The sequence below is a fragment of the Citrobacter sp. RHB20-C16 genome, from assembly GCF_013890155.1.
Taxonomy (GTDB): domain Bacteria; phylum Pseudomonadota; class Gammaproteobacteria; order Enterobacterales; family Enterobacteriaceae; genus Citrobacter_A; species Citrobacter_A amalonaticus.
Genome location: NZ_CP057630.1, coordinates 3336910 through 3393572, shown reverse-complemented (window position 1 = coordinate 3393572; position 56663 = coordinate 3336910). Strand labels below are relative to the sequence as shown.

Below are 56663 nucleotides of genomic sequence, written 5' to 3'. Positions count from 1 at the left end.
TGGTCTTCATAAAACCAGGGCTTCCAGTCAGTAATGCCGTTCTCCTCCAACAAGGTGGCGGAAATGGTCTGAATGTCCTGTTGCTGGAAGATGCGAAAATTCTGGCGCAGACCGCTGCGCCAGAGGGGAGGAGTGATGGTTAGGCTGTAGCACATCTGCCAGCCGTTGTACTCTTTCATCCCAAACCGGGTAACGATACCGCTGACATAGCGCTGAGGAGTATTGCCCTGCCAGATAGTCAGGGTGGCATTTTTCTCCAGTAGCTTTTCTGCGGTCTCTCCGAAAGAATCGCTGGCAACATCAATATCCAGCACAAACGGAAATGAGTGGCGCTGCCTTAACACAAAATTCACCACGGCGAAGGTTTTTTGCCCCAGTCCGTCCACGTCCAGCGTAAAACGCAGTCCTTTCAAAGACACAACGACCTCCCCTGATGCAGATAAAAGTATCCTGCGGGAACCGATAGTGCGGCGGAGGATAAAGCGAACCTGACGACACAATACCGAACAGAATAATAACTACTGTTATTGTATGAAACGGAATACTCTCTTTCGGGGCTGTTTTTTTTGATGGATATCAATGGAATGGACAGACGGGGAAAGTATTTTCCCGAAACGGGCTATATTTTGCGCTATTTATTTTTATTCTGAATTTATATTATTTTTAATATTTACAGCGTGCTTGATTTGGCATGAAATTCCCCAGACTCGGTACAGGCTCGAATCTGACAAACAGTACATAGCAAAAAGGCGCCTTTAGGGCGCCTTTTTACATTGGTGGGTCGTGCAGGATGACTCGGCTTCGCCTCGCCCTTCGGGCCGTCGCCGCCAGCGGCTCCGTTGTCTCACTGCGTGAGACTCGAACCTGTAGCAGGTTCTCATCCTGACGATTTTCGCATAGCAAAAAGGCGCCTTTAGGGCGCCTTTCTACATTGGTGGGTCGTGCAGGATTCGAACCTGCGACCAATTGATTAAAAGTCAACTGCTCTACCAACTGAGCTAACGACCCGAAGTGGTGGGTGATGACGGGATCGAACCGCCGACCCCCTCCTTGTAAGGGAGGTGCTCTCCCAGCTGAGCTAATCACCCACTTCGGTACTTCACAATAAGAAATTTAGCTGGCGAGAAAGTGGTGGGTGATGACGGGATCGAACCGCCGACCCCCTCCTTGTAAGGGAGGTGCTCTCCCAGCTGAGCTAATCACCCACTTCTCAATTTCTTATCGACACGGCGGAGACTACATAAAGTAGTTGGTGGGTGATGACGGGATCGAACCGCCGACCCCCTCCTTGTAAGGGAGGTGCTCTCCCAGCTGAGCTAATCACCCCCGCTGTGTGGAGTCGCATTATAGGGAGAGTTGAAAATGAGTCAACGCATTTTCTAAAGAAATTGTTTGTTCGTCGTAATTTTAAGCAAAACGATCGTGAAACGGTCTCTGGCGCATGATTTCTAAACAAAAAGGGTTCTGTACGGCGTTTACCCGGTAACAACATTGAGGATTTACTTCACAGTGATAGAATATCGGCCATTCCATTTTTCCCGGATTTGCCGGTTGTCGGCATCTTTATAAACGTAAGGCCATTTCATGAAAATCAAAACTCGCTTCGCGCCAAGCCCGACAGGCTATCTGCACGTCGGTGGTGCGCGTACTGCTCTCTATTCCTGGCTTTTTGCACGTAATCACGGCGGTGAGTTTGTGCTGCGTATTGAAGACACCGATCTCGAACGTTCCACGCCGGAAGCTATCGAAGCCATTATGGACGGTATGAACTGGCTGAGCCTGGAATGGGACGAAGGTCCGTACTTCCAGACTAAACGTTTCGATCGTTATAACGCAGTGATTGATGAGATGCTGGAAGCGGGCACGGCCTATAAATGTTACTGCTCCAAAGAACGCCTGGACGCACTGCGTGAAGAGCAGATGGCGAAGGGTGAAAAGCCGCGCTACGACGGTCGTTGCCGTCATGGTCATGAACATCACGCTGATGATGAGCCTTGCGTTGTCCGTTTTGCCAACCCGCAGGACGGCTCTGTCATTTTTGACGACCAGATCCGTGGCCCGATCGAATTCAGCAATCAGGAGCTGGACGATCTGATCATCCGCCGCACCGACGGTTCCCCAACCTATAACTTTTGTGTAGTGGTGGACGACTGGGATATGGAGATCACCCACGTCATTCGTGGTGAAGACCATATCAACAATACCCCGCGCCAGATCAACATTCTGAAAGCGCTGAACGCGCCGGTGCCGGTGTACGCCCACGTCTCTATGATCAACGGCGACGACGGTAAAAAACTGTCCAAACGTCACGGCGCGGTGAGTGTGATGCAGTATCGTGATGACGGCTATCTGCCGGAAGCGCTGCTGAACTACCTGGTGCGTTTGGGCTGGTCCAGCGGCGATCAGGAGATCTTCACCCGTGAAGAGATGATCAAGCTGTTCTCCCTTGGAGCGGTCAGCAAATCCGCCAGTGCGTTCAACACGGAAAAACTGCAGTGGCTGAACCATCACTACATTAACTCGCTGGCGCCGGAGTATGTGGCAACGCATCTGCAGTGGCACATCGAGCAGGAAAACATCGATACCCGTAACGGCCCGGAGTTGGCTGAACTGGTGAAACTGCTGGGCGAGCGTTGCAAAACACTGAAAGAGATGGCGCAGAGCTGCCGTTACTTCTACGAAGACTTTGCCGAGTTTGATGCCGATGCCGCGAAGAAACACCTGCGTCCGGTGGCGCGTCAGCCGCTGGAAGTGGTGCGTGACAAACTGGCAGCCATTACCGAGTGGACGGCTGAAAACGTGCATCACGCGATTCAGGCTACTGCTGATGAGCTGGAAGTGGGGATGGGTAAAGTCGGTATGCCGTTACGTGTGGCGGTAACCGGTGCGGGTCAGTCTCCTGGCTTAGACGTAACGGTGCACGCGATTGGAAAAACTCGCAGCATTGAGCGCATCAATAAAGCTCTGGCTTTTATTGCGGAGCGTGAAGCGCAACAGTAAGCGATCGCCGCATTAATGAAACGGCAGGGGAGACTCTGCCGTTTTTCTTTGCATTACTCAGAATCGTTCAGACCCAGGCGTGTAAGGAAACCACGGATACCTTCACGTGAAAGGAATAGCGCTAACTTTTCCTGTTCCGCAGCGGACATATTTTCCACGGCATCAATAATTTGCCTATAGGCATGACTGCGTACGACGGGATTGTACTCGGCCAGCGGCTCTTCAGCCTGATAAAATGCAGAATGGTTACGAAACGCCGGGATGTTCAAAATAAACTCCCGCACGCGTGTATCGATATGAACGAGTCTTGCCCGACCACCTTTAACACCTGGAAATTTTTCCGTTTCCCATTTTTGTTCACGTATCCAACGATTCACGGTTTGCTTAGCGACACCGAGGCAATCTGCCAGTTCTTCGGTGGTCATTTTGCTGCGTAATCTTTTCATATTATTTGCTGTCGCGGATCCCTAAGCGTTGTAATAAACCGGTAATCCCTTCCCGCAGTAGCAAAGAGGTAAAGTGTTTTTGTTCGGCAGGCGTCATCTCTTTCACCAGCTTGATCAGGAGTGCTTCCAACGAGGCATCGCCAGGGGGTGAGAAGGTGTCAGACAATCCTTCCGCTGAGCGTTCTGCGCTGCGGATATATTCACGAACCTGTTCGTTAACATGCACCAGTCGCGCTTTACCGCCCTGAACGCCTGGTTTTGGTGATGTCGCCCAACCTTCTTTTCGCACCCATTTATTAATAGTCTGTCGGCTGTAACCCGTCAGATTCGCGAGTTCTTCTGGCGTCATCCGTTCCTTGAACATAACGATTCCCTGAATAGTCGTGTGGTTAATTAGTGGTTCATTTTATAGCACCATTTTAGTGGAAACCGTGACGTGTTTAACTACTGAATGCGAGTTGTTGCGCATTGTTCTTCATTTGTCTGCTTTTTCAGCGATTAGAATCGGCGCTTTCAATTTGCCGTTGACACATGCGAAGGGAATTCATATGATGCCGCCCGTCAACTCGACAAGCTTTACGTAATGGGGCTATAGCTCAGCTGGGAGAGCGCTTGCATGGCATGCAAGAGGTCAGCGGTTCGATCCCGCTTAGCTCCACCAAAAATTGAACCCAACAATTTTGGTACGTAAACGCATCGTGGGGCTATAGCTCAGCTGGGAGAGCGCTTGCATGGCATGCAAGAGGTCAGCGGTTCGATCCCGCTTAGCTCCACCAAATTCAGAACCCTCGCTGCAAAGCGGGGGTTTTTTTATCTCTGCGCGCCTTTCATTTTTGTAATACAGTTTCTATTAAGCCAGAATCTGTGCTCACAAATTCGGTGGATTTATCTGGCGGGTATAGGTTTGCTTCGCGGTGCGAATAAACTTATCATTTATGTGACAAATAGTTCGTTCCGTGAGAGCAGTTAATTCATGCCACCCAAGCGTAACCTGATAAATAATATAAGAATATTCGCTCTTGCGATCGTACTCTCCATCGCAGCCATCCAGTTTTCACGTTTGATTTCCCCGCGGACCATAGTGGACTCCAGCGATATCTATCTTTCGTGGCTACCGCTGTGCGTTCTGCTGTCGATGCTGCTGCTGTTTGGTCGACGCGCTGTTCTGCCCATTGTGCTGGCGTTATACCTGACCAATCACTGGAATCTTCATCTGCCGTTTGCGCAAGGTATCGTGTTGCTCTTTTGTCAGATGTTTGCCGTACTAGGAACGAGCGCGCTTGTTCGCTGGCATATTGGACCGCGCTGGCGTTACGGCTTGCCCGATCGCAATATCTGGCGCAGGGTGATTTGGTTTGGCTTTGTGGCTCCTGTCGGGATGAAGATCAGCATGTATCTCGCCGGGCATTATCTCGACTTCCCGGTCGCGGTGTCGACATTCTTTGGTGCTGCGGCAGCCATCTTCACGATTGTCGATATTCTGAGTCTGATCTCGGCGGCGCTGATCTTCACCTTGCTGTTTTATTATCCGCTACGGATGATTGTGAATCCACGGTATGCCCGAACGTTCTGGTGCAGAGACATTGCCCCGTGTTTCGATAAAGAAAAGCGCTTATTTACCGTCAGTTGGCTGGCCTGTATTTCGGCCCTTCTTGTCATTATGTGTTCTCCCCTGGAGAGCGGATACATTGCAGGGTATCTGGTGCCGGTCTTCTTCATTATTTTTACCACCGGCGTGGGTAAACTCACCTATCCGTTTATTAATCTAAGCTGGGCGATTAGCACGCTGTTCTTGTTGACCTATAACCGCAATTTCTTACAAGGCGTGGGGTCGGAGTATTCGCTGGCGTTTATCCTGTCGGTTCTTGTTTCGTTCAGTATCTGCCTGATGTATATGATGCGCATCTTTCAGCGTAGTGAATGGCTTAATCGCCGCTGGCATATGCAAGCGCTTACCGACCCCTTAACTCGTTTACCGAATCTGCGTGCGCTGGAGCAGTTCCTGAAAAAAGAGTCAGGGCAGAGCGTCTGCTGTCTGCGGCTGGAGAATCTGGAGTTTCTGAGCCGTCACTACGGCATGTTAATGCGCGTGCACAGCAAACGCACGGTGCACCGTATGCTGCAACCGTTGATGCTTGAGAATGAAAAAATCTTTCAGTTGCCGGGGAGTGAATTATTACTGGTGCTTAACGGGCCGGAAATGGACGCCCGTCTGCAACATATGCTCGACCTGTTGAACAGTCGTAAAATTTACTGGAACAACACCGGGCTGGACATGGGCTACGGCGCATCCTGGGGGCAATGGGATGGGAAGCAGGAGACGCTGCAACCGCTGTTGGGTCAGTTAAGCTGGCTGGCGGAACAATCCTGCGCCAATCACCGGGTACTGGCGCTGACGCATAGCCAGGAAGTCGCGACGGGCCAGACGACCGAACGGGTGCTGCTGCTCAATAAAATTCGTAAAGCGCTCGATAACGGCGATCTCCTGCTTTATGCGCAGCCTATCCGCGACGCTCACGGCAAAGGGTACGACGAGATTCTTGCGCGGCTGAAAAGCGATGAAGGTATCATGACGCCGGATCAGTTCATCCCGCTGATCGCGCAATTTAACCTCAGCGCCCGTTTTGATTTGCAGGTGGTGGAAGCCTTGCTGAACTGGCTATCTGCGCATCCTTCTGGCGAGGCGGGACCGCTTTTCTCGGTGAATCTCATGCCGCTGACCCTGCTGCAAAAAGAGACGGCGCCGCGCATTATTCGCCTGTTCACCCGCTATGGTATCGCCCCGGAAACGGTGATCATTGAGATCACCGAAGAGCAGGCATTTTCCAATTCGGAAACCAGCATGCAGAACCTTGAACAGTTGCATAAATTCGGCTTCCGGATTGCGATTGACGATTTTGGTACCGGGTATGCCAATTACGAGCGCCTGAAGCGTTTGCAGGCTGACATCATCAAAATCGACGGCGTGTTTGTAAAAGATATTCTGACAGATTCACTGGACGCGATGATTGTGAAGTCGATAACCGATCTGGCAAAGGCGAAGTCGTTAAGCGTAGTGGCGGAATACGTGGAAACACCTGCGCAGCGGGAGCTGCTGTTAAGCCTGGGCGTGAACTACCTGCAAGGGTATCTGATTGGACGACCGAGGCCGTTAGGGGAATCACAGGTATAAAAAAACGGGGATACGCTCCCCGTTTTTTGTGTCAGTGCTGTCTTACAGAACCAGTGCGGCGATAGAGGCAGACAAGACGCTCACCAGCGTAGAGCCGTAAACCAGTTTCAGACCGAAACGGGATACGACATTACCTTGCTCTTCGTTCAGGCCTTTAATCGCGCCTGCGATGATACCGATAGAAGAGAAGTTGGCGAAGGAGACAAGGAATACAGAAAGGATACCTTCCGCGCGCGGAGAGAGCGTGGCGGCGATTTTCTGCAGATCCATCATTGCAACGAATTCGTTGGAAACCAGTTTGGTCGCCATGATACTGCCTACCTGCAACGCTTCGCTGGACGGCACACCCATCACCCAGGCAATCGGATAGAAAATGTAGCCCAGGATGCCCTGGAAGGAGATGCTGTAGCCGAACCAACCGGTGACGGTGGCGAACAGGGCGTTCAGCGCGGCGATCAGGGCGATAAAGCCGATCAGCATGGCGGCAACGATAATCGCAACTTTAAAGCCCGCCAGAATGTATTCCCCCAGCATTTCGAAGAAGCTCTGGCCTTCGTGCAGGTTGGACATCTGGATGTTTTCTTCGCTGGCATCAACGCGGTACGGGTTGATTAGCGACAGCACGATAAAGGTGCTGAACATGTTCAGAACCAGCGCCGCAACCACGTATTTAGGTTCCAGCATGGTCATGTACGCACCGACGATAGACATGGAAACGGTGGACATTGCTGTCGCGGCCATGGTGTACATACGGTTGCGGGACATTTTGCCGAGAATATCTTTATACGCGATAAAGTTCTCAGACTGACCGAGGATCAGCGAGCTGACGGCGTTGAAGGATTCCAGTTTGCCCATGCCGTTGACTTTGGATAACAGGAAACCAATGGCACGGATGATAATCGGCAACACGCGAATATGTTGCAGAATACCGATCAACGCTGAAATGAAGACGATAGGGCAGAGAACTTTCAGGAAGAAGAAGGCCAACCCTTTATCGTTCATGCTGCCAAAGACGAAGTTCGTCCCTTCATTGGCGAATCCGAGCAGTTTTTCAAACATTTCGGAGAAGCCTCTCACGAAGCCGAGGCCGACGTCAGAGTTCAGGAAGAACCACGCCAGTAACACTTCGATAACAAGCAGTTGAACGACATAACGAATGCGAATTTTTTTACGGTCACTGCTTACCAGCAATGCGAGGATCGCAACAACGGCAAGTGCCAGGACAAAATGAAGGACGCGGTCCATATTTGCTCCAAATATGAGGCAGGTTAAGTTTTCGTGCACATTCTATGCAACGTGTACAAAGAAAACGAGATCTAACACACACTATAATCAGGACCTGTGACGAGATTCAAAAATAGTGATCCGGCATACACTTCTGTTATGTCTAATGCGAAAGTAAATAGTTAAGTTATTGTGCTAATATAATAACAATTATTAAACATGCCACGCGCATTCTTGTACCCACACTTTTATCGTTCCCGCCTATTAGAGAAATCAAGGTTACCTTTTTTACATGCACTTGATAACCATTCTCATCAGGCGTACTATAAAACATAGCAAAGGCTATGTTTCCGAGGCAGAAGATGACAAACGATCGCGTTGAGAGTAGCAGTGGAAGAGCAGCGCGCAAGTTAAGGCTCACATTAATGGGACCTGCGTTTGTCGCGGCTATCGGCTATATCGACCCGGGCAATTTTGCGACCAACATTCAGGCCGGTGCCAGCTTTGGTTATAAACTGTTGTGGGTCGTGGTCTGGGCAAACCTGATGGCGATGCTGATTCAGGTCTTGTCTGCGAAACTGGGTATTGCGACGGGTAAAAATCTGGCTGAACAAATTCGCGATCACTATCCGCGGCCGGTAGTCTGGTTCTATTGGGTGCAGGCGGAGATTATCGCGATGGCGACCGATCTCGCGGAATTCATCGGGGCGGCGATAGGATTCAAACTGATCCTCGGCGTTTCGTTATTGCAGGGGGCGGTGCTGACCGGGATCGCCACCTTTCTGATCCTGATGCTCCAGCGGCGTGGACAAAAACCGCTGGAAAAAGTGATCGGCGGCCTGCTGCTGTTTGTCGCCATGGCTTATATCGTTGAACTGATCTTTTCCCAGCCCAACTTTGCACAGTTGAGTAAAGGCATGATAATCCCTGACTTGCCCAACTCTGAAGCGGTATTTCTGGCCGCCGGGGTGCTGGGCGCTACCATCATGCCACATGTAATCTACCTGCACTCTTCGTTAACACAGCACCTGCATGGCGGCACGCGTCAGCAGCGCTATGCGGCGACAAAATGGGATGTAGCTATCGCCATGACCATTGCGGGGTTCGTCAATCTGGCGATGATGGCGACTGCCGCCGCCGCGTTTCACTTCAGTGGTCACACCGGTGTTGCCGATCTGGATCAGGCTTATCTGACGCTGGAGCCGTTATTAAGTCACGCGGCGGCAACGGTCTTCGGACTGAGCCTGGTGGCGGCGGGGTTGTCGTCAACGGTGGTTGGTACGCTGGCGGGGCAGGTCGTGATGCAGGGGTTTGTCCGCTTTCATATCCCCTTATGGGTGCGTCGTACCATCACCATGATGCCGTCCTTTATCGTGATTCTGATTGGCCTTGATCCGACGCGGATTCTGGTGATGAGCCAGGTGCTGTTAAGCTTTGGTATTGCACTGGCGCTGGTGCCGCTGCTGATATTTACCAGCGACAGCAAACTGATGGGCGATCTGGTGAATACCCGCTGGGTTAAACAGACTGGCTGGATGATTGTGGTGCTGGTGGTGGCGTTGAACCTGTGGTTGCTGGTCGGCACGGTGCTGGGGTTGTGATCTAACCCGCCGTGACACGCAACAGGTCACGGTTTTAGTCCTGGATTTCCGTTATCCTGCATCTTGCATTATCCACTGGCGAGCGTTCATGAATCACTTTGATCTCTCTTTCCTGAAGTATTTACAGGATAACAGCCCGCTGTCGATTGACGAGGCGGTTCAGCGTTTCGGTAAGACTCTCTCCACGCTAAAACGCACCATGAAAGAGCTCAATGAACTCTTGCCGGAAGACGTCCAGCTCCATCAGGATAATCAGTTTATTACGACCCGGATTGGCTATAGCGAATACCGGCAATTTTTAGCGCGTATACGTTTTAATCGCTATATCACTACGTCGGAAGAGCGTGTGAGGGATCTCCTCGTGGCGCTCTGTTTGCATGATGTGGTGAATAAAAACGAGTACTACAAAAAGTTTTATGTCAGCGCGGGGACGGTCAAAAATGATAATCCCGTGATGTTGCGTCTGGCGCAAGAACACGCCCTGACGGTACAAAGCATCCCACGTACCGGGTCGCGGCTTGTCGGCGATGAGTTCTCGTTGCGCCTGGCTGTGTGCATATTAATACTCAAAACCGTTGAGATTGGTGAACACCACCAGTTGATAGCCCATCAGGCGAATGAGCCCGTCAGTCGTTCGATTGCCGATCAGTTTCTGAGTGAATGTGCTTCGGAGATTACCCAGGCTGCACGTTGCTATGAAGACGTTATCCGGCCGATTAACACGCTGGGTTACAATGGTCGGAAATACCTGCTGGTGTATTTGAGCCTCGCGTTACATCGCATCCGCCGGGGACATGTAATCAAAGAGAGTACGACGACGCCGTTTTTGACGACGTTCCCTTTTGAGGCCATGACCAATCCGCAGGAAAACCGCTGTCTGGATCTCCTGATTGCTTCGCTGACGTTTACGTATCGCCCTTTCACCTTATATGACGCCAGCCTGGTGGCGCATGTGAAACGGACCTGTGAACGTTTAGCCGCTAGCCTGAACAACACCATTCACAATCAGCATGCCTGGTTTGCCGAGGTTTATCACTTTATCTATGCCGCCATCATCCAGAATAAATTTCATCTCTGGTTTGATGATAAAAAACTGCATAACGTCCAGAATCGTTACCCTGAACTCTGGGACGACGTTCAGTCTGCGGTGAGCGAGATTGAAAAAGGCTGGCAAACGACGTTTTCCGCCATTCATCTGGCGACACTGGTGTTGATCACGAAAAAATATGAGCTTAAAAACCGGGTAGTGAGTGAGCCGAAAAAGCGGGTCATTATTGTGACGAACTCTTCGGAAAGTAAGGTCGGGTATTTCAAAGAGGTCCTGTCCTCACGTTTTCATATCGATATCCCGGTATGTATTAATATCAATGAGATTGAACAGCTCCAGTCACGTGAGTTTGATCTGCTGATCACCTTTACCAATAAGATCTCAAGCCATTTGCGGTATGCCGGACTGGATTACGTCAAAGTTAACTTCTGGCTAACGCAGGATGACTTCCAGTTGCTTCGTGAGCGGGGACTTGCCTCCGCGCGCAAAAAAATACCGGCTGAGCAGTTTGTTCAGCAGGTACAGGGTATGAGTCCCGAGGCGCTCAGGGATTTCCTCGAACGCCATTATGGTGATGTGTTTATTTAGCCAGCGGTTGTAAGACGCCGCGACACCAGACGGCTTCAAGATCTAACGCCTCATCAAGGACAAGAATATCGGCATCTTTTCCGGGCGTCAGGCTGCCCTTACGCTGTTCAACACCGGCGAGAATCGCCGGATTCAGGCAGGCAATCTGCGCTACGGAAACCCAACTATTCTCCAGACGACCAACCACATTTTTCACTGAATCCAGAAAGCTCATCTCCAGTGTGCAGACGTCCGCCCAGTCATCAGGCGAGACCGTGCGGATATTGCCGTGGCGATCGGTAATTTCCAGAAGATGATGGCGAATACGAAACGTCTCCTGACGCAGGTAATGGTGAAATTCAAACCCTTCCGGGAAATCCACATATCCCAGACAGTCGCTGACCATGACCAGACGACGATCTTTTTTCAGACGATAGAGAATATCGAACACTTCCGGGCGTAGGGTGATGCCGCTTTGTTTTGCCACTTCGGCGAAGGTGTCCTGGTGGTACATTAGCGCGCCGACAACGCCTGGCTCACGATGATGTAATCCGCGCATGGCGCTGAAGGCGTGGGTAAAGTGACATAGCCCTGCTTCAATCGCCCGGGTGGTTTCGTCAAACGTCGCGTCGGTATGCCCTGCGGATACCGTGACGCCAGCCTGGCGCAAATGACGGATCAGCGGCAGCGCATCCGGCAACTCTGGCGCCAGCGTCATTAAGCGAATATGCCCCCGTGCAGCCTGCTGATAGCATTCAAAGCCCTCAATGCTGGGGAGCTGAATAGACTCCTTGCGCTGCATCCCGCTGTATTTGGCATTGATAAACGGTCCTTCCATGTGAATGCCGACGGCTTCAGCCCCGTCTTCTGCTTTCGCGTGCGCAATCCAGTCGGCGGCCGTGGTCAGACTCTCCAGTAAGAACGCGTCCGGCTGGGTGGCGGACGTAGCAAGCCACGCGGTGACCCCGGCATTGACCAGATCCCGGCTCATCGCCTGTAAAGAGTGACGCTCCCCCTTCCAGGCAAACGAACCTCTTCCCCAACCGTGGACGTGGATATCGACAAAACCCGGCATCAGCATCGCATGTTGGTAATCAACCACCTGGCCGCGAGGAGAATTATCCAGGCCAACAATCTGTCCCTGTTTGATATGCAGATAACCGCGTTGTATCCCGTCGGGTGTGATGATTCGGTCGCTTGCCAGAGAGAGCATCGGGTCAGACATCCTCTTTCTCCCATACGCGCGATGCCGTTTCGGCGGCGATCTCCGCACACAAACCGAGGTAGTGGGCGGGATCGAGCAGGGCATCGATTTCTGTATCGCTAAAATGCTGGCGAATCAGGGGGTCGGCGCGCAGCACGTCGGCATAGGGCAATCCCTCGTGGGTGCTGCGCATCGCCAACTGGTACACGCGCTCGTGCGCCGCGTCTTTGCCTAACCGCTCTACCAGTTGCATCATGATTTTTTCGCTATTGATCAAGCCATGGGTTAAGTGGACGTTCTGGCGCATACGTTCAGGATTAATCACCAGCGTACGGGTCAACTCTTCCGCGCGCATCACGATCTCCGCCATCAACTCCATGCTTTCCTGAATATTTCCGTCGAAGATAAAGTAGGCTGAACTGTCTGCTTCAAATGGGCGAGGGCTGACATACAGGCAGGAAGTGAGCACGGAATACAATTTTTGCGCGTTGGCGATAATCCCTTTAGCCAGTTTGGGGTTCACTTTTTGCGGCATAGTGCTGCTGCCAACCGTTCCTTTGGTAAACGCTTCAGAGACTTCAGCGAACTCTTCGCTGGAAGTCTGATACACCTCTTCGGCGATTTTATGCAGCGTGGTGGCGAGCAGGCACAAATTGCTGATGTATTCCGTGCGATAAACGCGGGAGTTACGCGAAGGGATCGCCATGGAGTGCATTCCCAACCGTTGTGCGACGCGATCCTGCACCCGACGTCCAGTTTCGCCAGTGGCGTGAAACGCCCCCACAGCCCCCCCCATCATCACCGTGAAAACGCGTTTTTCTGCTTCCTGCATGCGCTGTTGGGCACTCAACAGTTCGTCAATCCATACGGCAGCTTTATAGCCCCAGGTCACCGGTAAGGCATGCTTACCGTGGGTGCGACCTGGCATCAGGGTGGCCTGATGATCGGATGCCATTTTCGCCAGGTTGCGCAGAATATCGTTCACAAAGCCCTGCATGATGTCATCGAACTGCTTTGCCAGGTAAAGCTGTGCGGTTTGCTGGATATTCTGGGTGGTGACGCCATAGTGCACATACTTCCCGCTTTCGCTGTCGCAGGCTTTGACCAGTACTTTGATCACCGGGACAAAGCCGTGGCCGATCTCGCGGAGCAGGCGTTCCATTTCTGTCAGGTCGATTTTATCGACGCGACAGTTGGCGGCAATATTTTCTGCCGCACGGGTGGGAATCATCCCGTATTCAGCCTGTGACAGCGCCAGGGCAGCTTCGACATCCAGCCAGGACTGGACCCGCGCAGGTTGAGCGAGCAGCGTTTTCATTCCCCGATCGTCGATGGTTTTACTTTTTGAATCATACAATGCGCGCATTCCTGTCTCCTTAAGCTTATTTCGCGCCGACAAGGCGGTCATCTACCGCATTGCGGACAAATTCGACGTGTGGGCCAAAGACCACGTGGACATGGTTGCTGGAGGGGATAAAGGTACCCAGCGATCCCGATTCTTTCAGCACGGTCATGTCCATTTTTTTCTGATCCTTCACATCGACACGCAAACGCGACACACAGTTTTCAACATGTTTAATGTTGTCGGATCCGCCTAGCCCATGAATAACCAGTTCAGCGACCTTGTCGTACTCTTTATTATTCAGCAAGGTACTGTCTGACGTTTCACTTTCGCGTCCCGGCGTTTTTATATCAAAGCGAGCGATCGCGAAGCGGAAAACGACGTAGAAAACGACAAAGTTAATGGCACCAAGAAGCAGTAAATTTACCCAGTGCGTCTGTTCATACATCAGACCAAAAATACCGAAGTCGAAGATCGTGCCGCGAATATAGCCGATGGACACATCCAGCATTTGCAGTGGAATAGTCAGCAAACCGCAAAGTATGGCGTAAACAATAAAGAGCTGTGGAGCAATAAACAGGAAGGAAAACTCCAGCGGTTCGGTGATATTCCCCAGCATGGCGGTGAGCACCACGGTCAGAATCATCCCTTTGGCAAATTTCTTATTCTTAAAATAGGCCATGTGATACATCGCCAACCCAATCGCTGGCACGCGGAACAGCGTGGTGAGCATTTGCGACGACGCCAGATAACTGGTGAGCGTCGGCATATATTCCTTCCACGCAGGATGGGAAGGGCCAAGCTCAAACAGGATCTTATTAATCGCAGGCAAAATGCCGACATACGTTTGTCCGTCAATGAGATAGGTACCCCCAGCCGCGGTAAAACGGACGGTCGAACTCAGGACATGGTGTAAACCAAATGGAATTAACAGACGGTTGAGCGTCATGTAAATCCCGGCACCGATATTAGGAGCCATCATAATGGTTGAAATGGCGCGCATACCGGCAGTAAACAGATCCCAGATAAAAGGGATAATTAACCCCACGGGAATCGAAAAGGCGATAGCCAAAATCGCTACGGATTTCTTACCGCTGAAAAAAGCAAAGGCGAGAGGAAGTTGCAATCGGTAAAACCGGTCGGTGACTTTGGCCGCCAGTAGCCCGGCAATAATGCCGCCAAGCGCTTCGATTTTCAGCGTCTGAATACCGAGTACCATTCCTTGCCCAACGAGCGCCAGCTCATCTTTTGCCAGTGTACCCGCCAGTTTGAGGTGAACATGCATGGCGATAAGTAGCGTCAGATAGGCCACCACGGAGGCAAAAACCGCAATCCCTTTCTCTTTTTTGGACATGCCGTACGCCACACCCATCGCGAATAATAACGGGATATTGTTGAATACGACGCTACTGATTAATCCCAGTGAAGAAAGAATGGCTTTAAATATATCGTTCCCGAGAAACGGGAGTTTTTCTATCATATAGCTCTGGCCTAACGCAGAGCTAATTCCCATGACCATCCCCACGGGCGCCAGTACGGCAATCGGCAATAACAGCGATCGACCGAATGTCTGAATTTCATTCTTAAAATTAGCATTCATAAGTTAATCCTGACGTGAATTCTCATGAGGATAAGATACGTTCAGGATATTTTTGCTCAAGGGCAAATGGTGCAGGATAAAAAGCGCAGGATTTGACCATAAAAAAGAGCCCGAAGGCTCTTTTTTTTAATGATGGTGACCGTGGCCTTTTTTCCCGCGCCCGCGATGGTCGTCGCGATCGCGCCAGCCTTCCCGGTATCCGCGCTCGTAAGCATTACGCTTATCCCAGCCACGGTGATAGCCATTGTCATGTCGCCACCAGCGATTTTTACGCCATTCATAATTGCGATGCCAGTAGTCACGGTCACGCCAGTGTCCGCCGTCCCAGTAGTTACCGTAATTATCGCGATCGCCAATTTGTAATTTTATCGATGGCAACAGGGTGATTTCGCCCGCGTTTGCGGCAAGCGGTGTAAAAGCCAGTAGGGCTGCCGCCAGAATCAGTGACCTGAACATTCTTTATCTCCTTCACGATCGAAGCCGTAGTCGGCCTGTTAACGTAATATTACGGGGCCGTAAAGCCCCATTTCATCGCCTTAACTCTTAAATCATGAATGAGAGCACGAATTGCTAAAAACGCTGCTCACGCTTACTGTTCAGAATGTTGTCGATATCGGCGCATTCCTGGTCAGTGAAATGACGATTGGCCAGCATGCCGACCGCATCCTCAATCTGCGAGGTTTTACTGGCACCAATCAGGACCGAGGTGATGTTATCGTCGCGCAGTACCCATGCAAGCGCCATCTGCGATAATTTTTGTCCGCGCTTTTCAGCCAGTGCATTGAGCTGGCGAACGGTTTCCAGCTTTCCGGCGGTAAGCTGATCAGCATTCAGAAAACGGCTTCCGCTTGCCGCTCTGGAATCAGCCGGGATCCCGTTCAGATAGCGATCGGTGAGCTGTCCACCCGCCAGCGGGGAAAAGGCAATGCTGCCCACCCCTTTTTCCTGCAACATCGTCAGCAGTTCCTCCTCCACCCAGCGTTCAAACATCGAATATTTAGGCTGATGGATCAGACATGGCGTGCCCAAATCATTGAGGATATCGATAGCTTCACGAGCGCGATCGGCCGGGTAATTGGAAATCCCGACAAACAGCGCTTTCCCCTGGCGTACGAGGTGATCGAGCGCTTGCATTGTCTCCCGCAGGGGCGTTTCAGGATCGGGACGGTGGTGGTAGAAAATATCTACGTACTCCAGCCCCATTCGCTTCAGGCTTTGATCAAGACTGGCAATCAGATACTTGCGGGATCCCCAGTCGCCGTAAGGGCCGTCCCACATGGTATATCCCGCTTTGGTGGAGATAATGAGCTCATCGCGCCACGGTAAAAAATCTTCCTGCAGGATGCGGCCAAAGTTGCATTCCGCTGAACCCGGCGGGGGACCGTAGTTATTGGCGAGGTCGAAGTGGGTAATCCCCAGATCAAATGCGCGCTGAAGCAGTGCCCGGCTGTATTCCACCAGGGTGGTATCGCCGAAGTTATGCCACAGGCCAAGCGAAATGGCGGGTAGCTTCAGGCCGCTCTGACCGCAACGGCGAAATGCCATTCTCTGATAGCGATTTTCATCAGGCTGGTAAACCATTGTCTTCCCTCGCAGTGAATTCAGCTCCCCAGTGTATACGTTTACACTGGTGATTTTTCAATGACATTTTCACTCCGGAAACTGTAAATCCTGCTTTCCACCCTCATCGCCGCCTCTTTCTGGACAGCCCCGACGCTTCTTCAATACTCAACATGAGGTTACCGTCAGAAGGAAAGCTGTCATGCAAACCCCTTACACCGTTGCGGATTACCTGCTCGACAGAATTGCCGGGTGCGGCATCGGGCATCTGTTTGGCGTGCCGGGTGATTACAATTTGCAGTTTCTTGACCATGTGATCGACCATCCGCACGTGCGCTGGGTTGGGTGTGCCAACGAGCTTAACGCTGCCTATGCGGCGGACGGTTATGCCAGGGTCGCCGGATCCGGAGCGCTGCTGACTACCTTTGGGGTCGGGGAGCTGAGTGCGATGAATGGCCTGGCGGGCAGCTATGCGGAATATGTCCCCGTTCTGCATATTGTTGGCGCCCCATGTAGCGGCGCGCAGCGTCGGGGAGAACTGATGCACCACACGCTGGGCGACGGCGATTTCCAACACTTCTACCGGATGAGCCAGTCCCTGTGTGCGGCCAGCGCTGTGTTGGATGCGCAAAACGCCTGTCATGAGATTGACCGTGTACTGAGTACGATGTTGACTGCCCATCGCCCGGGTTACCTGATGCTGCCTGCTGATGTGGCGAAACGTCCCGCGTTGCCCCCTTCAGCGGAACTGATCCTCTCTGCACCGGAATCGCAGGGGAGCGTGGTGACGGCATTTCGCTACCATGCCCGACAAAAGCTGATCAACAGTCCCCGCGTGGCGCTGCTGGCCGATTTTCTCGCCCACCGTTTTGGTCTACAACCGGTCCTGCAACGCTGGATGGCCGAAACGCCTATCGCCCACGCCACGCTGTTGATGGGAAAAGGACTTTTCGATGAACAACAGCCGGGATTTGTCGGCACCTATAGCGCGGGGGCCAGCAGTGACGACGTCCGTCAGGCGATAGAAGAGGCGGATACGACGATTTGTGTGGGTACCCGATTCGTCGATACGCTAACGGCTGGCTTCACCCAGCAACTGGCGCTGGAACGCACAATTGAGGTGCAGCCGCAGGCATCGCGGGTGGGAGGCATCTGGTTCAGTGGACTGTCTATGGAGCAGGCGGTTACCACGTTACGTGAGTTATGCCTGGAACTCTCCATTGCGCCGCCGCCCGTTAAACCTGCGACCGTACAGCTGCACATCGAACGAGGTCCACTGACCCAGGAGAACTTCTGGCATACCGTGCAGCAGGCGCTGGCACCCGGCGATCTGATCCTGGCCGATCAGGGAACGGCGGCATTTGGGGCCGCGTCCCTGTTGTTGCCTACGGGGGCGGAACTGATTGTCCAACCGCTCTGGGGATCGATAGGCTATTCGCTGCCCGCCGCGTTTGGCGCGCAAACGGCGGCGCCTGAGCGTCGGGTTATCCTGATAACCGGCGACGGCGCGGCGCAACTGACCATCCAGGAAATCGGCTCCATGTTGCGCGACGGGCAAACGCCGGTAATTCTGGTACTCAACAACGACGGCTACACCGTCGAGCGAGCTATCCACGGGGAGAAACAACGGTACAACGATATTGCTTCCTGGAACTGGACGCAGATCCCTCGGGCATTCAGCCTTGCGGATCAGGCTGAATGCTGGCGGGTGACTCAGGCCATCCAGCTCGAGGAAGTTCTGGCCCGGCTGGCACGTCCACAACGGCTCTCGCTGATAGAGGTCGTGCTGCCAAAAGCCGATTTACCCGTGTTATTACGTAAGGTCACCCAGGCGCTGGAGTCGCGTAACAGCGGATGACTATTTGTCCTCCCGGTTGGCGACCATCATGGGTTTGCCCGCCAGCAACAGCCAGGCCGGAAGCATCACAATACACAGCAGCGGCAGCAGGGTGGTATCCGGTACCACCACAGCAGCCATAAACAGGCTAAGCCAGCCGTCACGGGTGACGACCAGCACCAGGCCAAGAATAGCGCAGGAAACGGTAATCGCGGCCGGAACGGCTTCAACGTGGGCGTGCAGCATCAAACCTAATGCCACGCCGATAAACACGGCCGGGAAGATCCGCCCGCCGCGAAAACCACTGGCCGCAGCAATGACCAGCGCAGCGAGCTTTATCACCGCGAGCATGAAGAAATCCGTGGTACCGAGCGTCTGACTGAACGCCATTTGCTGCATTTCATCCAGACCTTTAAACAGCGTCAGTGGTCCACCCATCACGCCGAGTAACCCTAACAGGAAACCTCCAACGCCGAGGATCAGCACCGGATTCTTCAGGCGATGCAGTAAAGCGTGCAGCCGGGGTAAGCACCAGACCGCCACCATCCCCGCGGCAATAGCAATCGCCGCCACCACGGCTCCGGAGAAAATGTCCACGATGCGCATCTGGGTGTAATGGGCGATCGGGAGCGAGAAATGCGGGTGAAAAAACAGGCTGGTGGTCAATGAACCTGCCGCCGCCGCCATTAACGGCACAAAGAGGCGATCCCACAAAGGGGTATCGTTAGAGCCACTCAGGGTTTGCGAGAAAATCAGCGCGGCGGCGACCGGCGTGCCAAACAGGGCGCCGATGGTGCCGGCCGAGGCCAGAATGGTCCAGTCGAGGGCACCAATCCGTGGGAAAAACCGACGTCCCAGCGCAACGGCTAGCGCGATGTTAACGGCCATAATCGGATGTTCGGGACCAAGGCTGACGCCACCCGCCAGACCCAGCACCAGTGCGATGATTAGGCCTGGCAATGCAACAGGAGAAATTGGCGCACCGATCAGCGGTTCGGTGGCCGGATCAGGGCCAGCGTGCCCGGTGCTGTAACGAATCACCAGCCCCACCAGAACCCCGGTTAACGTCAGGGTGAGCATGATCCAGAGCGGGGAATCGGCGGCAATCCCCACACTTCCCGGCAGACGTTGCCAGAGTATGCTCTGTAAGATGGAAGCAAACTTCATGACCACAATCAGGACTAAACTGGATGCAACCCCCAGAATCAGCGCGGGGATCGACAATAACAACATGGTTCTGGCTCGCGGATGGAGCATGTTTTTTTCCTTAATACCGTGTCTTACGTTCAGTTTGCCGCGTCAGCCAGATGGCATCGCTGCAAATGGTGCTGAAACGATAAAGTTATTGTGTGACCTGGATCGATATTTTCAGGGGACTCGCTTTTCTGAGATTGTTGTTATGCCCCCGTATATTTACAGTGTGGCAAAGACTTATTTTGACTTTAGCGGAGCAGTAGAAGAATGACAAAGTATGCTTTAGTAGGTGATGTCGGCGGCACCAACGCTCGTCTTGCTCTGTGTGATATCGACAGTGGTGACATCTCACAGGCTAAAACCTATTCCGGTCTGGACTATCCCAGTCTGGAAGCTGTCGTGCGTGTTTACCTCGATGAGCACAAGGTGAAAGTGGACGCGGGCTGTATCGCGATCGCCTGTCCGATTACGGGTGACTGGGTGGCTATGACCAACCATACCTGGGCGTTTTCTATTGCGGAGATGAAAAAAAATCTCGGTTTCAGTCATCTGGAAATCATTAATGATTTCACTGCGGTGTCGATGGCGATCCCGATGCTGAAAAAAGAGCATTTGATCCAGTTTGGCGGCGCGGAACCGGTTGAAGGTAAACCTATCGCAGTGTATGGCGCGGGCACCGGTCTGGGGGTATCGCATCTGGTTCACGTCGACAAACGCTGGGTTAGTCTGCCGGGCGAGGGCGGTCATGTCGACTTCGCGCCGAACAGCGAAGAAGAGGCGATCATCCTGGAGGTCCTGCGCGCTGAGATTGGTCACGTCTCTGCTGAACGCGTGCTTTCTGGTCCGGGTCTGGTAAATTTGTATCGTGCAATCGTCAAATCTGACGGACGTCTGCCAGAAAATCTGCAGCCAAAGGATATTACCGAACGTGCGCTGGCCGACAGCTGCACGGACTGTCGCCGCGCGCTGTCGCTGTTCTGTGTGATTATGGGGCGCTTTGGCGGCGATCTGGCGTTAACGCTGGGCACCTTTGGCGGCGTCTACATTGCCGGTGGTATCGTGCCGCGCTTCCTGGAGTTCTTCAAAGCCTCGGGGTTCCGTGGCGGTTTTGAAGATAAAGGTCGCTTTAAGGCCTACGTTCAGGATATTCCGGTGTATCTGATTGTTCACGATAACCCCGGCCTGCTCGGTTCCGGCGCGCATTTGCGCCAGACGTTAGGCCAGATTCTGTAAGTCTCGTTCCACAGGAAAACCGCGTGTCCCACGCGGTTTTTTGGTCTCTGCTCTCTGCGTCGCACGGGTTCACAGTTTATGACCAGGCGGCATCCGTAACCCTGTCCGAGCATAACGAGACCCGTAAACCACGTCCACCAACTGGTATCGTCGCAAAAATTGCAGGTATAATCTCAGACATCATTCCACAGGTTTATAAGTAAAGATGACGAAACTTACCTTACAAGAGCAGATGCTAAAAGCGGGTTTAGTAACCAGCAAAAAAATGGCGAAAGTCCAGAGAACGGCTAAAAAATCACGCGTGCAGGCTCGTGAGGCAAGAGAGGCAGTTGAAGAGAATAAAAAGGCACAGCTTGAGCGTGACAAGCTGCTCAGTGAGCAGCAAAAGCAGGCGACGCTGGCGAAAGAATTTAAAGCCCAGGTAAAGCAACTGATTGAAATGAATCGTATCACTGTCGCAAAAGGCGACATTGGCTTTAACTTCACCGATAACAATCTCATCAAGAAAATCTACGTCGATAAACTGACCCAGACGCAGTTGATTAACGGACGTCTGGCGATTGCGCGTTTGTCTACCGATAACAGCCCCGAGAGCGAATACGCGATTATCCCGGCCAGCGTCGCCGATAAAATTGCGCAGCGTGACGCAACCAGCATCGTATTGCACAGCGCGTTGAGTCAGGAAGAGCAGGATGAAGACGATCCGTATGCTGATTTTAAAGTGCCTGATGATCTGATGTGGTAAGTCGTATTCAGAACGGCGCGGCGTGATGCACGTTGATGCGCTCCCCGCTAATGGGGTGAGTAAAGCGTAATTCGCTGGCGTGTAGCATCAGCCGTGCGGTTTGTTCTGTACCGGGCAGCAGGCGACCGCCATACAGGTCGCAACCCAGAATAGGGTGCCCCAACAGCTGGCAGTGAATACGTAGCTGATGCGTACGTCCGGTCTCCGGCGTGAGCTGGACCCGCGTCAACGGTAGTATAGTTCCGTCGTCCTGCGGTTGGTTAATTCGTGCGACGACCTGATAACGTGACCGCGCGGGTTTGCCATTGACCGGGCTAATTGACATCAGCGGGAACCGTGCCGGATCGTTGGCTATCGGCGCATCAATCACTCCTTCGTCAGCGTTCAGATGGCCGCAGAGCAATGCGCTGTAGACTTTACTGACGGTGCGCTGGCTGAACTGGTGGCAGAGGGCGGCATTGACGGCCTTATTACGCGCCACGACCATCAGTCCGGACGTGCCGAAATCCAGACGGTGGACCAGCGTGCAGCCAGGATATTGCTGAACCAGCCGATAGTGTACCGAATCGAGATTTTGTGGATTTTTCCCTGAAAGACTGAGCAGCCCGCTGGGTTTATTGATCAACAGCAGGTGATCGTCCTGATAGAGCGTCTCTATCTCGTCGTTGCACGGTGGGGCAATAAAGGTATCAATAATCGTAGACATCAGGCTGCCCGACGGGAAAGTGGGTGCGGATGATAACCCATTTTCAGCCGACCGGCGAATGACGGCGGCTTTACTTTCTCTCGCGTCGCTAAAATTAATCATCCAGACTTAAGCCAAAGACGTGGCCTGCGCAGGCAATGTGCTTTACACTGCGCGCTGCAAAAAATTGAGTGGATTAACCAGACGGTAATGGCGATGAACGGAACAATCACAACGTGGTTTAAAGATAAAGGTTTTGGATTTATCAAAGATGAGAACGGCGATAATCGCTATTTTCATGTGATTAAGGTTGCCAACCCTGAGCTTCTCAAGAAAGATGCGGCGGTAACCTTTGAGCCCACCACCAACAACAAAGGTCTTTCTGCGTATGCGGTGAAGGTCGTGCCGGACAGCAAATATATCTATATCGCGGGCGAGCGTCTTAAGCTCACCTCGATTAAGTCCTTCGTGGTATTCAGTGAAGAGATCCCGGCCGACACGCCGATTGATAAAGAAAATGCAGTGCTCTCTGTCGGGCTACTGATGAGCAACATCCGACCGAAAACTACGGCGACACCGGGTGAAATGCGCACGGTAAAAAAACTGGCGATCACCACTTTCCAGGGCACGACATTAATCTTCTCGGAAGATGAGATTGATATCGAGTCCACGGTTAAAATGCTCAAAGTTTGATTTTTTGTGCTTCCGCGCAGCAGCACAGTTCAGCCGACTACAGATGCATTAACTGGCGGAATTCTTTCACCTTACTGCGGCTTACGGGAATTTCAAATTCCAGATCCTTGAGCCGCAGAATATAGGTATTGTTGAACCACGGCTCGATCTCGCGAATCTTGTTCAGGTTGACGCAGAACGAGCGGTGACAGCGGAAAAAATGCGAAGGCGGCAGTTTGTTGCAGAACTCGGTGATGTTGATGGGCATCACGTACGATTCCCGCCGCGTATAAACAAACGTCATTTTCTCATGCGCTTCGGCATAATAGATATCGTTGATCGGGGTAACGATGATCCGCTCATCTTTAATTAGATTGATGGTGTCATTTTCACGCGCCACGGACCCAACCCCAGCAGCGCCAGACTGTTGCTGCTGCCAGGCCGCCTCCAGTTTTTGCAGCATTCCGACAATTCGCGATTCCTGATACGGCTTGAGAATATAGTCAAACGCTTCCAGTTCGAACGCTTCAACCGCATGTTCTTTCCACGCGGTAATAAACACAATAAACGGCTTATGGGCGAACTGGCTGATATTTTGCGCCAGCAGAACGCCGTCCAGAGACGGAATATTGATATCAAGAAAAATGGCGTCAACGCGCTGATGCTGCAAAAACTTCAGCACATCCAGACCGTCGTCAAACGTCCCGACAATCTCCATCTGGCTATGTTCTTTAATCAGCCAACTGAGTTCCTGTTGGGCGAGGAATTCATCTTCAACGATGATGACTTTCACAGTGTTACTCCGGCTTAAAGCAATAACGTGGCGGGCGTAGCCGTTGCCGAACGCTGGTTGGGGACATAAAAGGCGATTTCGGTGCCTGGTTCCAGGCGGCGTATATGCAGGCCTTCACCAAATAGCAGCTTAACGCGATGATGGACATTAAGCAGGCCAATTTTATTGCCCGGCATTTCGTTGGACTCCACGCGCTCGATCACTTTCGGATCGATACCGTGGCCGGTGTCCCTTACCGCAATGCGCACCCGGTTGCCGCACTCGGCGACGCTAATCGTTACCACGCCTTTCCCTTTGCAGGGCTGAATGCCGTGGACGATGGCGTTCTCCACTAACGGTTGTATCAACAGGCTGGGAATGGAGCAGTTGACCTCTTCATCAATATCATAAATCACGGTCAGCTTGTCGCCAAAACGGGCCTGTTCAATGGCAATGTAATCCTTGATTTGATACAGCTCTTTTTTGATGTCGATCTGTTCGTCGTCCTTTAACTCAATGTTATAGCGCAGATAACGCGACAAATTAAAAATGAGCTGACGGGCAGTGTCCGGATTAAGTCGAATCGATGACGAAATCGCGTTCAGGGCGTTAAACAGGAAATGAGGATTAATTTTGCTTTGCAGCGCACGTAGCTCTGCCTTATTTGCCATTTCCCGCAATTGCTCGGTGCGGGAGACTTCGAGCTGGGTTGAGATAATTTGCGACAGACCCACCGCCATCTCCTGCAATGATGAGGTGATTTGATGGGCGTGACAGTAGTAAATTTTTAGCGTACCGGTCACCACACCTTTTTCCCATAATGGAATGACCAGCATGGAGTGGATCTCCGGGGTGCGGTGCGCTTCATCATTGTTTTTAATGATGATTTCACCGTGATTGATCGCCTGCTGAGTGGTCGGACTGACGAAGTCATCGTGGTTGCGGTAATTTGCTTCCCCGACGCCGACGTAGGCCAGCACATGCTGGGTATTGGTAATGGCGACCGCATCGGCGTGGATATCGTGACGAATGATGTCGCAGATCTGGCGCAGCGATTCGCTGTTGACCTTGCGAAACAGGGGCAGGGTTTTATTGGCGATATCCAGCGCCAGCTTGGCTTGCCGCGCGGCGCTCGCTTCTTTTTCCCCCTCAACGCTCTGAACCAGCAGCACGATAAACCCGATACAGACGCTACCGAGGATCATCGGAATACCGATTTTCGAGACAATATCCAGCCCCAGTTCAGTGGTTGGCGCCCAGAGGACCACCAGGATCATCGTCAGCGTTTCGCAAAGCATGCCGCCTAAAATCCCGGCGCGCCAGTGTTGGGCTTTGGGGATCCTGCGGTTAATCCAGCCCGCGAGGCAGCCCGCCAGAATGCTGGTAATAAAGCAGGGGATTGCCGTCACGCCGCCAATGTCGATCAGGTAACGGTGCGTTCCTGCGATCACCCCCGTAATAATGCCGACCCACGGACCAAACAGGATGCCGCCGGACATTACGGCAATGATCCGCACGTTCACCAGCGATCCTTCTACCGGTACACCAGACCAGGTACTGAACAACGCGAACATCGAAAAAATCGCGGTGACAGCAAGCAATTCCTTTGGCGTATGGGCAGACTTATGCAGCAGCTCGCGAAACAGGCGGATGCGGATGAGAAAGAACAGGCAAAATAGCATCAGCGCTGCGCGGTCAAACACGGCCAGCAGCATGGTAAATATTTCGTGCACGGGGGGACTCTTGCCAAAGGATTAAAGCCCTATGATAGGTAACCTCAGAGGGGATGACCAGCCTGCTGAGATCTTGCGGCTAATGAGGAAAAACCATAATTTTAAAAGGGGATTGATGGTTGATTGGTGTATTTACAATACATCTCATAAAATGCCCGCTTTCATAGTTATCATCATGGCAACAAAATGTTATTGGAAGGTAATATTGAGCGGTGTCGAAAACCTGTTATTTCCCCTTTTAAAATTGTTATTCCTCTTTTGGTGAACGAAAAAATATTTTCCTTTCCCTCTCGACAGAAGGATTTTAATCAGGCTATTTTCTAAACATGCCACCATCGTGGCAGCGTCGCTCGGACGGTCCGGGCGCTAACGTGAATCTGAGGAAATTATGGCTGACTCTCGCCCTGAACGTCGCTTTACGCGTATTGATCGTCTTCCCCCTTACGTTTTTAACATCACCGCTGAACTGAAGATGGCTGCGCGTCGGCGCGGCGAAGATATTATCGACTTCAGCATGGGGAACCCGGACGGCGCGACGCCGCCTCATATCGTCGAAAAACTGTGTACCGTGGCGCAGCGCCCGGATACGCACGGTTATTCAACTTCTCGCGGTATTCCGCGTCTGCGTCGGGCCATCTCCCGGTGGTATCAGGAACGTTATGATGTCGATATCGACCCGGAATCCGAAGCGATTGTCACCATCGGCTCAAAAGAGGGGCTGGCGCATCTGATGCTGGCCACGCTCGATCACGGTGATACGGTGCTGGTGCCGAACCCCAGTTATCCCATTCATATTTACGGTGCGGTGATCGCCGGCGCGCAGGTCCGTTCTGTTCCGCTGGTGGAAGGTATCGATTTCTTCAACGAGCTGGAACGTGCGATTCGCGAAAGTTATCCAAAGCCGAAGATGATGATCCTGGGCTTCCCGTCTAACCCGACGGCACAATGCGTTGAGTTAGAATTTTTTGAGAAAGTGGTCGCGCTGGCGAAGCGTTACGATGTGCTGGTGGTGCACGATCTGGCTTATGCCGACATCGTTTACGACGGCTGGAAAGCGCCGTCCATCATGCAGGTGCCTGGCGCTCGCGACGTGGCGGTGGAATTTTTCACCCTGTCGAAAAGCTACAACATGGCCGGCTGGCGTATTGGCTTTATGGTCGGTAACAAAACGCTGGTCAACGCGCTGGCGCGGATTAAGAGCTATCACGATTACGGGACGTTTACCCCGTTGCAGGTTGCGGCGATTGCGGCGCTGGAAGGCGATCAGCAGTGCGTACGGGATATCGCCGAGCAGTATAAGCGTCGCCGTGACGTGCTGGTGAAAGGCCTGCATGAGGCCGGATGGATGGTCGAAATGCCGAAGGCTTCGATGTACGTATGGGCGAAGATCCCGGAACAGTATGCCGGCATGGGGTCGCTGGACTTCGCGAAGAAACTACTGAACGACGCCAAAGTATGTGTATCGCCAGGCATTGGTTTTGGTGATTACGGCGATACCCATGTCCGCTTCGCGCTGATTGAGAACCGCGATCGCATTCGTCAGGCGATCAGAGGGATTAAATCAATGTTCCGCGCCGATGGCTTGCTGCCAGCCGGGACGAAATCACCCTCTGAGACACTTGAGTAAAACCCAGTCCTTCCAAACGCAAACAGGAGCCATCGGCTCCTGTTTTTTTGCTGCATTGTTGTCTTTAGATCATCAGAGCAAACGTACCGGCCCAAACGATGACCATAAAAGAAATGCCCATAAAGAAATATTTCACTTTCATCTCTCCGCGCAATAACTGATACGCCTGAATGAATTTCATCTCATCTGATTATAGAGAGCTGATACCGGTAAAAACGAAACCCAGAATATTCCTCATTTCGTTTACGGCACCACCTCAGAATTCTGTGCGTTGATTGCTCCAGACGGCGCTAATGTACGCCTAAAAATGAGGCGAGACAAGAGGGATTTTTTTATTTACTTTTAGTAACTTACAACTGTCGTGATTCGGCGACAGTATAATTGCAGAGGGTAATAAATCACATTTGAGCGACGCGATTGACGACCTGAAAAACGAGGATAAAAACCATAACATAATCAAGGTTATTGGCGAGTGACAGGCAATAAAAAAGGCCTTGCGGCCTTTTTTAAATGTAGAGTGAGGTTTCACCCATTGGACGGGTTTTAAAGCGGCGATGGATCCAGAGATACTGTTCGGGTGCGCGCATGATCTCTTTCTCGATAATCTTGTTCATATAGGCAGCAGCCTGATTTTCATCCGCCGGGTAGCCTTGCATCTCTGGTGAGATATACAGACGGTAGCCGCAATTACCGGCTTTTCTGACCATCGTTACGGTGAGCATCGCGGAACCTGACAGGCGCGACAACACATAGGTACCATTAGTGGTCGCTACGTTTTTAACGGCGAAGAACGGCGCGAAAGAACTGCCTTTCGGGCCGTAATCCTGGTCGGGGGCAAACCAGACGGCTTCCCCTTTTTTCAGGGCACCGACGATACCGCGCAGATTGTTTCTGCCGATCATCGCTTTATTCGAACGCATCCGTCCGCGGGTCTGTACCCATTCCATCAGCGGATTGTTGTGTGGACGATAGGTTGCCATCATCGGCTGGCAAAGCCCCATTACCCGGCCACCCAGTTCCAGTGACATAAAGTGAACGCCAACGACCATCACGCCGCGGTTTTGCGCCTGCGCGCGCTGTAGGTTTTCCAGTCCCTCAACATCAAACCATTTACGCACGCGACGGTCAGGCCAGAACCAGGCCATACCGGTTTCCAGCAGCGCCATCCCGAGAGAACGGAAATTCTCTTCAATCATCTTTTCTCTCTGTTCCGGAGAATAAGACGGGAAGCAGAGCTCAAGATTTTTGCGGGCAATAGACTCGCGACGTTTCAGTAAGGGGCGCGCCAGTGTGCCCGTCCGGGTGCCGAGAAAGCACAGAACAGGGTAGGGCAGTTGCACCAATAACCAAAGCACACCGAGGCCAAACCAGGTGAGCCAGTAACGCGGATGCAGAAACGCGCGGGAAAATTTGCATGTTGGGAACATAAACACCTTCTATAGATACCCATTTTTGTATCGCAGAAGATGAATTCTCCAACGCGGTACACTCAATGTCTTAGGCCATCATGTACGACAATGGTTCCTGCTAAGAGTGTAAAACTGCGTCAGGATAAAACCACGAGGGGCATGAATGCTGGACGTATAATGTACCATCAGGGGATTAATGTCAGCCACAAATAATTAATCAAGAAGCGTAAATATTTGCATGGCGTATAAAGAATAATGGCGTGTTTTTTAATTATTTGTTTTTAATAAGGTTAGAAAAGCACAATGCGGAATATTCGTATAATTAGACTTGTTATAAAAAAGTTGTGAAATTTGCTGGTGGTGGCGCTTTAGTTTATGATGAAAAGTATAAGGAGAGTAAGGATTTAGGTTTGGAGTTCACGCAAAAAGGAGGTACAGCGATGATCTTTTTTTTAGCCTTTCTGCTCGCGAGTATGCTGGGTGTCAGCGGGTATATCGCGCAGGTTTTAGGTTGGATATCAGCCATTAGCGCGCTTCTTGGCATGGTCGTTCTGGCAGTGCTGATATACTACACCACGATGTGGTTGACTGCGGGTGATGAAATGGTCACAGGATTGTTTCTTTTTCTTTCACCTGCCTGCGGCCTGATCATTCGTTTTATGGTGGGTTACGGTAAGCGTTAATTTGCACGGCAATAAATCATTATTATTGATGATTGCCATTTTTATATTGGGTTGTCGCGTCCTGTGGGAAAGTGCCAGCCAACTGGCACTTTCGTTGTCAGCCCCCCGAAACGACCCGGTTAATCCTCTGTTCTTCCGTTCGCGCCTTACTCGGCGACTGACCACTCCTGTGGATAGCGTGTGGGAACGAAACGCACTGTGAGCGCCATCAGTCCGGCGATACAGAGGGCATGGAACGTCCAGTCAAGCCAGTAATTGCCGCTCAGACTGCGCAAGAGACCAGAGAGCCAGGGAGAGAGGCCAGCAATAATAAAACCAATCCCCTGCATGAAAGCGACTAATTTACCGGAGATTACCGGATGTCGGGCATGGTCGAGCGCCAGCACCAGACATAAAGGAAACGCGCCGCCCAGGCCGATACCGCACACCACCGCCCAGAGAATCGGCAATTGCGCAGGCCAGAGGATAAAACCACAAAAGCCGAGCATCTGTAGTGCCAGCGTGAAAAGCAGCAATTTACGGCGATCCTGATGATGCGCGAGCATAGGCAATATGAGCGCTCCCGCCGTTTGACCGACGGTCATCAGCGCCAGCAGCGTACCGCTGAACTGTGCACTTTTGCCTAGTTGAATATAGTACGGCGGCAGCCAGGCAATCAGACTGCCGTAACCGCCATTGATCACGCCAAAATAAAGCCCCAGCGTCCAGGCTCGCGGGTTGAGGACGACGCGCACGGCGGTACCTTTCGGGTGAGTGATCGGCATCTCTGCGGAGCGGCGTTGTGCTAGCCAGCCAACCAGAGCAATCAGCGCGGGCAAGGCCCACCATGCCAGCGAGCGATGCCAGAGTTCACTGTGTTGCGCGATCCACGGCGTCAGCGCCGCCCCGAGTCCCCCGCCCCCCATCAATGCGGCCGACCAGAGTCCCATCACCTGCGGCATGCGGCGATGAAAAAGACGCTTAATCACCGTGGGCATCACCACCTGAATGATCCCGATACCAATGCCGCCCAGCAGAGCGCTGCTGAGCAGCACAACGCTGTGCGGCGCCAGTTCACGAAGCAACGCGCCGGTCATCACCATCAACAAACTCAAGGCGACATTGATATGCTCGCTGATATGGCGATTGATCCACCCGCCAGCCAGCGCCAACGCGCCCATGGCGATCATCGGTAGCGCCGTGAGCAGCGACGCCACGGCAAAGCTCATGCCGCTGGCGGCGCGCAGCTGTGGCAGAAGCGGGCCGACAGAAGTCAGCAGCGGACGCATGTTCAGGCCTATCAGCACCAGAACCAGCAGCATCAGGCCAACGCGGGGAGTTTTGTTCATGACTGTTTTTCAGCCCAGCGTTGATACACCGCCAGACCGTTAGGCTGCGGAAGATGATGAACGGGCAGGGTTTGCTGCTCGAGAGGCTGCTGTAGTTGCTGATAAATGGCAGCCGTAGAAAGACGGAACGTTTCGCCGTCGCCATTGCTGTTGGCGAACCAGACCTCTTTCACCCCGGTGAGATACATCGCGCTAAGGCACATTGGGCACGGTTGTCCGCTGGCGTAAACCACGCATTCGCGGAGCGCTGCACTGCCTGAATGGGCAGCAATCGCCCGAATGGCATTGAGTTCCGCATGTCCGGTGGGATCATCATCCAGGTGCAGCGTATTGACGGCTTCGGCGATCGCGACGCCGTTGCGGACAATGACCGCGCCAAACGGGCGTCCACCCTGTTCAACGTTACGGGCCGCCAGGGCCAACGCCTGTTGCAGATAGTTATCATGTGCAGACATGCTTTACTCCTGTGAGCAAATAAAAGAAGAACGATACGCCTGCGCGTACCGTTCTGATGGATTAAAAAGGCTTCGTTGGCAAGTACTTACCATCCAGAGTAATCACGGCGCGCTCGCCACCTTCTGGATCCGCCACTTTTTTTACATCCAGCCTGAAATTTATGGCGCTGATAATGCCGTCGCCAAATTTTTCGTGGACCAGCGCTTTTAGCGTGGTGCCGTAAACCTGCAACATCTCATAGAAGCGGTACATCGTCGGGTCTGTCGGTACGCGATCGTCAATACTGCCGCGCAGGGGAATGGTCTGTAACAACAGGACTGCATCGCTGTCGAGGGCCAGCTTCTCGCCGATGAGGCGCGCAGCATCGGCCGGGAGGGCATGTTGACCGAGCAGCGCGGCGGTGACAAAGGCTTCGGATAAGCCGGTACCGTCCGCAAGCTGGGCAAATGTGAGATCCTTTTTGGCTTTGCTCAGCAGGATCTGGTCAGCCAGGACCAGGCGAATATCACGGTTAATTTGCGACTGAATCATGATGAATCCTCATTGATACGTTAAAAAATAGCTCAGGCTGCGGATGGCTGGCGGTAAGGCATCGCGCAGGTGTCTGGGTTTTTCGCCAAAGAGACGAACTGTCTGCTGGCACCGTCGTAAGCGGCAATCTCTGCACTTTCGATGTCGTAAACCCAGCCGTGTAGCGCGATGCGCCCCTCTTCGAGCGCGAGGCGCACGGAGGGATGGGTCTGGATGTTGGCGAGTTGCGCGATGACGTTTTCACGCACCATTGAGGCCGTTTTCTCAGCCAAAGAGGTGTGCATTCGTGACTCGTTAACGACGCGAGCGGAGTCCGCATAACGCAACCAGTGGTTGACGGCAGGCATATGATCCAGGCAGTGACAGCCGGCAATGGCGGTCATCGCACCGCAGTCTGAGTGTCCGCAGATCACAATGTCGCTGACGCGAAGCGCAGAGACGGCGTATTCCACCGAGGCGGTTACCCCGCCGGGCTCCGGCCCGTATGACGGCACAATATTTCCGGCGTTGCGGATCACGAACAGATCGCCAGGCTCGCGCTGCGTGACCAGTTCGGGAACCAGGCGGCTGTCCGAACAGGAGATGAATAACGCCCGGGGATTTTGCTGGGTGGCAAGGCGTCTGAACAATTCCGCGCGTTCAGGAAAGACCTTGCGCTGAAACTTCAGGAAGCCATCAATAATCTCTTTCACGAATAATCCTCTGTCTCGCTATGCGATGGACACAGGCTACGCACTTCATGTCATAAGATAAAAGACTCATTTATAATGGAGGCTATTGGAAAATCTTATAGGTAATGGCGATGCTGGATCGACACACTCACTATTTTCTTGCCGTCGCGGAACATCACGGATTCACTCGTGCAGCGGCGGCGCTGCACGTTTCGCAACCGGCGCTTTCACAGCAAATCAGGCAACTGGAGGAGGCGCTGGGCGTTCAGTTGTTCGATCGTAGCGGGCGTTTGACCCGGTTGACCGATGCGGGAGAGGTTTATCTGCGCTATGCGCGTAGCGCGCTACAGGCGCTGGAAGAGGGCAAACGTGCCATTCATGATGTGGAGGATCTGAGCCGGGGGACCCTGCGCGTCGCGGTGACGCCTACATTTACCGCCTGGTTTATCGGCCCGTTACTGGCCAAATTCTATACCCGCTATCCTAATGTGACTTTACAGTTGCAGGAGCTCTCGCAGGACAAAATCGAAGAGAGGCTGGTCAACGATAAACTGGATGTTGGCATTGCTTTTGATGAGATTCACTCTGCGGATATCGATGCACAGCCGTTGCTGACTGAAAACCTGGCCCTGGTTGTGGCGAATCATCATCCGCTGGCGGCACAGGCGTCGGTGGATTTAAGCGTGCTCAATAATGAAAAGTTGATTTTATTGAGCGCGGAGTTTGCTACCCGGGAACAGATTGATCGTTACTGTCGTCAGGCTGGACTGCAACCGCAGATCCACATGGAGGTTAATTCCATCAGCGCGGTGCTGGAACTGGTGCGGCGCACGGGATTATCCACGCTATTGCCTGCGCCTATCGCGTTGCAAAGCAACGATCTGCGGGCCATTTCACTGACGCCACAACTGCTCGAACGCACGGTCGTATTATTGCAGCGCAAAGGCGCCTGGCGAAGCGCCGCCGCCAGGGCGTTTGTCGCGATTGCGCAAGAAGGCGTTAAGACGGTGAAAGCGACACGCTAAGCGGCGTTTCGGCGAGGTAAGCCGCGGAGCAGATTGTGATTGCATAAGGAAAGTAGTTTGGGTATTTTTATGCAGTAAATGTGCATAAAAATAACAGGAGAAGGGAATGTTCAGTCAGTGGATAAAAGCAGGATGTTTGATGATGGCGTTGACCGGGGCCGCTTTTGCAGCACAAGAAACCTACGTGGTCGGCGCGGGTGGCACCTATCGCCCATTTGAATTTGAAAACAGCCAGAAACAACTGGAAGGCTTTGATATCGATATTATTAAAGCCATTGCTAAAGCAGAAAATTTTGATGTCAAACTGGTCAACACGCCGTGGGAAGGTATCTTTGCGACGCTGGGTTCCGGGGATCGCGACATCATTATCTCGGGGATCACCATCACGGATAAACGTAAGCAGATGGTGGATTTTTCTCTTCCTTATTTCCCGGCGGAGCAGTCCATTGTCGTTCCGGCTGATTCAAAAGTGAGTTCTCTGGACTCGCTGAAAACGGAAAAGGTTGGCGTCGTTAACTCCAGCACCGGCGACATTGTGGTTTCTGGCGTTCTCGGGAAAAACAGCACCGCAATTAAGCGTTTCGACAACACGCCGTTAATGCTGCAGGAATTGTTTGAAGATGGCGTCAGCGCGGCGGTTGGCGATGTTGGCGTGGTGAAATACTACATCAAGCAGCATCCGGAAAAACAGTTCAAGCTTGTGCCGGATGCCAAGTTTGAGCGCCAGTATTTTGGTATTGCGGTCGCCAAAGGGAATACCGAATTACAGCAAAAGATTAACGCGGGATTGAAGAAAATCATCGCTGACGGTACCTACGATAAAATTTATAAAACCTGGTTTGACAGTGAAGTCCCGACGCTTCCGTCAGAGTAATTTGCATTATTAATTTATTTTTTAGGCTGACACGCGGTCTGTGTCAGCTTTTTTGCAGGGGAAAACCATGACGGGATTTCGTTGGGAAATCATCCAGGAGTATGCGCCATTATTTATGGAAGGCGCGTGGATGACCATAAAATGCACCATCATCTGTGTCTGTCTTGGCACACTCTGGGGGCTGACGCTGGGGCTGGGCCGCATGGCGAAAGCCGAGCACGGTTTCTGGAAATACGCACTCCGCTATTTTGTTCAATATCCCGTTCGTTTCTACGTCAGCGCCTTTCGCGGAACGCCACTGTTTGTTCAGATCATGGTCGTCCATTTTGCGCTGGTACCGCTGTTCATCAATCCCCGTGACGGAATTCTGGTCACCAGCGGGCTGATGAGCGCCGATTTTGCCCGCGAATTGCGCTCGGGCTACGGGGCTTTCTTATCCTGTATTGTGGCGATCACGCTGAATGCCGGGGCTTATGTTTCTGAGATCTTCCGCGCGGGGATCCAGTCGATTGACCCCGGTCAGATGGAGGCCTCGCGAGCGCTGGGGATGCCGTGGTGGAAAACCATGCGCAAAGTCATTCTGCCTCAGGCTTTTCGCCGTATTCTTCCACCGCTGGGCAATAACGCCATTGCGATTGTCAAAGATTCCTCACTCGCCTCGGCGATCGGTCTTGCCGATTTGGCCTACGCGGCGCGTACGGTTTCAGGCGCTTACGCCACCTACTGGGAACCCTACCTGACCATTTCACTGGTGTACTGGGTACTCACCTTCCTGCTGGCGCAGCTGGTTAACCGTCTGGAAAAAAGGTTTGGTAAAAGTGATCCACATTAAAAATTTACATAAACATTTTGGTGACAACCACGTTCTGCGCGGGATTGACTGTGATATCAAACCGCAGGAAGTGGTGTGCATCATTGGCCCGTCAGGGTCCGGGAAAAGCACCTTTTTACGCTGTATGAATGCGCTTGAGACAGTCACCGAAGGCGAAGTGATGGTGAATGGTTTTGCCGTTCACGATCGCAAAACCGATCTCAATAAAATGCGCGAAAGCGTGGGGATGGTGTTCCAGCGTTTTAATCTGTTTCCGCACATGACGGTGCTGGACAACCTGATGATGGCACCGCAAATGTTGTTGGGGCTCTCGCGTCGAGATGCGACCAGCCGGGCAGAAATGTTGCTGGAAAAGGTCGGATTAAGCGATAAACGCGACGCCTGGCCTTCACGCCTGTCGGGCGGTCAACAGCAACGTGTGGCGATTGCCCGCGCGCTGGCAATGAACCCCTCGATCATGTTGTTCGATGAGCCAACCTCGGCGCTGGATCCAGAGTTAGTGGGGGATGTGCTGGAGGTTATGAAGAATCTGGCCAATGAAGGCATGACCATGGCGATTGTCACTCACGAAATGGGGTTCGCCCGTGAAGTGGCTGATCGGGTCATCTTCATCGATCACGGTATTATCCAGGAAGAGGGATCGCCTGACGTGCTTTTTACATCGCCAGCGAATCCGCGAACGGCTGAATTTTTAAGTAAGGTTCTTTGATATTAGAGGCCAGATCGGTATTTCCCGATCTGGCCAATTACGTCAAAATCCGATCTGCTCTTTTATCGTTTTGCTACTGCCGTTTGTTTTTACTGGCGCGATGCCCGCATCACGCGATTGCACGGAGGCATACATCTGGCTGACGCCAATAATCTGATGATTACCTGCTTTCAATACAAAACGGAATTGATCGTTTGTACTCTTACTCAATTCAAACCAACCGGCCATCATTATCGCCTTTTTGAAAAGAGAGGAATTACCGGACCGTATTGAGCATCGTTTAGTGATAATTTATCAGGCACTATTCGAAGGGAACTGTAAAGTCTCAAACTAGTCGCGATGCAGAAGGAGAGAAATGAAACAGATCAATGTGCGTCTCGCAAAGCTCAGAAGTCGGTTTCCGCCGCCGGTCATTTTGTTAATCTTTGTGGTCGGGGATTGTTTGACCGCAAATCCGCGTTTTACCTTTGGCCTGGTCACCCAGGTGCTGAGTCTGGCGATTGCTGCAGTCAGTCTTGGCATCATTCTGACGACCGCGTGGCACATGCATGTGAGTCGCACTACCCTCAATCCACTACAGGCGGATAAAACAACGACGCTGGTTACGCACGGATGTTATGCCTGGAGTCGAAATCCTATTTATCTTGGACTGATCGGTGTGCAATTTGCCGTTGCGCTCTGGATGGGCAGTCTGCCTGGCATGATTGCCGTGCCGCTCTTTATGCTGGCGGTGGCCCGGTTGCATATCGATTTTGAAGAGTTCGAGTTACATAAGCGTTTTGGTGCACAGTGGGAGCACTACACTAAACAGGTTCGCCGCTGGCTATAAAGGCAGGATGTCGACTATCCGCAGACCGCGTCAACAAATGCGATGGCATCAGCGACAGCATGGCGCGCCTGCCACGCAAGGTATCCGGGGCTGTCTGCGTCACAAAAGCCGTGCTGTGCATCGTACATATGACATTGCACCAGGGGCAATGTTTCCAGCTTCTGTTGTAGCGCCGTAGGGTCGAATGACGGCTCATGGCGAGCCATGATCATCAGCGCAGGGCAGTGCGGTAACTCATCGCTGTACTGGCGAATGCGAGAGCCATAATGACAAATAACCCCGTCACACAAGCCGCTTCCTGCGACCCGCCATGCGAGCGTTGCCCCGGTGCTGTAGCCGATGACAATCAATTTGCGATGTTGCGCACGCAGTGTGGTAAGCAACGTTAAGATGGGTTGTGGATCAAAACCAACGTGGATTGAAAAATAGCGATACGCCTCATCCTGCTGAGCATAGCTGTACGGCGCGTCATGCGGAAAAAGTGCGGGAACGTAGACGTCGAAACCACGCGCCCGCCACATTTCCCTGGTGCGATGTATATGCGCATTGATGCCGTAGATTTCATGCAGGATCACGACGGCATCTGACCGTTGGGTTGGCATCGGCGGTTTAGTCGTCTGCTTTGTGTGCCCAGGCAGGCATGGATGTCAGGTAACGGATTGCGCGCTTACGTGACTCCTCAGGGCCCACTTTTTGCCAGGAATCCAGAAATCCTGCCAGACCGGAAACGGCGTCATCCCAGGGCTTCAGATTGCCTTCGGCATCGCTGCAATAGGCACAGTATTTATCGCTCGCCCCTTTGGCATCGGGTGCGGAAAGTGGCATTCCGCAGGCATGGCAAAACTGTTCTTGCTGTGACATTTCACGCTCCTTGTATCCTGTGGTTGATGAATGAATATACGGTTATTTTTCGAGAAGAATCCGATGCCAGATCAAATAACCCTGATAGTAGTGTCACAAATATTGATTTGATTTATGTATTGAGAGGCCAGGGGTCTGTTAGTCTTGCTGGCCTATCGGTAACTCAAGGGATTGTTGTGCTGGAAATCTTTTCTTAACCCACTGAAAAATATCTTCAAATATTTTTCGCATAGCAAAATTCATGGTTCGTCCAGGACGAATCCGTTTTTGTATGGGTTAAAAAAGGGTCAACATGCACGTCACATGGACTGTCAGTCCCGTGGGATATCAGCGCATTGCGAAGCGCTGTCCTGCCTGCAATATCAAACGCGATTTCATCCCTTCCGGGGCTTTCAGAATGAATTCGCAAAAGAAGCTGCTTGATGTCTGGAGCATCTATAAGTGCCTTCATTGCGATTATACCTGGAATATCAATCTGTTCTCTCGACTCCCTGTCAGCCGTATTGACCGCGATCTTTTTGCGCGGATCGTTGGCAATGACGCAAGCGCGATCCTGCTTTTCGCTCACGATCGCCAGGTTTTGAAGCGAAATAATGCTGAGCTTTCCGGTAGCCCGGAGTTTGCTGTTCGCGAACAGTGGCGGATGGCGCTTGCCCGGCATCAACAGGTGAAGGTCACTATCCGCTTAACGACCGCCTTTCAGGTCAGTCTGTTGTCGGTGATGAAAAAGCAGTTACGACTCAGTACGGGGGAGGTCGCGCGACGGATTGCAGAAGGGAAGATTCGCGGCATTACGCTGCGTGAGCTAAAAAATCGCAAAATTCATGAGACGACTCATGAGTTTTGGATGAGTCCCGACGCGTTCTACGCAACCCGAAAAATATACATCGGAGTGAAACGCTAAACCAGACGACGCCCGCCAGTATGGCGGGCGTCACCGTCCAACGAGTCAATCCTGCGAGGGATATCGCGTTTCCGTGATGAGGTTTTTTATTTTACGGACAATTTCTCCTGAAATATCAATCTTCAAGTGAGATAAATTCTTCGCAAAAAGGCGTATAGGGACGCAGATTCGCGTAATTCCGCGAGAAGCGAAGTCTGCGGTCAATATTTTTGACCAGCCTGTTTGTGGAATCTTCATTCAGGAGTTTACACACGTGCCGTGTATCCAGACGTAATATTTTGCACGCCTCCAGCGTTGGACAGAAATTCATGGAATGGAACGTGATCTGTTTTTCACTTCTCGCCACCACAGGCATTTCATCAACTGTGGTGTGAAATCGACTTACCAGCAAGCGATGGGCCGCTTCTAACAGATTGCTGTGTTCAGCACGCAGTATCGCGCTATTCTCACAGAACCAGGCCGTTCGACGCGCAATGGAATCGGCATTCAGCGCCCTAAGATCGTCATCGGTCGCCGAACGTAGTCTATTGATTTCATTTCGAACATCCGCGCGATAAAGAGTTGCGCATTCTCGCTGAAGAATACCTTTATGTACGGTAATATCCATTCCTGCTTTATCAAACGCTTCAGTACAGAGGAATAAAATCCGCCGCCGCCCCTGGGCCAGCGCATCCTGAATAGAGTATCCAAAGGCTATCTCTTTGATACCTGACCACGCAATGGCGAAGGCACACATCGGACAAGGTTCACTGGTTGAGAGAAGAAGACAACCGGATAAATCTTTGCCGATCTTTTTCCCGGCGAGTTTAATGGCATTAATTTCCGCGTGCGATGTCGGGTCTGATTCTGTTTCCTCACCATCATGCGCAGAGGCAATGATTTCCCCATCCTTGATGATGACTGCGCCAAAACCTTTATTTCCTTCACGCAGACTTTCTTCTGCTTCACGAATGGCGTGGCGCATATAGGATTCAAGTTGAATAATATCATCCATAAGTTATTTATTCCGTGGCGTATTTTTATGAATTATTACACCGCCGTTATTCCGCTGGCAAGGAACAATAACAGAATTTACTGCCACACAAAAAAGCGTTATTTACGTAAGGTTTGGTGACTCATTATTTATTTGAAAAGAGATTTCTGCATAAACGCGCCGATCCCCTGTGCGATGCCGCCGAATAAAAACATCAGTATTCCCGGAACGACTGACGCCGTGCCAAACGGCTGCGCGTTTTTTCGCAACCGTCTTTTTTTGCATAACACAATTAATGCGTTCTTATTACAAAAATAGTTTCTATTCGCATCTTATCTATTCTTGCGGTCGCTGTAATTCCATACTTTTTATCTGGTTATCTGTGAATGCTTTCACAACATCCATTCAGTCATAAGCCTAGCCTCATAAGTAGCTATTTGTACTCAGTTTGCCTTACGTAAACTTATTATTAAGGAATGGCATATGTCGCAACGAGACTACCTTGATGAACTGATTCCTGGCTTCACGCCCTTGTTGGCTATCAAAGAAGCTTCCCGCTGTTTGCTGTGTCACGACGCACCGTGCAGCCGATCCTGTCCGGCGGAAACAGACCCGGGGAAATTTATCCGCTCTGTTTATTTCCGTAACTTTAAGGGCGCGGCCGAAACCATTAGAGAAAATAACGCGCTTGGCGCCGTCTGCGCCCGGGTATGTCCCACGGAAAAACTCTGCCAGCACGGCTGTTCCCGTTCCGGAATTGATAAACCTATCGATATTGCCCGTTTGCAACGGTTTGTCACCGACTTTGAACGACAAACGCAGATGCAGATTTATCAGCCAGGCCGTAAAGATAAGGGCAACGTCGCCATCGTGGGGGCGGGCCCAGCCGGGTTGCAGGCCAGTGTCACGTTGTGCAATCTGGGCTATGACGTCACTGTGTTCGAAAAAACGGCCCAACCCGGCGGTTGGTTGCGCCACGGCATTCCTGAATTCCGTCTGCCGCAATCGGTGCTGGACGCTGAAATTGCGCGTATTACGGAAATGGGGGTGACAATCCGCTGTGGCTGCGAGATTGGCAACACCGTCACGCTGGAGGCGCTCAAAGCTGAATATCGCGCTGTCCTGCTGACGGTCGGCCTGTCAAAAGGCATGTCGCTGCCGTTGTTTAATGACGCGGGGACGGCAGAAATCGCCGTCGACTTTTTAAAACGCGCGCGTGGCAAGGCGGGTGGCATATCCGTGCCGCAAAGCGCGCTGGTGATTGGCGGCGGCGATGTCGCCATGGACGTGGCCAGTACGCTCAAAATTCTCGGCTGTGAATCGGTTACCTGCGTGGCGCGTGAAGAGCTTGCGGAGTTCCCGGCCAGTGAAAAAGAGTTCACCACCACCCAGGCGCTGGGCGTCTCTATCATTGATGGCTTTACGCCAACGGCAGTTGACGGAAATAAGGTCACCTTCAGGCACGTGCGCCTGCCTGGCGAGCTATCTCTGACCGCAGAAAAAATTATCCTCGCCGTCGGTCAGCATGCCGGGCTGGAAGCCTTCTCCGGCATTCGGGTACAACGCAATACCGTCGACACTCAACATTACCAGACTGCAGTTCCGGGACTGTTCGCCGCTGGCGATATCGTCCAGGGAGATAAAACCGTGGTGTATGCCGTTAAAACCGGGAAAGAAGCCGCTCAAGCCATTCATCACTATTTAGAGGAGGCATCATCATGCTAACCAAAGATCTCTCTATTACCTTCTGCGGCGTGAAGTTTCCCAATCCGTTCTGCCTCTCTTCTTCCCCGGTCGGCAATTGCTATGAGATGTGCGCTAAAGCCTACGATAGCGGCTGGGGCGGCATCGTTTTTAAAACCATCGGTTTCTTTATCGCCAACGAAGTTTCTCCCCGCTTCGACCATCTGATTAAAGAAGACACCGGGTTTATCGGCTTTAAAAACATGGAGCAGATTGCTGAGCACCCGCTGGCAGAAAATCTTGCGGTGATTCGTCGGCTCAAACAAGATTACCCGGATAAGGTGCTGATCGCCTCGATCATGGGGGAAAATGAGCAGCAGTGGCAGGATCTGGCGCATCTGGTCGAAGAGGCTGGCGCGGATATGATTGAATGCAACTTCTCCTGTCCGCAGATGACCTCTCACGCCATGGGGAGCGATGTGGGGCAAAGTCCTGAACTGGTGGAGAAATATTGCCAGGCGGTGAAACGCGGCTCTTCTCTGCCGATGCTCGCTAAAATGACGCCCAATATCGGCGATATGTGCGAGGTTGCGCTGGCGGCGAAACGCGGTGGTGCCGATGGTATTGCCGCCATCAACACCGTCAAGTCAATTACCAATATTGACCTCAAGCGTAAATTGGGTCTGCCAGTCGTCAATGGCAAATCCAGTATTTCGGGCTATTCAGGTAAAGCGGTGAAACCGATTGCCCTGCGCTTCATTCAGCAGCTACGCATCCATCCTGAGCTGAAAGATTTTCCGATTAGCGGTATCGGTGGAATTGAAACCTGGGAAGATGCTGCCGAGTTCTTGCTGCTGGGCGCCGCAACACTTCAGGTGACAACCGGCATCATGCAGTACGGTTATCGCATTGTTGAAGATATGATCAGCGGCTTGTCGCACTATCTTAACGATCAGGGTTTCGACTCGCTGGATGAGATGGTGGGGCTGGCAAATGCCAATATCGTTCCGGCAGAAGATCTCGACCGCAGTTATATCGTTTACCCGCATATTAATCAGGAAAAATGCGTCGGCTGCGGTCGTTGCTACATTTCTTGCTTCGACGGTGGTCATCAGGCGATGGAGTGGAACGAACAGACGCGGACCCCGCACTGCAATACCGAAAAATGCGTCGGCTGCCTGCTGTGCGGCCATGTTTGCCCGGTCGCGTGTATCAGCCTCGGAGAGGTAGTATTCAAACCCGGCGAAAAAGCGCATTCGGTCACCCTTTAACGCCTGGACGTTTTCCGGCTCGCCACGGTGGGCCGGATGGTGTCCCCTGCAGGAATCGAACCTGCAACTAGCCCTTAGGAGGGGCTCGTTATATCCATTTAACTAAGGGGACGAGGCGGCACGAGTATACCGGTTTTTGTTTGCCCCGGTAAGAGAGTGACCGCCTGACTGTTCAAACCGTCGCCATTCAGGACTGTTTTTCCTCCTTTTTCTGCGCATTGTCTCTTTTTTGCGCCGCGATTCTGGCTTCTTCTTTGCGGGCGTTGCTCATATCGTTGCGGATCTGCGCGTGGCTCATCAGGGCAAAGATAAAGGTGCCGCCGCAAATGTTTCCGGCAAGCGTGGGTAAGGCAAACGGCCAGAGGAAGTCGCTCCAGTGCAGCGTGCCGTTAAATACCAGATAGAGAATTTCGACCGACCCGACGACGATGTGGGTGGTATCGCCCAACGCAATCAGCCACGTCATCAGGATGATCACCACAATTTTCGCTGCACCCGCCGCCGGGAACATCCAGACCATGGTGGCAATCAGCCAGCCGGAAATAATGGCATTGGCAAACATCTCCGTAGGTGAATTTTTCATCACGTCCATGCCGATCTTCACGAACGCATCGCGGGTCTCTTCGTTGAAAATGGGCATGTATTCAAAGGCCCACGCCGCGACGCCGGTGCCCAGCACGTTCCCCAGCAGTACGATACCCCACAGTCGCATCAACAGGCCCGCGTTACTGAGCGTCGGATTCTGCATGACGGGCAGCACGGCGGTGACGGTGTTTTCAGTGAACAACTGCTGACGAGCCATGATGACGATGATAAAGCCAAAGGTATAGCCGAGATTCTCCAGCAAGAAACTGCCGGGTACCCCCTCCAGTTCAACGTGGAAGATCCCTTTTGCCAGCAGCGAAGCCCCCATCGAAAGCCCGGCGGCGATGGCAGACCACAGCAATGCCATCGCGTCCCGTTCCAGCTCTTTCTCCCCGTCCTGACGAATATGCTCATGAATCGCCATCGCCCGCGAGGGGAGGCGATCCTCATCCAGTTCTATCTTCTTCCCATCCTGTTTTTCTTCACTTTCGACGGCAAGTTCGTCGCTATGTTTATCTAATTTGTCGTTTTCATGATCGACCATCATTCGTCTCCGGTATGAGCACTGACACGTTAAAGCGTAGCGGTTTTTAGCCTGCCCCCGTCAGGACATGTTCTGAAAACGCAAAAATGGTAACGTTTGTTTTTCTTCATCCCGCTAAAATAGAAGCGCGACGATTCTGGTGTGACCAGGCTATGATCAAATCAACAAGTTCGGTGATATAGACATCGTTTGACGTACTGTTACAATCGCTCACACCTTTACAGGCGGATACGATAGCGTTCCGTCATGGATGGCAATCAGCGATAGCCATAATTAACAGGGAGACATTTATGAAGCTTCGCCTGTCGGCGCTTGCGCTGGGAACCACACTGCTGGTGGGGTGTGCGAGTTCCGGCACAGAACAGCAGGGGCGTTCAGACCCGCTTGAAGGGTTCAACCGCACCATGTACAACTTCAACTTTAATGTGTTGGATCCGTATATCGTTCGACCGGTGGCCGTCGCATGGCGTGATTATGTTCCGCAGCCTGCCCGTAATGGTCTGAGCAACTTCACTGGCAACCTGGAAGAGCCGGCGGTGATGGTGAACTATTTCCTGCAGGGCGATCCGTATCAGGGGATGGTGCATTTCACCCGCTTCTTCCTCAACACGATCCTGGGGATGGGGGGCTTTATTGACGTCGCCGGTATGGCGAACCCGAAACTGCAGCGTGTTGAACCGCATCGCTTCGGCAGCACTTTAGGTCACTATGGCGTAGGTTACGGTCCTTACGTGCACTTACCGTTCTATGGTAGCTGGACGATCCGTGATGATGGCGGCGATATGGCGGATACGTTATATCCGGTGCTCTCCTGGCTGACCTGGCCGATGTCTATCGGTAAATGGACGGTTGAAGGGATTGAAACCCGTGCCCAGTTGCTGGATTCCGATGGTCTGCTGCGTCAGTCTTCCGATCCCTACATTATGGTTCGTGAAGCTTACTTCCAGCGTCATGATTTTATCGCTGATGGCGGCAAGCTCAAGCCGCAGGAAAACCCGAACGCGCAGGCGATTCAGGATGAACTCAAAGAGATCGATTCCGAGTAAGCCAGATTGAGCAAATAAAAAGGTGAGCTAAAAAGCTCACCTTTTTTACATCTGCAAGAAATCAGAATGCGTAGTTGAAGTTGGTACCGAACAGCCAGGCTTTACCTTCAGACTCGAACTGGTACGGACCTTCGTTAATCTTAACGCTCTGACCGTGCATGTAAGAGACACCAACGTCCACAGACGCATCTTTATTGAAGGCGTAGGTGGTACCGGCGCTCAGCCAGAAGCGGTCTTGATCCGGAATCGAGATAGAGCGGTTTTGTGATGGAACCGGGCTATCATCGAAGGCGATACCGGTACGGAACGTCCAGTTATCATCGTAGTAGTAGGTGGTTCCCAGTGCGATGCGGTAAGCGTCTTTAAAGCCTTCATGTTTCTGGAACAGCGTATCACCACTGGTGGATTTCGCTTTCAGCTCCTGGAACTGACTCCAGCTGGTATAGGCCAGGCTGTAGTGGATAGCCCACTGCGGCGCTACGCGGTTATAACCGGACACTTCCCACATTTCTGGCAGGTTAAGCGTCAGGTAACCTGACTGAGTGGCGCCGCCGGTAGCGGTCGGGATACCCAGGTTGTAGTTGTTGATCGCCGGAGGCAGATCGCTGCTGTAATTACCTTTAAAGTCAATTTTGACTTCAGAACGGTAGGTCAACGCGTAGCGGTTGTTTTTATCCAGTTCATACAGGATCCCGGCGTTCCAGCCGAAGCCCCATTGGTTACCATTCAGATGAGCAATTTTGGTATCGCTTGGGATGCCATTTGCGGTGGCAGCCAGTTGCTGACCCTGCGGCGTTTGTCCGGCAGGAGAGTTCATCACCTGACCGGCGACCAGTTGCCCCAGGTCACCGGCGAAGCGTTCGATTTTCGCACGCGCATAAACGGCGTTCAGACCAAGACCGAAGCTCCAGGCGTCGTCTAAGCGATAGGCGCCGCTTAAGTTGAGGTTCATGGTTTCGAGGTCGGTGGTACCGCCAACAGAACCGCCTGCGTAGGTATCGTTGAACTCTGTTGCCAGACCGTAGTTAGAGGTAATTGATGCCCCCCAACCGAACTGATCGTTAATTGGCGCAACAAAGTGTGCGTTTGGCACCCACGCCGTTGGCGCGATGTTATCGGCATCAAGGCTACGGCCAGACGGAGAGCGTCCGCTGATGTTGACGTCCGGATCGATATAGACCGCACCCGCAGAGAACGTCGGGCGATCGAACATTGTGATCAGCGCTGGGTTACGGCTGACGTTACCTGCATCGTCTGCGATAGCGCCTTCACCCGAATAGGCCCGGCCGAGGCCAGAGGAAGAAAATTCGTTTAACTGAAAGCCTGCAGACCAGGCCTGGGTGGAGATAATTGCCACTGCGACTGCGAGAGCAGACTTTGTTAACAGGGTTTTCTGGCTCATGACCATAACCTCAATTGATTTATTTTTATACAAACTATGTTACATGGTGTAACAGGAGCGCGAAGTGTAGGGTCTGTGGTACAACATAGAAATCAGACCAGTGGCGTGAGTATAGGTCTGACCAGCTGAAATGTTGCAAGTATGTTTATAACTTTTTTCAATTGTGATCTTAAAAACGCGATCCAGCTGGCAAAATTGACGGTTTGCGTACTCACCCTTTTAGGTGAAATTTGTTTTAGATCATTTTTAATTGTGATTTCGGTCACTTATCGCATTTCGCACAATTAACAACTGGAGAGGTGAATGTGGGGGGCGTAAAATATCCCCATCGTTTATCTGGCACCCTGGGTGCGAAATACAGAGGAAATCTACAATGAGTAAATGCAGTGCTGATGAAACCCCGGTTTGCTGCTGTATGGATGTTGGTACCATCATGGACAACTCCGATTGCACCGCATCATACAGCCGCGTGTTCGCTAACCGCGCAGAAGCTGAAGAGACGCTGGCGGCGCTGACCGAAAAAGCCCGTAGCGTGGAATCTGAACCGTGCAAAATCACCTCGACCTTCACCGAAGAGTCTGACGGCGTGCGTCTGGATATCGATTTTGTCTTCGCCTGCGAAGCCGAAACCCTGATTTTCCAGCTGGGTCTGCGTTAATCCCGCCTCGTTGTTTCTGATGCCCCGGTGAGTTTTCCCCGGGGCATTTTCGTTTCAGGCAGTGATTATTCACTGTGTCGTAGCTCTCACTTTCTTTGCGCTCCGCTTGGCTAAATGTAAAAAATTGGTTAAGACTATGATCAGGTCAGACCACTTATTTATTTTTTACAGGGGAGTGTTATGAGTCAGGCATTACCGCTGGTCACCCGTCAGGGCGATCGCATCGCCATCGTGAGCGGATTACGTACGCCTTTTGCCCGTCAGGCGACCGCATATCATGGCATTCCCGCCGTCGATCTCGGCAAAATGGTGGTTGGCGAACTGCTTGCACGCAGTGAAATCCCTGCTGATGTGATTGAACAACTGGTTTTTGGCCAGGTGGTACAGATGCCGGAAGCGCCGAACATCGCGCGTGAAATTGTGCTCGGGACGGGGATGAATGTGCATACCGATGCCTACAGCGTCAGTCGTGCCTGTGCAACCAGTTTTCAGGCAGTGGCTAACGTCGCAGAAAGCCTGATGACCGGCACCATTCGTGCGGGTATCGCCGGTGGGGCTGATTCATCTTCGGTGCTGCCCATTGGCGTCAGCAAAAAACTGGCGCGGGTGCTGGTCGATGTCAACAAAGCCCGCACGATGGGGCAGCGTCTGAAACTCTTTTCCCGTCTGCGCTTGCGCGATCTGATGCCCGTCCCGCCTGCTGTGGCGGAATACTCAACCGGTCTGCGAATGGGCGATACCGCTGAGCAGATGGCGAAAACCTACGGGATTACCCGTGAACAACAGGATGCCCTGGCGCATCGTTCTCATCAGCGGGCCGCCCTGGCGTGGGCAGAAGGTAAGCTCGCCGATGAAGTCATGACCACTTACACACCGCCTTTTAAAGAGCCCCTGTCTGAAGATAACAATATTCGCGGCAACTCCACGCTGGCAGATTACGCCAGACTGCGTCCGGCATTTGACCGCAAGCATGGCAGCGTTACGGCGGCAAACAGCACTCCGCTGACCGATGGCGCGGCGGCAGTCATCCTGATGACGGAATCTCGAGCGAAAGAGTTGGGGCTGGTTCCGCTCGGCTATCTGCGCAGCTACGCGTTTACCGCGATCGATGTCTGGCAGGATATGCTGCTGGGTCCGGCCTGGTCTACGCCGCTGGCGCTGGAACGTGCGGGCATCACAATGGCCGATCTGACGCTTTTCGATATGCACGAAGCCTTTGCCGCGCAGACGCTTGCCAATCTCCAGTTACTTGGCAGTGAGCGTTTTGCCCGCGACGTGCTCGGTCGAAGCCATGCCACTGGCGAAGTGGATGACAGCAAATTTAACGTACTTGGCGGTTCAATTGCCTTTGGACATCCATTTGCCGCGACGGGCGCGAGGATGATCACGCAAACGCTGCACGAATTACGTCGTCGTGGTGGCGGCTTTGGCCTGGTCACCGCCTGCGCAGCGGGTGGGCTGGGTGCGGCAATGGTTCTGGAGGCGGAATAATGGAAATGACATCGGCTTTTACGCTTAACGTGCGTCTGGACAACGTCGCGGTCATCTCTGTTGATGTCCCCGGAGAAAAGATGAATACCCTTAAGGCGGAGTTTGCCTCGCAGGTACGCATCATTCTTAAACAGATTCGCGAGAACAAGGCGATTCGCGGCGTCGTCATTATTTCTGCAAAAGCGGACAATTTTATTGCCGGGGCGGATATCAATATGATTGGCCGCTGCAAAAGCGCCCAGGAAGCAGAAACGCTGGCGCGACAGGGGCAGCAACTGATGGCCGAGATTAACGCGCTGCCGATTCCGGTGGTGGCCGCCATTCACGGCGCTTGCCTGGGTGGCGGACTTGAACTGGCGCTGGCCTGTCATACTCGCGTTTGCACGGACGATGCAAAAACCGTACTCGGTTTACCGGAAGTGCAACTCGGGCTGCTGCCGGGGTCGGGCGGTACCCAACGGCTACCCCGACGGGTGGGTGTTAGTACGGCGCTGGATATGATCCTCACTGGTAAGCAACTTCGCGCGAAGCAGGCGCTGAAAGCGGGGCTGGTGGATGAGGTAGTCCCGCAGACGATCCTGCTGGATGCTGCCGTGGAATGGGCGAAAAAAGATCGTCCCGTTCACCGCGCTTTACCGGTTCGTGAACGTATTCTGGCGGGCCCGCTCGGACGGGCGTTGCTGTTCCGCATGGTCAGCAAGAAAACAGAACAGAAAACCCAGGGAAATTACCCGGCGACAGAACGTATTTTACAGGTGATTGAAACCGGACTGGCACAGGGGAGTAGCAGCGGCTATGACGCGGAGGCGCGCGCGTTTGGCGAGCTGGCGATGACGCCGCAATCGCAGGCGTTACGCAATATCTTTTTTGCCAGTACGGACGTGAAAAAGGATCCGGGCAGCGAGGTGCCGCCAGGGCCGCTTAACAGCGTCGGCGTTTTAGGTGGTGGACTGATGGGAGGCGGTATTGCGTACGTCACAGCCTGTAAAGGTGGCTTGCCAGTTCGTATCAAAGACATAAATACCAAAGGAATCAATCACGCGCTGAAATACAGCTGGGATCAGCTTGAAACGAAGGTACGTCGTCGGCATATCAAAGCCAGTGAACGTGACAAACAGCTGGCGCTAATATCGGGTTCGACCGACTATCGCGGCTTTTCCCATCGCGACCTGGTGATTGAAGCGGTATTTGAAGATCTGTCGTTAAAACAACAGATGGTGGCGGAAGTTGAGCAGAATTGCGCATCCCACACCATTTTTGCCTCCAACACGTCATCTTTACCGATTAGCGATATTGCGGCCAAAGCGGCCAGGCCTGAGCAGGTGATTGGTCTGCACTTCTTTAGCCCGGTAGAAAAAATGCCGCTGGTGGAGGTGATTCCGCATGCTATGACGTCGGGGAAAACCATCGCCACTACGGTTAAGCTGGCGAAAAAACAGGGCAAAACGCCAATTGTGGTGCGTGATAAGGCTGGGTTCTACGTAAACCGCATTCTTGCGCCGTATATCAATGAAGCGATTCGCCTGCTGACCGAAGGTGAGCGGGTCGAGCAGATCGACAGCGCACTGGTAAAGTTTGGTTTTCCGGTTGGGCCAATCCAACTTTTGGATGAGGTCGGAATCGACACAGGCACTAAAATTATACCGATACTGGAAGCCGCTTATGGCGAGCGTTTTAGCGCCCCTGCAAATGTTGTTTCATCAATTTTGAATGACGATCGCAAAGGTAGAAAAAATGGTCGGGGTTTCTATCTTTATGGGGCGAAAGGGCGTAAAAGCAAAAAACAGGTCGACCCTACAATTTATACGCTTATAGGCGCTCAGGGGCAGAGCCGGCTCTCCGCTTCGCAGATTGCGGAACGCTGCGTCATGTTAATGCTCAATGAGGCGGCGCGCTGCTTCGATGAGCAGGTGATCCGTAGCGCGCGCGATGGTGACATTGGCGCAGTGTTTGGTATTGGTTTTCCTCCGTTTCTCGGTGGCCCGTTCCGTTATATGGATTCTCTCGGGGCGGGTGAAGTGGTTGCGGTATTGCAACGTCTGGCTTCGCTGTATGGTCCGCGGTTCACGCCGTGCGATACGTTGTTACAGATGGCGGAGCGGGGTGAAAGTTTCTGGAAAGCAGATGAAACTGACCTGAAAGAACAAGGTCAAATGTAAGGTATATCCGCACTGAATGGCTGTGGGTTGGTTAAATTGTAAACACAGATTGACTATACTTACGCCATTGAGGTAAAACACAGCGTTTCATTCAGTGAACGGATAAGGCACAATGCCGGCCACTGCATTACAGCAACCCTGAGGGGTTTTGGCTGGGGTGCGTGTGATTCTGGTTAACAAAAGCGGTGCAATATGCAAGTTTTTATCATGCGTCACGGCGACGCGGCCCTCGATGCCGCCAGTGATTCGGTTCGTCCCTTAACCCCCTGCGGTTGTGACGAATCACGCCTTATGGCGAACTGGCTGAAAGGTCAAAAAGTGGATATCGAACGTGTTCTGGTGAGCCCGTTCCTGCGAGCCGAACAAACGTTGGATGTGGTAGGGGGATGCATGAACCTGCCACGCGACGTGGATGTTTTGCCGGAGTTGACTCCCTGCGGCGATGTCGGTCTGGTCAGCGCCTATTTGCAGGCTCTGGCCAATGAAGGCGTAGCCACCGCGCTGGTAATCTCCCACCTTCCGTTAGTGGGTTATCTGGTGTCCGAGCTGTGTCCAGGCGAAACGCCGCCGATGTTTACTACCTCCGCGATTGCCAGTGTGACGCTGGATGAAAGCGGAAAAGGGGTGTTCAACTGGCAGATGAGCCCGTGCAACCTCAAAATGGCGAAAGCGATTTAACCGCTGTATTCTCTGTAAAGAACCGCTGATGCGGCTCTTCAGACTGCTGACAAAGAAGAAAAAACGTGGTTTTTCCTTCTTTGTGGTTATCAGCCGAAAATCAATAAATTGATTTCCTGGTTTTTTAATGAGGTGCTCTCTGCTTGTCGGGGGGCCGGAATCAGGTTTATCAGTACGCTAAAGAGCCGCTGATGCGGTTCTTGTTGTTTCTGTGCTCAGGGCAGTTCCGGCGGCGCCCACTCTTCCACTTCGATTAACACCAGCAGCGCGGCATCGCCGCCGTACTCTTTCGGTGCCTGATGGAAGGCCATGACGTGCGGATGCTGCGCCAGCCACAGCGGCGTCTGTTGTTTCAGCACATGTTTGCCGTGACCGTGCATCACGCAGGCGCAAAACACATGTTCCCGGCGGCAGGCGGCAATCAGCGCGCCCAGTTCCTGCTTTGCCTGAAGCTGCGTCAGACCGTGTAAATCGAGAAACAGCTCCGGAGAGTAATCGCCACGGCGCATTTTCTTCAGCTCGAAATGGCTCACGTCAGGACGGACATATTTGACCGGGCCTTCCGTATTCAGCAGCGGCTGAAACTCATCAGAGAAATAATGGCTGGCATCGGCCTGCTCCGAAAGCAGCCGCTTAACCGGCACCTCGGTGATCTTTTTACGCAGCGGGCGATGAACAATGGTGTCCTGTTTAATCTGACGGGTGCCGGTCATCAGCTGCCGGAACAGCGCCTGGTCCTCCTCGCTCAGCGATGTTTTCTTTTTCATTCTGTGATCTCATCTTTTTTTATTGTCCGTTAGTTTACCCGACTCGATGCGGATGCGAATGCTCAAAACGCAATTTTCACCCGCAACCCCTGCGTGATTGCTGATTTATCGCCGTCTTCATGGCAAACTAGCCGCCGAAATTAATGCGAGCATGCCCTGGAGGAACAGGTGGATAAAATTTTCGTTGATGAAGCAGTGAGTGATCTGCATACCATTCAGGACATGTTGCGCTGGGCGGTCAGCCGTTTTAGCGCGGCGAACATCTGGTACGGTCACGGTACCGATAACCCGTGGGATGAAGCCGTGCAACTGGTGTTGCCATCGCTGTATTTGCCGCTGGATATTCCAGAAGATATGCGTACCGCGCGCCTGACCTCCAGCGAACGCCACCGTATTGTTGAGCGCGTAATCCGCCGTGTGAACGAACGTATTCCGGTGGCCTATCTGACCAACAAAGCCTGGTTCTGCGGCCATGAGTTTTATGTTGATGAGCGCGTGCTGGTGCCGCGTTCTCCAATTGGTGAGTTGATCAACAACCGCTTTGCGGGGCTGGTCAGTGAGCCGCCTCAGCTAATCCTTGATATGTGTACCGGTAGCGGCTGTATTGCGATTGCCTGCGCCTATGCCTTCCCGGAAGCGGAAGTGGATGCGGTAGATATCTCGGCGGACGCGCTGGCCGTGACCGAACACAACATTGAAGAGCACGGTCTGATCCATCATGTCACGCCGATTCGTTCCGATCTGTTCCGTGACCTGCCGAAGGTTCAGTACGATCTGATCGTAACCAACCCGCCGTACGTTGATGCGGAAGATATGTCCGATCTGCCTAATGAATATCGTCATGAGCCGGAACTGGGTCTGGCGTCCGGCACTGACGGCCTGAAACTCACCCGTCGCATTCTGGGCAACGCGCCGGATTACCTGTCTGATAACGGCATTCTGATTTGTGAAGTCGGTAACAGCATGGTACATCTGATGGAACAATATCCGGATGTGCCGTTCACCTGGCTGGAATTTGACAATGGCGGCGATGGCGTCTTTATGCTGACCAAAGCCGAGTTGATTGCTGCCCGCGAGCACTTCAGCCTCTATAAAGATTAAACCACAACGACAACAACGAGACCGCAATGGCAGGAAATACAATTGGACAACTCTTTCGTGTAACCACCTTCGGCGAATCGCACGGGCTGGCGCTCGGTTGTATCGTCGACGGTGTGCCGCCAGGCATTCCGCTGACAGAAGCTGACCTGCAGCACGATCTCGACAGACGTCGCCCTGGCACGTCGCGTTACACGACGCAGCGTCGCGAACCGGATCAGGTGAAAATCCTCTCCGGCGTGTTTGAAGGCGTAACGACGGGGACCAGCATAGGTTTGCTGATTGAAAACACCGATCAGCGCTCGCAGGACTACAGCGCTATTAAGGACGTGTTTCGTCCGGGACACGCAGACTACACTTACGAACAGAAATATGGCCTGCGCGATTATCGTGGCGGCGGGCGTTCTTCCGCGCGAGAAACCGCGATGCGCGTGGCGGCAGGTGCCATTGCTAAAAAATATCTCGCTGAAAAATTTGGCGTAACCATTCAGGGCTGTTTGACCCAGATGGGCGACATTCCGCTGGCAATCAAAGACTGGTCGCAGGTCGAGCAAAACCCGTTCTTCTGTCCTGACCCTGATAAAATTGAAGCGCTGGACGAGCTGATGCGCGCGCTGAAAAAAGAGGGCGATTCCATTGGCGCGAAAGTGACCGTGGTCGCCAGCGGTGTGCCGGCAGGCCTGGGTGAACCCGTCTTTGACCGACTTGATGCCGATATCGCCCACGCGCTGATGAGCATCAATGCGGTGAAAGGCGTCGAAATTGGTGACGGCTTTGAGGTCGTGGCGCTACGCGGCAGTCAGAATCGTGATGAAATCACCAAAGACGGCTTCCAGAGCAATCACGCCGGCGGTATTCTGGGCGGGATCAGTAGCGGCCAGCAAATCGTGGCCCACATGGCGCTGAAACCGACGTCCAGTATTACCGTTCCGGGTCGCACAATTAACCGTTTTGGCGAAGAGGTGGAGATGATCACGAAAGGTCGTCACGATCCGTGCGTGGGGATCCGTGCGGTACCCATCGCGGAAGCGATGCTGGCGATCGTGCTGATGGATCACCTGTTACGTCAACGGGCGCAAAATGCGGATGTCAAAACGGATATTCCACGCTGGTAAGAGATGAAAAAAACCGCGATAGCATTGCTGGCTCTGTTTGCCAGCGCGGCCAGTCTGGCGGCGACGCCGTGGCAGAAAATTACCCAGCCCGTGCCGGGCAGCGCACAGTCAATTGGTGGTTTCTCGAACGGCTGCATTGTGGGGGCGGACACGCTTCCCGTGCAGTCGGATCACTATCAGGTGATGCGCACCGATCAGCGCCGCTATTTTGGCCATCCCGATCTGGTGATGTTTATCCAGCGACTGAGTACGCAGGTGAGCAATCTGGGGTTGGGAACGGTGCTGATTGGCGATATGGGAATGCCCGCCGGTGGTCGATTTAACGGCGGACATGCCAGCCATCAGACCGGTCTGGATGTAGACATTTTCCTGCAGTTGCCAAAAACACGCTGGACTCAGGCGCAACTGTTGCGTCCCCAGGCGCTGGATTTGGTCGCCCGTGACGGTAAACATGTTGTGCCTTCGCTCTGGAAACCGGAAATCTCCAGCCTGATTAAGCTGGCGGCGAAAGATAACGACGTCACGCGTATTTTTGTGAATCCTGCCATAAAACAACAGCTCTGCCTGGATGCCGGTACCGATCGCGACTGGTTACGTAAAGTGCGACCCTGGTTCCAGCATCGTGCGCATATGCATGTCCGATTACGTTGCCCTGCCGACAGCCTGGAGTGCGAAGATCAACCTTTGCCTCCTCCGGGCGACGGTTGCGGCGCTGAGCTACAAAGTTGGTTTGAACCGCCAAAACCTGGAACAACAAAGCCTGAGAAGAAGACACCGCCTCCGTTGCCGCCTTCCTGCCAGGCGCTTCTGGATGAGCATGTACTCTAATGGATAATTTTGCGGACCTGTTTATGGTCTCTCCGCTGCTGTTGCTGGTGCTGTTTTTTGTGGCAATGTTGGCTGGATTTATCGACTCACTGGCGGGCGGCGGCGGCCTGTTGACCATCCCCGCGCTGATGGCGGCAGGGATGTCTCCCGCGCAGGCGCTGGCAACCAATAAACTGCAGGCCTGCGGCGGTTCGATTTCATCTTCAATTTATTTTATTCGCCGTAAAGTGGTGAACCTCGCCGAGCAAAAACTCAATATCGCGATGACGTTTATTGGTTCGATGAGCGGCGCACTGCTGGTGCAGCATGTGCAGTCAGGCGTGTTGCGACAGATCCTGCCTGTTCTGGTGATCTGCATTGGTCTCTACTTTTTGCTGATGCCGAAAGTGGGCGAGGAAGACAGACAGCGTCGCCTGTACGGTCTGCCGTTTGCCCTGGTGGCCGGTGGCTGCGTAGGCTTCTACGATGGTTTTTTTGGCCCGGCGGCTGGTTCATTTTACGCGCTGTCGTTTGTCATGCTGTGCGGCTATAACCTTGCTAAATCGACGGCTCACGCCAAGGTGCTGAATGCCACCTCCAATATTGGCGGCCTGCTGCTGTTTGTCATCGGTGGGAAAGTGATTTGGGCCACCGGATTTGTCATGCTGATCGGGCAATTTCTCGGGGCGCGGATGGGCTCCCGACTGGTACTGAGCAAAGGACAAAAGCTGATTCGGCCCATGATCGTCATTGTCTCGGCGGTGATGAGCATGAAACTTCTTTATGATAACCATGGACAGGAGATTCTCCACTGGCTGGGGATGAATTAATGAACAGTACGCACCGCTACGAACAATTGATTGAGATTTTTAACGGCTGCTTTGCCGATGATTTTAATACCCGTCTGATTAAAGGCGACGACGAACCGATCTATCTTCCTGCTGATACGGAGATCCCGTATCACCGGATTGTTTTTGCGCATGGCTTTTACGCCAGCGCATTGCATGAGATTTCGCACTGGTGCATTGCCGGAAAAGCGCGCCGCGAGCTGGTGGATTTCGGCTACTGGTATTGTCCGGACGGTCGCGATGCGGTGACACAGGGGCAGTTTGAAGATGTGGAAGTGAAACCGCAGGCATTCGACTGGTTGTTTTGCGTGGCGGCGGGATATCCGTTTAACGTCAGTTGCGACAACCTGGAAGGCGATTTTGAACCGGACCGCGTGGTGTTTCAGCGTCGGGTTCATGCACAGGTGATGACGTATCTGGAGGAGGGCATTCCCGAACGTCCGGCGCGCTTCATCAAAGCATTACAGAATTATTATCACACGCCTGAACTTACGGCGGAACAATTCCCGTGGCCAGAAGCGCTCAACTGAAGCCAGTGCCACGTTACAATGAGGAAAGAAGATGATCGCGGAGTTTGAATCACGCATTCTGGCATTAATCGACGACATGGTAGAGCATGCAAGCGATGATGAGCTGTTTGCCAGTGGATATTTGCGTGGCCACCTGACGTTAGCCGTCGCAGAACTGGAAGGTACTGATGACCATTCTGCTCAGGCCGTCTATGCCAACGTCACCCGCAGCCTGGAAAACGCTATCGGTGCCGGTGAGTTGTCGCCGCGCGATCAGGCGTTAGTCAAAGAGATGTGGGACGCGCTGTATCAGAAGGTGGCGCATCAAGGCGTTTAATAATGACTCAACAGAGGGTCAATTAGACATCTAAGCGAAAGTGTCTCATTGTGGGTCCGATAGTGAATTCTTTATTGGACCCAAATTCTGGCAGGTCGCAAAAAAACAAATCTATTTAAATATATTGCATTATATTATCTCATGTGTAATTTAATTTAAATTAATCAGAAACGCCTCAAAAAAAGAAGAAAAAACGCACGATATAATTCCCACAAATTCAAATCAATCGTTTTGATGAATTGTAATCTGACAATTCAATCCCCTTCGCTATATAAATATAATCTTAAAAAAAATCATAGGGTTATATTTTAGAAATCC

General features: G+C 52.6%; 55 protein-coding genes, 7 tRNA genes and 1 other RNA gene (1 of these 63 running past the window's edge). 31 read left to right on the top strand and 32 right to left on the bottom strand.

Annotated elements, in window-relative coordinates:
- From tssI to HVX64_RS16305, 6 genes are all read right to left on the bottom strand, one after another.
- Nucleotides 1–419 carry the beginning of a type VI secretion system tip protein TssI/VgrG gene (gene tssI, locus HVX64_RS16330; RefSeq protein ID WP_181825058.1) on the bottom strand. The gene continues 1717 nt to the left of window position 1, outside the view, so only the first 419 of its 2136 coding nucleotides appear in the window; it begins with the start codon at nt 417–419; its stop codon lies off the left edge, out of view.
- A gap of 355 nt (nt 420–774) precedes the next feature.
- Nucleotides 775–901: non-coding RNA, RtT sRNA (locus HVX64_RS16325), on the bottom strand.
- Between the two features lie 31 nt (nt 902–932).
- Nucleotides 933–1008: transfer RNA gene (locus HVX64_RS16320), tRNA-Lys, on the bottom strand.
- 4 nt (nt 1009–1012) lie between these two features.
- Nucleotides 1013–1088: transfer RNA gene (locus tag HVX64_RS16315), tRNA-Val, on the bottom strand.
- 41 nt (nt 1089–1129) lie between these two features.
- Nucleotides 1130–1205: transfer RNA gene (locus tag HVX64_RS16310), tRNA-Val, on the bottom strand.
- A gap of 45 nt (nt 1206–1250) precedes the next feature.
- Nucleotides 1251–1326: transfer RNA gene (locus HVX64_RS16305), tRNA-Val, on the bottom strand.
- Between the two features lie 258 nt (nt 1327–1584).
- Here HVX64_RS16305 and gltX point away from each other — a divergent pair.
- The gene (gene gltX, locus HVX64_RS16300; protein WP_044258398.1) at nt 1585–3000 is read left to right on the top strand and encodes a glutamate--tRNA ligase; all 1416 of its coding nucleotides are present in this window, start codon (nt 1585–1587) and stop codon (nt 2998–3000) included.
- 53 nt (nt 3001–3053) lie between these two features.
- Here gltX and HVX64_RS16295 read toward each other — a convergent pair whose 3' ends face one another.
- Together HVX64_RS16295 and HVX64_RS16290 are read right to left on the bottom strand one after the other, a co-directional pair.
- Nucleotides 3054–3446 carry a YfeC-like transcriptional regulator gene (locus HVX64_RS16295; RefSeq protein WP_042999922.1) on the bottom strand — a complete coding sequence of 131 codons (393 nt, stop codon included), beginning with the start codon at nt 3444–3446 and terminating at the stop codon, nt 3054–3056.
- 1 nt (nt 3447) lies between these two features.
- Nucleotides 3448–3810, bottom strand: coding sequence for a YfeC-like transcriptional regulator (locus tag HVX64_RS16290; protein WP_042999923.1), 363 nt, complete (start codon nt 3808–3810; stop codon nt 3448–3450).
- A gap of 221 nt (nt 3811–4031) precedes the next feature.
- Here HVX64_RS16290 and HVX64_RS16285 point away from each other — a divergent pair.
- The 3 genes from HVX64_RS16285 (at nt 4032) to HVX64_RS16275 (ending at nt 6618) form a co-directional block, all read left to right on the top strand.
- Nucleotides 4032–4107: transfer RNA gene (locus tag HVX64_RS16285), tRNA-Ala, on the top strand.
- Between the two features lie 39 nt (nt 4108–4146).
- Nucleotides 4147–4222 (top strand) — tRNA-Ala (locus HVX64_RS16280).
- Nucleotides 4223–4419: 197 nt separating this feature from the next.
- Complete coding sequence (locus tag HVX64_RS16275) at nt 4420–6618, top strand: sensor domain-containing phosphodiesterase (RefSeq protein WP_181825057.1); 2199 nt, start codon at nt 4420–4422, stop codon at nt 6616–6618.
- A gap of 42 nt (nt 6619–6660) precedes the next feature.
- On the opposite strand, the gene nupC is transcribed toward HVX64_RS16275, so the two are convergent.
- Nucleotides 6661–7863, bottom strand: a complete 1203-nt coding sequence (nupC, locus tag HVX64_RS16270; RefSeq protein WP_042999925.1) for a nucleoside permease NupC — start codon at nt 7861–7863, stop codon at nt 6661–6663.
- Between the two features lie 341 nt (nt 7864–8204).
- Here nupC and HVX64_RS16265 point away from each other — a divergent pair, with 341 nt between their 5' ends.
- Nucleotides 8205–9443, top strand: coding sequence for an Nramp family divalent metal transporter (locus HVX64_RS16265; RefSeq protein WP_042999926.1), 1239 nt, complete (start codon nt 8205–8207; stop codon nt 9441–9443).
- 88 nt (nt 9444–9531) lie between these two features.
- Nucleotides 9532–11079: a hypothetical protein gene (locus tag HVX64_RS16260; protein WP_044258402.1), complete on the top strand. Its 1548-nt coding sequence runs from the start codon at nt 9532–9534 to the stop codon at nt 11077–11079.
- Here the strand turns inward: HVX64_RS16260 and nagA are convergent.
- From nagA to mgrA, 5 genes are all read right to left on the bottom strand, one after another.
- Entirely contained in the window at nt 11072–12283 is a 1212-nt protein-coding gene (gene nagA / locus HVX64_RS16255; protein ID WP_044258404.1) for an N-acetylglucosamine-6-phosphate deacetylase, read from the bottom strand. The genes HVX64_RS16260 and nagA overlap by 8 nt on opposite strands.
- Nucleotides 12276–13628, bottom strand: coding sequence for an adenylosuccinate lyase family protein (locus tag HVX64_RS16250; RefSeq protein ID WP_044258406.1), 1353 nt, complete (start codon nt 13626–13628; stop codon nt 12276–12278). Before HVX64_RS16250 ends, nagA begins: the two co-directional genes overlap by 8 nt.
- Nucleotides 13629–13644: 16 nt before the next feature.
- On the bottom strand, nt 13645–15204 hold the full coding sequence (locus tag HVX64_RS16245; RefSeq protein WP_181825056.1) for a PTS transporter subunit EIIC: 1560 nt from the start codon (nt 15202–15204) through the stop codon (nt 13645–13647).
- 126 nt (nt 15205–15330) lie between these two features.
- Nucleotides 15331–15660 carry a DUF2502 domain-containing protein YpeC gene (ypeC, locus tag HVX64_RS16240; RefSeq protein ID WP_042999931.1) on the bottom strand — a complete coding sequence of 110 codons (330 nt, stop codon included), beginning with the start codon at nt 15658–15660 and terminating at the stop codon, nt 15331–15333.
- Nucleotides 15661–15774: 114 nt separating this feature from the next.
- Entirely contained in the window at nt 15775–16785 is a 1011-nt protein-coding gene (gene mgrA / locus HVX64_RS16235; RefSeq protein ID WP_181825055.1) for an L-glyceraldehyde 3-phosphate reductase, read from the bottom strand.
- Nucleotides 16786–16966: 181 nt separating this feature from the next.
- On the opposite strand from mgrA, the gene HVX64_RS16230 reads away from it, so the two are divergent.
- On the top strand, nt 16967–18622 hold the full coding sequence (locus HVX64_RS16230) for a thiamine pyrophosphate-binding protein (RefSeq protein WP_044258410.1): 1656 nt from the start codon (nt 16967–16969) through the stop codon (nt 18620–18622).
- Here HVX64_RS16230 and HVX64_RS16225 read toward each other — a convergent pair whose 3' ends face one another.
- On the bottom strand, nt 18623–19858 hold the full coding sequence (locus tag HVX64_RS16225) for an ion channel protein (protein WP_181825054.1): 1236 nt from the start codon (nt 19856–19858) through the stop codon (nt 18623–18625).
- A gap of 204 nt (nt 19859–20062) precedes the next feature.
- Between HVX64_RS16225 and glk the strand changes: the two genes are divergently transcribed.
- Together glk and HVX64_RS16215 are read left to right on the top strand one after the other, a co-directional pair.
- Nucleotides 20063–21028 (top strand): glucokinase, encoded by a 966-nt coding sequence (gene glk, locus HVX64_RS16220; RefSeq protein ID WP_042999936.1) that lies wholly within the window; start codon nt 20063–20065, stop codon nt 21026–21028.
- Nucleotides 21029–21233: 205 nt separating this feature from the next.
- Complete coding sequence (locus HVX64_RS16215) at nt 21234–21773, top strand: DUF2058 domain-containing protein (protein WP_044258415.1); 540 nt, start codon at nt 21234–21236, stop codon at nt 21771–21773.
- Nucleotides 21774–21780: 7 nt separating this feature from the next.
- Here HVX64_RS16215 and HVX64_RS16210 read toward each other — a convergent pair whose 3' ends face one another.
- On the bottom strand, nt 21781–22479 hold the full coding sequence (locus HVX64_RS16210; RefSeq protein WP_044258416.1) for an RluA family pseudouridine synthase: 699 nt from the start codon (nt 22477–22479) through the stop codon (nt 21781–21783).
- A 189-nt stretch (nt 22480–22668) separates the two neighbouring features.
- Here HVX64_RS16210 and HVX64_RS16205 point away from each other — a divergent pair, with 189 nt between their 5' ends.
- Nucleotides 22669–23151, top strand: a complete 483-nt coding sequence (locus HVX64_RS16205) for a cold shock domain-containing protein (protein WP_042999939.1) — start codon at nt 22669–22671, stop codon at nt 23149–23151.
- Between the two features lie 37 nt (nt 23152–23188).
- Here HVX64_RS16205 and HVX64_RS16200 read toward each other — a convergent pair whose 3' ends face one another.
- Together HVX64_RS16200 and HVX64_RS16195 are read right to left on the bottom strand one after the other, a co-directional pair.
- A complete protein-coding gene (locus HVX64_RS16200) occupies nt 23189–23923 on the bottom strand; it encodes a LytTR family DNA-binding domain-containing protein (protein WP_044258417.1) in 735 nt (244 codons plus the stop codon).
- A 14-nt stretch (nt 23924–23937) separates the two neighbouring features.
- A complete protein-coding gene (locus HVX64_RS16195; RefSeq protein WP_090049569.1) occupies nt 23938–25635 on the bottom strand; it encodes a sensor histidine kinase in 1698 nt (565 codons plus the stop codon).
- A 388-nt stretch (nt 25636–26023) separates the two neighbouring features.
- Here HVX64_RS16195 and alaC point away from each other — a divergent pair, with 388 nt between their 5' ends.
- The gene (alaC, locus tag HVX64_RS16190; protein WP_042999942.1) at nt 26024–27262 is read left to right on the top strand and encodes an alanine transaminase; all 1239 of its coding nucleotides are present in this window, start codon (nt 26024–26026) and stop codon (nt 27260–27262) included.
- A gap of 64 nt (nt 27263–27326) precedes the next feature.
- Here the strand turns inward: alaC and ypdK are convergent, their stop codons facing one another.
- Together ypdK and lpxP are read right to left on the bottom strand one after the other, a co-directional pair.
- Entirely contained in the window at nt 27327–27398 is a 72-nt protein-coding gene (gene ypdK, locus HVX64_RS16185) for a membrane protein YpdK (protein WP_010723117.1), read from the bottom strand.
- A 370-nt stretch (nt 27399–27768) separates the two neighbouring features.
- Nucleotides 27769–28689: a kdo(2)-lipid IV(A) palmitoleoyltransferase gene (lpxP, locus tag HVX64_RS16180; protein WP_044258423.1), complete on the bottom strand. Its 921-nt coding sequence runs from the start codon at nt 28687–28689 to the stop codon at nt 27769–27771.
- 422 nt (nt 28690–29111) lie between these two features.
- Between lpxP and HVX64_RS16175 the strand changes: the two genes are divergently transcribed.
- The gene (locus HVX64_RS16175; RefSeq protein WP_042999944.1) at nt 29112–29354 is read left to right on the top strand and encodes a DUF2545 family protein; all 243 of its coding nucleotides are present in this window, start codon (nt 29112–29114) and stop codon (nt 29352–29354) included.
- Between the two features lie 146 nt (nt 29355–29500).
- Here the strand turns inward: HVX64_RS16175 and HVX64_RS16170 are convergent, their stop codons facing one another.
- From HVX64_RS16170 to HVX64_RS16155, 4 genes are all read right to left on the bottom strand, one after another.
- On the bottom strand, nt 29501–30682 hold the full coding sequence (locus HVX64_RS16170) for a cyanate transporter (protein ID WP_044258424.1): 1182 nt from the start codon (nt 30680–30682) through the stop codon (nt 29501–29503).
- Nucleotides 30679–31137: a nucleoside deaminase gene (locus HVX64_RS16165; protein ID WP_042999946.1), complete on the bottom strand. Its 459-nt coding sequence runs from the start codon at nt 31135–31137 to the stop codon at nt 30679–30681. The genes HVX64_RS16170 and HVX64_RS16165 overlap by 4 nt, the downstream gene beginning before the upstream one ends.
- A gap of 61 nt (nt 31138–31198) precedes the next feature.
- On the bottom strand, nt 31199–31669 hold the full coding sequence (cynS, locus tag HVX64_RS16160; RefSeq protein ID WP_044258425.1) for a cyanase: 471 nt from the start codon (nt 31667–31669) through the stop codon (nt 31199–31201).
- A 32-nt stretch (nt 31670–31701) separates the two neighbouring features.
- Nucleotides 31702–32361: a carbonic anhydrase gene (locus HVX64_RS16155; protein WP_042999948.1), complete on the bottom strand. Its 660-nt coding sequence runs from the start codon at nt 32359–32361 to the stop codon at nt 31702–31704.
- Between the two features lie 110 nt (nt 32362–32471).
- On the opposite strand from HVX64_RS16155, the gene cynR reads away from it, so the two are divergent.
- From cynR to HVX64_RS16135, 4 genes are all read left to right on the top strand, one after another.
- Nucleotides 32472–33365, top strand: a complete 894-nt coding sequence (gene cynR / locus HVX64_RS16150) for a transcriptional regulator CynR (protein WP_044258436.1) — start codon at nt 32472–32474, stop codon at nt 33363–33365.
- Nucleotides 33366–33471: 106 nt separating this feature from the next.
- Nucleotides 33472–34239 carry a basic amino acid ABC transporter substrate-binding protein gene (locus HVX64_RS16145; protein ID WP_042317722.1) on the top strand — a complete coding sequence of 256 codons (768 nt, stop codon included), beginning with the start codon at nt 33472–33474 and terminating at the stop codon, nt 34237–34239.
- A 67-nt stretch (nt 34240–34306) separates the two neighbouring features.
- A complete protein-coding gene (locus HVX64_RS16140) occupies nt 34307–35071 on the top strand; it encodes an amino acid ABC transporter permease (protein WP_042999949.1) in 765 nt (254 codons plus the stop codon).
- Entirely contained in the window at nt 35058–35780 is a 723-nt protein-coding gene (locus HVX64_RS16135) for an amino acid ABC transporter ATP-binding protein (protein WP_043001868.1), read from the top strand. Before HVX64_RS16140 ends, HVX64_RS16135 begins: the two co-directional genes overlap by 14 nt.
- A 42-nt stretch (nt 35781–35822) precedes the next feature.
- On the opposite strand, the gene HVX64_RS16130 is transcribed toward HVX64_RS16135, so the two are convergent.
- Entirely contained in the window at nt 35823–36008 is a 186-nt protein-coding gene (locus HVX64_RS16130; RefSeq protein WP_052443928.1) for a YegP family protein, read from the bottom strand.
- A gap of 127 nt (nt 36009–36135) precedes the next feature.
- Here HVX64_RS16130 and HVX64_RS16125 point away from each other — a divergent pair, with 127 nt between their 5' ends.
- Nucleotides 36136–36609, top strand: a complete 474-nt coding sequence (locus HVX64_RS16125) for an isoprenylcysteine carboxylmethyltransferase family protein (protein WP_042999951.1) — start codon at nt 36136–36138, stop codon at nt 36607–36609.
- A gap of 14 nt (nt 36610–36623) precedes the next feature.
- On the opposite strand, the gene HVX64_RS16120 is transcribed toward HVX64_RS16125, so the two are convergent.
- Together HVX64_RS16120 and HVX64_RS16115 are read right to left on the bottom strand one after the other, a co-directional pair.
- Nucleotides 36624–37211 (bottom strand): dienelactone hydrolase family protein, encoded by a 588-nt coding sequence (locus tag HVX64_RS16120; protein ID WP_044258427.1) that lies wholly within the window; start codon nt 37209–37211, stop codon nt 36624–36626.
- A gap of 7 nt (nt 37212–37218) precedes the next feature.
- The gene (locus HVX64_RS16115) at nt 37219–37470 is read right to left on the bottom strand and encodes a zinc ribbon domain-containing protein (RefSeq protein ID WP_042999953.1); all 252 of its coding nucleotides are present in this window, start codon (nt 37468–37470) and stop codon (nt 37219–37221) included.
- Between the two features lie 292 nt (nt 37471–37762).
- On the opposite strand from HVX64_RS16115, the gene HVX64_RS16110 reads away from it, so the two are divergent.
- On the top strand, nt 37763–38374 hold the full coding sequence (locus HVX64_RS16110) for a DUF1062 domain-containing protein (RefSeq protein ID WP_044258428.1): 612 nt from the start codon (nt 37763–37765) through the stop codon (nt 38372–38374).
- A gap of 115 nt (nt 38375–38489) precedes the next feature.
- Here HVX64_RS16110 and HVX64_RS16105 read toward each other — a convergent pair whose 3' ends face one another.
- Nucleotides 38490–39368, bottom strand: coding sequence for a nucleoside deaminase (locus HVX64_RS16105; RefSeq protein ID WP_044258443.1), 879 nt, complete (start codon nt 39366–39368; stop codon nt 38490–38492).
- Nucleotides 39369–39830: 462 nt separating this feature from the next.
- Here HVX64_RS16105 and HVX64_RS16100 point away from each other — a divergent pair, with 462 nt between their 5' ends.
- Nucleotides 39831–41072 carry an NAD(P)-dependent oxidoreductase gene (locus HVX64_RS16100; protein ID WP_044258446.1) on the top strand — a complete coding sequence of 414 codons (1242 nt, stop codon included), beginning with the start codon at nt 39831–39833 and terminating at the stop codon, nt 41070–41072.
- Nucleotides 41066–42301: an NAD-dependent dihydropyrimidine dehydrogenase subunit PreA gene (gene preA, locus HVX64_RS16095; RefSeq protein ID WP_044258448.1), complete on the top strand. Its 1236-nt coding sequence runs from the start codon at nt 41066–41068 to the stop codon at nt 42299–42301. The genes HVX64_RS16100 and preA overlap by 7 nt, the downstream gene beginning before the upstream one ends.
- 37 nt (nt 42302–42338) lie before the next feature.
- Here the strand turns inward: preA and HVX64_RS16090 are convergent.
- Together HVX64_RS16090 and HVX64_RS16085 are read right to left on the bottom strand one after the other, a co-directional pair.
- Nucleotides 42339–42413 (bottom strand) — tRNA-Arg (locus HVX64_RS16090).
- Between the two features lie 75 nt (nt 42414–42488).
- Complete coding sequence (locus HVX64_RS16085; protein ID WP_044258449.1) at nt 42489–43430, bottom strand: formate/nitrite transporter family protein; 942 nt, start codon at nt 43428–43430, stop codon at nt 42489–42491.
- Between the two features lie 290 nt (nt 43431–43720).
- On the opposite strand from HVX64_RS16085, the gene mlaA reads away from it, so the two are divergent.
- Nucleotides 43721–44476 (top strand): phospholipid-binding lipoprotein MlaA, encoded by a 756-nt coding sequence (mlaA, locus tag HVX64_RS16080; protein WP_044258452.1) that lies wholly within the window; start codon nt 43721–43723, stop codon nt 44474–44476.
- A gap of 61 nt (nt 44477–44537) precedes the next feature.
- Here the strand turns inward: mlaA and fadL are convergent, their stop codons facing one another.
- Entirely contained in the window at nt 44538–45878 is a 1341-nt protein-coding gene (gene fadL / locus HVX64_RS16075; protein WP_042999959.1) for a long-chain fatty acid transporter FadL, read from the bottom strand.
- Between the two features lie 373 nt (nt 45879–46251).
- On the opposite strand from fadL, the gene HVX64_RS16070 reads away from it, so the two are divergent.
- The 4 genes from HVX64_RS16070 (at nt 46252) to sixA (ending at nt 50864) form a co-directional block, all read left to right on the top strand.
- A complete protein-coding gene (locus HVX64_RS16070; RefSeq protein WP_042317736.1) occupies nt 46252–46536 on the top strand; it encodes a YfcZ/YiiS family protein in 285 nt (94 codons plus the stop codon).
- A 180-nt stretch (nt 46537–46716) separates the two neighbouring features.
- The gene (fadI, locus tag HVX64_RS16065) at nt 46717–48027 is read left to right on the top strand and encodes an acetyl-CoA C-acyltransferase FadI (RefSeq protein WP_044258453.1); all 1311 of its coding nucleotides are present in this window, start codon (nt 46717–46719) and stop codon (nt 48025–48027) included.
- Nucleotides 48027–50186, top strand: a complete 2160-nt coding sequence (gene fadJ / locus HVX64_RS16060) for a fatty acid oxidation complex subunit alpha FadJ (protein WP_181825053.1) — start codon at nt 48027–48029, stop codon at nt 50184–50186. The genes fadI and fadJ overlap by 1 nt, the downstream gene beginning before the upstream one ends.
- A 192-nt stretch (nt 50187–50378) precedes the next feature.
- A complete protein-coding gene (gene sixA, locus HVX64_RS16055; RefSeq protein WP_042999962.1) occupies nt 50379–50864 on the top strand; it encodes a phosphohistidine phosphatase SixA in 486 nt (161 codons plus the stop codon).
- 215 nt (nt 50865–51079) lie between these two features.
- Here the strand turns inward: sixA and smrB are convergent, their stop codons facing one another.
- The gene (smrB, locus tag HVX64_RS16050; RefSeq protein WP_042999963.1) at nt 51080–51631 is read right to left on the bottom strand and encodes an endonuclease SmrB; all 552 of its coding nucleotides are present in this window, start codon (nt 51629–51631) and stop codon (nt 51080–51082) included.
- A gap of 168 nt (nt 51632–51799) precedes the next feature.
- Here smrB and prmB point away from each other — a divergent pair, with 168 nt between their 5' ends.
- Genes prmB through HVX64_RS16020 form a run of 6 tightly spaced genes read left to right on the top strand, consistent with a single transcriptional unit; the run spans nt 51800 to nt 56345 of the window.
- Nucleotides 51800–52732, top strand: coding sequence for a 50S ribosomal protein L3 N(5)-glutamine methyltransferase (gene prmB / locus HVX64_RS16045; protein WP_042999964.1), 933 nt, complete (start codon nt 51800–51802; stop codon nt 52730–52732).
- Between the two features lie 26 nt (nt 52733–52758).
- On the top strand, nt 52759–53844 hold the full coding sequence (gene aroC / locus HVX64_RS16040) for a chorismate synthase (protein ID WP_042999965.1): 1086 nt from the start codon (nt 52759–52761) through the stop codon (nt 53842–53844).
- A gap of 3 nt (nt 53845–53847) precedes the next feature.
- Nucleotides 53848–54672 (top strand): penicillin-insensitive murein endopeptidase, encoded by an 825-nt coding sequence (mepA, locus tag HVX64_RS16035; RefSeq protein WP_044258456.1) that lies wholly within the window; start codon nt 53848–53850, stop codon nt 54670–54672.
- Nucleotides 54672–55481, top strand: a complete 810-nt coding sequence (locus HVX64_RS16030; RefSeq protein ID WP_042999967.1) for a sulfite exporter TauE/SafE family protein — start codon at nt 54672–54674, stop codon at nt 55479–55481. Before mepA ends, HVX64_RS16030 begins: the two co-directional genes overlap by 1 nt.
- Nucleotides 55481–56029, top strand: coding sequence for an elongation factor P hydroxylase (locus tag HVX64_RS16025; RefSeq protein WP_044258458.1), 549 nt, complete (start codon nt 55481–55483; stop codon nt 56027–56029). The genes HVX64_RS16030 and HVX64_RS16025 overlap by 1 nt, the downstream gene beginning before the upstream one ends.
- Nucleotides 56030–56060: 31 nt before the next feature.
- Entirely contained in the window at nt 56061–56345 is a 285-nt protein-coding gene (locus tag HVX64_RS16020) for a YfcL family protein (RefSeq protein WP_042999969.1), read from the top strand.
- The last annotated feature ends 318 nt before the right edge of the window (nt 56346–56663 follow it).

Bases quoted from the DNA above. Each gene is read 5' to 3' on its own strand.
- gltX (WP_044258398.1), top strand. From the start codon at position 1,585: ATGAAAATCAAAACTCGCTTCGCGCCAAGCCCGACAGGCTATCTGCAC.
- HVX64_RS16295 (WP_042999922.1), bottom strand. From the start codon at position 3,446: ATGAAAAGATTACGCAGCAAAATGACCACCGAAGAACTGGCAGATTGC.
- HVX64_RS16290 (WP_042999923.1), bottom strand. From the start codon at position 3,810: ATGTTCAAGGAACGGATGACGCCAGAAGAACTCGCGAATCTGACGGGT.
- HVX64_RS16275 (WP_181825057.1), top strand. From the start codon at position 4,420: ATGCCACCCAAGCGTAACCTGATAAATAATATAAGAATATTCGCTCTT.
- nupC (WP_042999925.1), bottom strand. From the start codon at position 7,863: ATGGACCGCGTCCTTCATTTTGTCCTGGCACTTGCCGTTGTTGCGATC.
- HVX64_RS16265 (WP_042999926.1), top strand. From the start codon at position 8,205: ATGACAAACGATCGCGTTGAGAGTAGCAGTGGAAGAGCAGCGCGCAAG.
- HVX64_RS16260 (WP_044258402.1), top strand. From the start codon at position 9,532: ATGAATCACTTTGATCTCTCTTTCCTGAAGTATTTACAGGATAACAGC.
- nagA (WP_044258404.1), bottom strand. From the start codon at position 12,283: ATGTCTGACCCGATGCTCTCTCTGGCAAGCGACCGAATCATCACACCC.
- HVX64_RS16250 (WP_044258406.1), bottom strand. From the start codon at position 13,628: ATGCGCGCATTGTATGATTCAAAAAGTAAAACCATCGACGATCGGGGA.
- HVX64_RS16245 (WP_181825056.1), bottom strand. From the start codon at position 15,204: ATGAATGCTAATTTTAAGAATGAAATTCAGACATTCGGTCGATCGCTG.
- ypeC (WP_042999931.1), bottom strand. From the start codon at position 15,660: ATGTTCAGGTCACTGATTCTGGCGGCAGCCCTACTGGCTTTTACACCG.
- mgrA (WP_181825055.1), bottom strand. From the start codon at position 16,785: ATGGTTTACCAGCCTGATGAAAATCGCTATCAGAGAATGGCATTTCGC.
- HVX64_RS16230 (WP_044258410.1), top strand. From the start codon at position 16,967: ATGCAAACCCCTTACACCGTTGCGGATTACCTGCTCGACAGAATTGCC.
- HVX64_RS16225 (WP_181825054.1), bottom strand. From the start codon at position 19,858: ATGCTCCATCCGCGAGCCAGAACCATGTTGTTATTGTCGATCCCCGCG.
- glk (WP_042999936.1), top strand. From the start codon at position 20,063: ATGACAAAGTATGCTTTAGTAGGTGATGTCGGCGGCACCAACGCTCGT.
- HVX64_RS16215 (WP_044258415.1), top strand. From the start codon at position 21,234: ATGACGAAACTTACCTTACAAGAGCAGATGCTAAAAGCGGGTTTAGTA.
- HVX64_RS16210 (WP_044258416.1), bottom strand. From the start codon at position 22,479: ATGTCTACGATTATTGATACCTTTATTGCCCCACCGTGCAACGACGAG.
- HVX64_RS16205 (WP_042999939.1), top strand. From the start codon at position 22,669: ATGGCGATGAACGGAACAATCACAACGTGGTTTAAAGATAAAGGTTTT.
- alaC (WP_042999942.1), top strand. From the start codon at position 26,024: ATGGCTGACTCTCGCCCTGAACGTCGCTTTACGCGTATTGATCGTCTT.
- lpxP (WP_044258423.1), bottom strand. From the start codon at position 28,689: ATGTTCCCAACATGCAAATTTTCCCGCGCGTTTCTGCATCCGCGTTAC.
- HVX64_RS16175 (WP_042999944.1), top strand. From the start codon at position 29,112: ATGATCTTTTTTTTAGCCTTTCTGCTCGCGAGTATGCTGGGTGTCAGC.
- HVX64_RS16170 (WP_044258424.1), bottom strand. From the start codon at position 30,682: ATGAACAAAACTCCCCGCGTTGGCCTGATGCTGCTGGTTCTGGTGCTG.
- HVX64_RS16165 (WP_042999946.1), bottom strand. From the start codon at position 31,137: ATGTCTGCACATGATAACTATCTGCAACAGGCGTTGGCCCTGGCGGCC.
- cynS (WP_044258425.1), bottom strand. From the start codon at position 31,669: ATGATTCAGTCGCAAATTAACCGTGATATTCGCCTGGTCCTGGCTGAC.
- cynR (WP_044258436.1), top strand. From the start codon at position 32,472: ATGCTGGATCGACACACTCACTATTTTCTTGCCGTCGCGGAACATCAC.
- HVX64_RS16145 (WP_042317722.1), top strand. From the start codon at position 33,472: ATGTTCAGTCAGTGGATAAAAGCAGGATGTTTGATGATGGCGTTGACC.
- HVX64_RS16140 (WP_042999949.1), top strand. From the start codon at position 34,307: ATGACGGGATTTCGTTGGGAAATCATCCAGGAGTATGCGCCATTATTT.
- HVX64_RS16130 (WP_052443928.1), bottom strand. From the start codon at position 36,008: ATGGCCGGTTGGTTTGAATTGAGTAAGAGTACAAACGATCAATTCCGT.
- HVX64_RS16125 (WP_042999951.1), top strand. From the start codon at position 36,136: ATGAAACAGATCAATGTGCGTCTCGCAAAGCTCAGAAGTCGGTTTCCG.
- HVX64_RS16120 (WP_044258427.1), bottom strand. From the start codon at position 37,211: ATGCCAACCCAACGGTCAGATGCCGTCGTGATCCTGCATGAAATCTAC.
- HVX64_RS16115 (WP_042999953.1), bottom strand. From the start codon at position 37,470: ATGTCACAGCAAGAACAGTTTTGCCATGCCTGCGGAATGCCACTTTCC.
- HVX64_RS16110 (WP_044258428.1), top strand. From the start codon at position 37,763: ATGCACGTCACATGGACTGTCAGTCCCGTGGGATATCAGCGCATTGCG.
- HVX64_RS16105 (WP_044258443.1), bottom strand. From the start codon at position 39,368: ATGGATGATATTATTCAACTTGAATCCTATATGCGCCACGCCATTCGT.
- HVX64_RS16100 (WP_044258446.1), top strand. From the start codon at position 39,831: ATGTCGCAACGAGACTACCTTGATGAACTGATTCCTGGCTTCACGCCC.
- preA (WP_044258448.1), top strand. From the start codon at position 41,066: ATGCTAACCAAAGATCTCTCTATTACCTTCTGCGGCGTGAAGTTTCCC.
- HVX64_RS16085 (WP_044258449.1), bottom strand. From the start codon at position 43,430: ATGGTCGATCATGAAAACGACAAATTAGATAAACATAGCGACGAACTT.
- mlaA (WP_044258452.1), top strand. From the start codon at position 43,721: ATGAAGCTTCGCCTGTCGGCGCTTGCGCTGGGAACCACACTGCTGGTG.
- fadL (WP_042999959.1), bottom strand. From the start codon at position 45,878: ATGAGCCAGAAAACCCTGTTAACAAAGTCTGCTCTCGCAGTCGCAGTG.
- HVX64_RS16070 (WP_042317736.1), top strand. From the start codon at position 46,252: ATGAGTAAATGCAGTGCTGATGAAACCCCGGTTTGCTGCTGTATGGAT.
- fadI (WP_044258453.1), top strand. From the start codon at position 46,717: ATGAGTCAGGCATTACCGCTGGTCACCCGTCAGGGCGATCGCATCGCC.
- fadJ (WP_181825053.1), top strand. From the start codon at position 48,027: ATGGAAATGACATCGGCTTTTACGCTTAACGTGCGTCTGGACAACGTC.
- sixA (WP_042999962.1), top strand. From the start codon at position 50,379: ATGCAAGTTTTTATCATGCGTCACGGCGACGCGGCCCTCGATGCCGCC.
- smrB (WP_042999963.1), bottom strand. From the start codon at position 51,631: ATGAAAAAGAAAACATCGCTGAGCGAGGAGGACCAGGCGCTGTTCCGG.
- aroC (WP_042999965.1), top strand. From the start codon at position 52,759: ATGGCAGGAAATACAATTGGACAACTCTTTCGTGTAACCACCTTCGGC.
- mepA (WP_044258456.1), top strand. From the start codon at position 53,848: ATGAAAAAAACCGCGATAGCATTGCTGGCTCTGTTTGCCAGCGCGGCC.
- HVX64_RS16030 (WP_042999967.1), top strand. From the start codon at position 54,672: ATGGATAATTTTGCGGACCTGTTTATGGTCTCTCCGCTGCTGTTGCTG.
- HVX64_RS16025 (WP_044258458.1), top strand. From the start codon at position 55,481: ATGAACAGTACGCACCGCTACGAACAATTGATTGAGATTTTTAACGGC.
- HVX64_RS16020 (WP_042999969.1), top strand. From the start codon at position 56,061: ATGATCGCGGAGTTTGAATCACGCATTCTGGCATTAATCGACGACATG.